36 protein-coding genes and 1 pseudogene are annotated in these 52,367 nt (G+C 47.4%); 32 read left to right on the top strand and 5 right to left on the bottom strand.

Annotated features, from left to right (window positions below; all coding sequences use genetic code 11):
* Positions 1-926: 926 nt before the first annotated feature.
* From ACFPYJ_RS06340 to ACFPYJ_RS06285, 12 genes and pseudogenes are all read left to right on the top strand, one after another.
* Positions 927-1,091, top strand: coding sequence for a hypothetical protein (locus tag ACFPYJ_RS06340; protein ID WP_379187221.1), 165 nt, complete (start codon positions 927-929; stop codon positions 1,089-1,091).
* Positions 1,092-1,122: 31 nt separating this feature from the next.
* Complete coding sequence (locus ACFPYJ_RS06335) at positions 1,123-4,194, top strand: carbohydrate binding domain-containing protein (RefSeq protein WP_379187220.1); 3,072 nt, start codon at positions 1,123-1,125, stop codon at positions 4,192-4,194.
* A 415-nt stretch (positions 4,195-4,609) separates the two neighbouring features.
* Positions 4,610-5,242: a zinc-binding dehydrogenase gene (locus tag ACFPYJ_RS06330; protein ID WP_379187225.1), complete on the top strand. Its 633-nt coding sequence runs from the start codon at positions 4,610-4,612 to the stop codon at positions 5,240-5,242.
* Between the two features lie 34 nt (positions 5,243-5,276).
* Positions 5,277-6,035 carry a glycerophosphodiester phosphodiesterase gene (locus ACFPYJ_RS06325; protein ID WP_379187219.1) on the top strand — a complete coding sequence of 253 codons (759 nt, stop codon included), beginning with the start codon at positions 5,277-5,279 and terminating at the stop codon, positions 6,033-6,035.
* A 250-nt stretch (positions 6,036-6,285) separates the two neighbouring features.
* Entirely contained in the window at positions 6,286-6,450 is a 165-nt protein-coding gene (locus ACFPYJ_RS06320) for a hypothetical protein (protein WP_379187218.1), read from the top strand.
* A 92-nt stretch (positions 6,451-6,542) separates the two neighbouring features.
* Positions 6,543-6,764 (top strand): hypothetical protein, encoded by a 222-nt coding sequence (locus ACFPYJ_RS06315; protein ID WP_379187217.1) that lies wholly within the window; start codon positions 6,543-6,545, stop codon positions 6,762-6,764.
* Positions 6,707-7,447: an ABC transporter permease gene (locus tag ACFPYJ_RS06310; protein WP_379187216.1), complete on the top strand. Its 741-nt coding sequence runs from the start codon at positions 6,707-6,709 to the stop codon at positions 7,445-7,447. Before ACFPYJ_RS06315 ends, ACFPYJ_RS06310 begins: the two co-directional genes overlap by 58 nt.
* 11 nt (positions 7,448-7,458) lie before the next feature.
* Positions 7,459-8,340, top strand: coding sequence for a carbohydrate ABC transporter permease (locus ACFPYJ_RS06305; protein WP_379187215.1), 882 nt, complete (start codon positions 7,459-7,461; stop codon positions 8,338-8,340).
* Between the two features lie 63 nt (positions 8,341-8,403).
* Complete coding sequence (locus tag ACFPYJ_RS06300) at positions 8,404-8,781, top strand: phytanoyl-CoA dioxygenase family protein (protein WP_379187214.1); 378 nt, start codon at positions 8,404-8,406, stop codon at positions 8,779-8,781.
* Positions 8,676-9,140, top strand: a complete 465-nt coding sequence (locus ACFPYJ_RS06295) for a phytanoyl-CoA dioxygenase family protein (protein WP_379187224.1) — start codon at positions 8,676-8,678, stop codon at positions 9,138-9,140. Before ACFPYJ_RS06300 ends, ACFPYJ_RS06295 begins: the two co-directional genes overlap by 106 nt.
* Positions 9,141-9,842: 702 nt before the next feature.
* Complete coding sequence (locus ACFPYJ_RS06290; RefSeq protein ID WP_379187213.1) at positions 9,843-10,031, top strand: GapA-binding peptide SR1P; 189 nt, start codon at positions 9,843-9,845, stop codon at positions 10,029-10,031.
* A gap of 71 nt (positions 10,032-10,102) precedes the next feature.
* Positions 10,103-10,840, top strand: a pseudogene (locus ACFPYJ_RS06285) (putative PEP-binding protein); the annotation flags it as partial.
* Between the two features lie 127 nt (positions 10,841-10,967).
* Here ACFPYJ_RS06285 and ACFPYJ_RS06280 read toward each other — a convergent pair.
* Positions 10,968-11,591: an alkaline phosphatase family protein gene (locus ACFPYJ_RS06280; protein WP_379187212.1), complete on the bottom strand. Its 624-nt coding sequence runs from the start codon at positions 11,589-11,591 to the stop codon at positions 10,968-10,970.
* 327 nt (positions 11,592-11,918) lie between these two features.
* Between ACFPYJ_RS06280 and ACFPYJ_RS06275 the strand changes: the two genes are divergently transcribed.
* Positions 11,919-12,494 carry an RNA polymerase sigma factor gene (locus ACFPYJ_RS06275; RefSeq protein WP_379187211.1) on the top strand — a complete coding sequence of 192 codons (576 nt, stop codon included), beginning with the start codon at positions 11,919-11,921 and terminating at the stop codon, positions 12,492-12,494.
* Positions 12,491-13,273: a DUF4367 domain-containing protein gene (locus ACFPYJ_RS06270; protein WP_379187210.1), complete on the top strand. Its 783-nt coding sequence runs from the start codon at positions 12,491-12,493 to the stop codon at positions 13,271-13,273. Before ACFPYJ_RS06275 ends, ACFPYJ_RS06270 begins: the two co-directional genes overlap by 4 nt.
* Before the next feature lie 46 nt (positions 13,274-13,319).
* Here the strand turns inward: ACFPYJ_RS06270 and ACFPYJ_RS06265 are convergent, their stop codons facing one another.
* Positions 13,320-13,799 carry a hypothetical protein gene (locus ACFPYJ_RS06265; RefSeq protein WP_379187209.1) on the bottom strand — a complete coding sequence of 160 codons (480 nt, stop codon included), beginning with the start codon at positions 13,797-13,799 and terminating at the stop codon, positions 13,320-13,322.
* A 387-nt stretch (positions 13,800-14,186) separates the two neighbouring features.
* Here ACFPYJ_RS06265 and fabD point away from each other — a divergent pair, with 387 nt between their 5' ends.
* The 10 genes from fabD (at position 14,187) to ACFPYJ_RS06215 (ending at position 38,280) form a co-directional block, all read left to right on the top strand.
* A complete protein-coding gene (gene fabD / locus ACFPYJ_RS06260; protein WP_379187208.1) occupies positions 14,187-15,440 on the top strand; it encodes an ACP S-malonyltransferase in 1,254 nt (417 codons plus the stop codon).
* Positions 15,425-18,994 carry a thioester reductase domain-containing protein gene (locus tag ACFPYJ_RS06255; protein WP_379187207.1) on the top strand — a complete coding sequence of 1,190 codons (3,570 nt, stop codon included), beginning with the start codon at positions 15,425-15,427 and terminating at the stop codon, positions 18,992-18,994. The genes fabD and ACFPYJ_RS06255 overlap by 16 nt, the downstream gene beginning before the upstream one ends.
* Before the next feature lie 31 nt (positions 18,995-19,025).
* Positions 19,026-20,384, top strand: coding sequence for an FAD-binding oxidoreductase (locus ACFPYJ_RS06250; protein WP_379187206.1), 1,359 nt, complete (start codon positions 19,026-19,028; stop codon positions 20,382-20,384).
* A 36-nt stretch (positions 20,385-20,420) separates the two neighbouring features.
* The gene (gene hppD / locus ACFPYJ_RS06245) at positions 20,421-21,545 is read left to right on the top strand and encodes a 4-hydroxyphenylpyruvate dioxygenase (RefSeq protein ID WP_379187205.1); all 1,125 of its coding nucleotides are present in this window, start codon (positions 20,421-20,423) and stop codon (positions 21,543-21,545) included.
* Between the two features lie 18 nt (positions 21,546-21,563).
* Complete coding sequence (locus tag ACFPYJ_RS06240) at positions 21,564-22,745, top strand: aminotransferase-like domain-containing protein (protein ID WP_379187204.1); 1,182 nt, start codon at positions 21,564-21,566, stop codon at positions 22,743-22,745.
* Between the two features lie 45 nt (positions 22,746-22,790).
* Complete coding sequence (locus tag ACFPYJ_RS06235) at positions 22,791-23,498, top strand: thioesterase II family protein (RefSeq protein WP_379187203.1); 708 nt, start codon at positions 22,791-22,793, stop codon at positions 23,496-23,498.
* A gap of 22 nt (positions 23,499-23,520) precedes the next feature.
* Entirely contained in the window at positions 23,521-25,956 is a 2,436-nt protein-coding gene (locus ACFPYJ_RS06230) for a non-ribosomal peptide synthetase (protein ID WP_379187202.1), read from the top strand.
* A 13-nt stretch (positions 25,957-25,969) separates the two neighbouring features.
* On the top strand, positions 25,970-36,097 hold the full coding sequence (locus tag ACFPYJ_RS06225) for a non-ribosomal peptide synthetase (RefSeq protein WP_379187200.1): 10,128 nt from the start codon (positions 25,970-25,972) through the stop codon (positions 36,095-36,097).
* Positions 36,098-36,254: 157 nt separating this feature from the next.
* Complete coding sequence (locus ACFPYJ_RS06220; RefSeq protein ID WP_379187199.1) at positions 36,255-37,523, top strand: MFS transporter; 1,269 nt, start codon at positions 36,255-36,257, stop codon at positions 37,521-37,523.
* 25 nt (positions 37,524-37,548) lie between these two features.
* Positions 37,549-38,280: a 4'-phosphopantetheinyl transferase family protein gene (locus ACFPYJ_RS06215; RefSeq protein WP_379187223.1), complete on the top strand. Its 732-nt coding sequence runs from the start codon at positions 37,549-37,551 to the stop codon at positions 38,278-38,280.
* A gap of 36 nt (positions 38,281-38,316) precedes the next feature.
* On the opposite strand, the gene ACFPYJ_RS06210 is transcribed toward ACFPYJ_RS06215, so the two are convergent.
* Positions 38,317-39,225, bottom strand: coding sequence for a LysR family transcriptional regulator (locus ACFPYJ_RS06210; RefSeq protein ID WP_379187198.1), 909 nt, complete (start codon positions 39,223-39,225; stop codon positions 38,317-38,319).
* 191 nt (positions 39,226-39,416) lie between these two features.
* Here ACFPYJ_RS06210 and ACFPYJ_RS06205 point away from each other — a divergent pair, with 191 nt between their 5' ends.
* Both ACFPYJ_RS06205 and ACFPYJ_RS06200 read left to right on the top strand, forming a co-directional pair.
* A complete protein-coding gene (locus ACFPYJ_RS06205; protein WP_379187197.1) occupies positions 39,417-40,661 on the top strand; it encodes an amidohydrolase in 1,245 nt (414 codons plus the stop codon).
* Positions 40,662-40,819: 158 nt separating this feature from the next.
* Positions 40,820-41,083 (top strand): helix-turn-helix domain-containing protein, encoded by a 264-nt coding sequence (locus ACFPYJ_RS06200; protein WP_379187196.1) that lies wholly within the window; start codon positions 40,820-40,822, stop codon positions 41,081-41,083.
* Positions 41,084-41,214: 131 nt separating this feature from the next.
* On the opposite strand, the gene ACFPYJ_RS06195 is transcribed toward ACFPYJ_RS06200, so the two are convergent.
* Positions 41,215-42,297: a substrate-binding domain-containing protein gene (locus tag ACFPYJ_RS06195; RefSeq protein WP_379187195.1), complete on the bottom strand. Its 1,083-nt coding sequence runs from the start codon at positions 42,295-42,297 to the stop codon at positions 41,215-41,217.
* Positions 42,298-42,923: 626 nt separating this feature from the next.
* Between ACFPYJ_RS06195 and ACFPYJ_RS06190 the strand changes: the two genes are divergently transcribed.
* Entirely contained in the window at positions 42,924-44,006 is a 1,083-nt protein-coding gene (locus ACFPYJ_RS06190) for a CapA family protein (RefSeq protein WP_379187194.1), read from the top strand.
* Between the two features lie 142 nt (positions 44,007-44,148).
* On the opposite strand, the gene ACFPYJ_RS06185 is transcribed toward ACFPYJ_RS06190, so the two are convergent.
* The gene (locus tag ACFPYJ_RS06185) at positions 44,149-45,024 is read right to left on the bottom strand and encodes a LysR family transcriptional regulator (RefSeq protein WP_379187193.1); all 876 of its coding nucleotides are present in this window, start codon (positions 45,022-45,024) and stop codon (positions 44,149-44,151) included.
* A gap of 123 nt (positions 45,025-45,147) precedes the next feature.
* Between ACFPYJ_RS06185 and zwf the strand changes: the two genes are divergently transcribed.
* The 5 genes from zwf to gndA are packed head-to-tail and all read left to right on the top strand — an operon-like array spanning position 45,148 to position 52,199.
* Positions 45,148-46,674, top strand: coding sequence for a glucose-6-phosphate dehydrogenase (gene zwf / locus ACFPYJ_RS06180; RefSeq protein ID WP_379187192.1), 1,527 nt, complete (start codon positions 45,148-45,150; stop codon positions 46,672-46,674).
* Positions 46,658-48,646, top strand: a complete 1,989-nt coding sequence (gene tkt / locus ACFPYJ_RS06175; protein ID WP_379187222.1) for a transketolase — start codon at positions 46,658-46,660, stop codon at positions 48,644-48,646. Before zwf ends, tkt begins: the two co-directional genes overlap by 17 nt.
* 58 nt (positions 48,647-48,704) lie before the next feature.
* Positions 48,705-49,373 carry a fructose-6-phosphate aldolase gene (gene fsa, locus ACFPYJ_RS06170; RefSeq protein ID WP_379187191.1) on the top strand — a complete coding sequence of 223 codons (669 nt, stop codon included), beginning with the start codon at positions 48,705-48,707 and terminating at the stop codon, positions 49,371-49,373.
* A gap of 41 nt (positions 49,374-49,414) precedes the next feature.
* Positions 49,415-50,764 (top strand): glucose-6-phosphate isomerase, encoded by a 1,350-nt coding sequence (locus ACFPYJ_RS06165; protein WP_379187190.1) that lies wholly within the window; start codon positions 49,415-49,417, stop codon positions 50,762-50,764.
* A gap of 16 nt (positions 50,765-50,780) precedes the next feature.
* Entirely contained in the window at positions 50,781-52,199 is a 1,419-nt protein-coding gene (gndA, locus tag ACFPYJ_RS06160; protein ID WP_379187189.1) for an NADP-dependent phosphogluconate dehydrogenase, read from the top strand.
* Positions 52,200-52,367: the final 168 nt, after the last annotated feature.

Below are 52,367 nucleotides of genomic sequence, written 5' to 3'. Positions count from 1 at the left end.
ACCTCTCCTCGTTAACGTAATTATCTATCTACACTTAACAGGTGTCCACTTTTTATTCTAGCTCCAGAATTCCAGTATAGGCCATGGTGAAACAGGTATCTTATGGCTGTTAGGAAGGGAAGAGCGGTGATGCCGGGGCTGTTCCATTAGCCATCGAAGACGGCACATGGAACATCGAAGACGGCACATGATCACCGAAGATGGCACATGATCACCGAAGACGGCACATGATCTTCGAAGACGGCACATGATCTTCGAAGACGTCACATGATCTTCGAAGATGGCACATGATCACCGAAGATGACACATAGATCATCGAAGATGGCACATGATCATCGAAGATGGCACATAGATCATCGAGTATATATGGGTCAGCCGGCCCTTCCACTGGACTTGCAAGAAGGTATGCTGCAAAACCATCTCATTCGCATCTTCTACGACGCCGTCGGTCAGCTTCGTATGAGTATCTTCAAGCAGCGTCGGACGAAAAAGAAAAATGGAAGTACAGGTTTGATGACCTGTACTTCCATTTTTTATAAGAAGAGACAAACCAGGGCACGATTGTCATTTGTATATCCCTTTTGGAATCGGCTTCATTTTATTGATTTTCAACATACCGGCCAAACCTCAAGACACTCCGCATGATCCTCCGAAATCAACGACCAGAACGACAGTTAACGATCTTCCACCTCTTTATCATTTTCCACAACGATAAAAACCTTATCTTGCAAGGATTTCTTCTCTTAAAGCCTCTCCTGCCGCGAAAAATTGAAGATACATGAAAACGCTTCATTTACGGCTGCATCTTTCACTTACTATAATCGGACTCGTAATGGGGGGATGATTCGGCACTTATTCGAGCGGCATAATGATCACCAAAGCCCGTGCTCGCCATCCTCATTCCCAAAGATGAGAGGAGAGGTTTAATGCGCAACAAATGGATGATTGCATTGGCATTGATCATGCTCATATCGGGTGTATCCGGTATCGGGGGCAGAGCCGTGAGCGCACAGGAGAGCAAGCTTTCGCAAAAAACGTTCGGGACGCCGGAGGAGCTGCTGCCCGCTGAACTACACTGTATCGGTTTTTAACGGAACCGTCGGACAAGAAGAAGGACGGCCCGTGCTGTACACCACGTCGAAAGGAAAGCCGGGCCATCTTAACGTCATCGATCTTGCGGATTACAAGCTGCTGCGGAGCATACCGATCGGTCCCTCCGAAAGCTCTTGGGCCCATACGGTTGCACCGGACGGTACGCTCTATGTCGCTGCCGACGGATCAGGCTCCAGACTTTGGAGCTATTCACCCGTCACGCATACGATTCAGCAGGCGGCCCAGTTCGACGGTGAGTCCTGGCCGATCTGCGTCACGACGGATGACACGGGGAAAGCGTACGTCGGTACATATCCCGGCGGGAAAGTGTTTCAATACGATCCTGCCACGAAGCAGGTGAAGGATTACGGACGCGTCATCGGCAGCATCCCGCAGGAATATGTCCGTTCTATCGCTTACCAGGGCGGTAACGTGTATGCAGGCACGGCCCATCGCCAAATTGTCCGCGTCAATTTGGCGACCGGAGAAAAGACGGACATCGCGGCAGGTCTTAACGTGCCCGTGACCGACGACACGGTGTACGATCTCGACACCATCGACAACCGGTACTTGTTTGCCCGCTATACGGATGGTACGGGAGTTCCCGGGCCCGGCTATATCTACGATACAGCGACGGAGTCGTGGCTGGATGTCGTGCTGGACAATGTGACCGGGCTGCACGAGACGGATTCGCTGGACGGCAAGATCTACTACATGTCCGACAAGAAGCTGAAAACATTTGATCTGGCGACGCATGAGGTTGCTTTGACGGGCATGGAATACGGCAGCGGCTTGCGCGGCGCCGATTGGGCAGAGTTCCCGGACAATCCGGATTTGCCGGGCAAAAATCTGGTCACCGTCCGGTATGACGGAGGCGTTGCCATTATGAATATTGCGACGAAGACCGTGCATCTGTACAATTCGGTCATCCCGGGAACGCCGGGCGTCGTCAACCGTATCGTTTCGGCTCCGGACGGGAATTTGTTCGTTTCCGGCGTCCAGTCGAGTCGCGGTTCCGTCATCAACCCCCAGGACTTGTCGGTGACCTCCTTTACAATTGGCCAGGCCGACAGCATGTACCCGCTGGGAGACAAGATGTATATGGGCGTCTATCCCGAAGGAGCGCTGTATGAATATGACATGAAAGCCGCTCCCGGCGCGGACAATCCGAAGAGGACGTTTGATCTGGGGCAGCAGCAGGAGCGTCTGGTCAATATGACCTCCGGCGGCGGCAAGCTGTTTATTGCGACGATTCCGACCTACGGCACGCTTGGCGGCGCCATGACGGTCTATGATCCCGCTTCGGGAGGCAGCGAGTTATACCGCAATATCGTGCAGGACCAGAGCGTGCTCAGTCTCGCTTATTTGAACGGCAAAGTGTTCGGTTCCACAACGATTAACGGCGGCCTCGGCTCGCTGCCGGCGGCTGACGAAGCGAAAATATTCGTTTGGGATTCCGTGACGAAGCAGAAAATAACCGAATTCCCGCTGCGGATTAACGGCTTGGATAAGCCGGCATTCATCGGCGACTTGTCCGTAGGCCCGGACGGTTTGATTTGGGGCGCCTCTTACGATTACATTTTCGCCATCAATCCGGACACGTACGAAATCGTCAAAAGCAAAAAGGTCCAGTCGGGCCTCAGCTATTCGCAGTGGGCGCATCATTCCATGCGGTGGTCGAAGGACGGACTGCTGTATGTACTCTTTAATAACAAGCTGACGGTCATCGATCCTGAAACGCTCGAATCCCGTACGATTACCGCTGCTTCGCGGTTTGAGCTTGGCGCTGACGGCAATCTGTATGTGACCGATCTTGCGACGAATACGATTATGTACCGGATCGAAGTGGACGGGGAAGTCAAGGAGCCGCCGGTAGGCATTCCGGTTCCGGTGCAAAACGCCGGTTTTGAGGAGAACGGTGCTGGTGGTGTTATTCCCGGCTGGAGCCCGCTGTTTGCAACTGGCACGGACTTCACCTATGCGTTAAACGGAAGCAGGAGCTTCACCGGCGCAAGCAGCCTGAACATATCCGACCGGAACAGAAACGGTTCCGTCGCCCTGCAGAGCGACAAGATTCCGGTTACGCCGGGCAAAAATTATACGGCAAGCGTTCAGCTCTACATTGAGTCAGGTCAGCCGAGCTTCATGTTCCGCTTCTTCGACAGCAATAACTTGACGCTCGGAACGCTGGAGCAGCATTTGGACTCGAGCAGACTCGCCCAGTGGCAGGAGGTGACATTAACCGGCAAAGCACCTGAGAATGCGGCTTATGGCAGACTGATTGCGGTCACGACCCGATACAATCTAGCGGACGCCTACTACGATGATTTTGCCGTTACCGCCGAGGATACCGCGGCTCCCGCTTCGACCGCGACGATAGTGCCGGTTCCGAATGAAGCCGGCTGGTTGAACCGGGACGCTGAGATTGTAATCCAGGCGACGGATGTCGGCGGCAGCGGCGTTGCCGGCGTGACCTACTCCGCAAGCGGCGCGGCGAATCTGGAGCCGGTTACGGTTAGCGGCGCTGCGGCATCGTTCACCTTGTCGGCCGAAGGCGTAACGACCGTCACTTACTCGGCGGAGGACCGCGGATTTAATAAAGAAACGCCGCATCAGCTCGAGGTGAAAATCGACAAAACGGCTCCTCTGCTTTCTTTTACGGGAGCGAGCAGTTATACCGTCGATCAAACCGTAACGATTCAATGCCAAGCATCGGACAGCGTCTCCGGTCTTGCTGCAAATCCTTGCGGATCGGCATTGACTGATCGGCCCGCGTATGATTTTAACCCCGGCAGCAACAGCGTGAGCGCGCAGGCGGCCGATATAGCGGGAAATACGGGATCGCAAACATTTACGTTCAACGTCTCCGTCACCTATGACAGCCTGTCTGTATTAGTCAAGCGGTTCGCCGCTGCAGATCCAATCACGGCAACAGCGCTAAGCGCGGAGCACATGCTCGCCAAGAAGGCGGATGAGCAAGGGAAAGAACAGGTGAAACGCGCTATTTTGCTAGTATTCGACAAAGAAGTAGCCGCATTAAGCGGCAAGAAATTCACGCAAGAGCAAAGCGCCGTTCTGCTGAAATGGAGCCGTCTGCTATAAGTTTGGAACGGGAATAGCTACAGCCGTCCATCTGCGGTGAGCCGGGTTTCATTCAAGTTCAAACGCCGGCAGATCAAGGCGATGCCCTTGGCCTGCCGGGCACTCATGCGGACTATGTGATAACAACGCTGGAAATTGGACGATTCGCTCGATTACTCGCTCACGGGAGAAAACTCTGCGGTTTCCGGCGGTGATCCTTTCATGCATGCGGGCATCTCGCTGCCTGTGACGGGAGGGGACTGCCTGAGCATCATGTTTCATTTCAAATCCGAATCGAAATGAGGGGGAAAAGCATGAACTCCACAACGAAGAGTAAAGGGTGGAAACGCAAGCTGCATGTTCTCCGTTTGGCTGTATGCGCGTCAGTGTTATTTTCATTCGTTCACTCAGGCACTTCCTTCGCGAGCGTTGATTTATCGCTGGGGGAAATCTTCGTTTCGGCGAATCCGCCGTCATTGTCGGACTTGGCATTCTTGGGCAAATCATCGCGCAAATTGCATCTGCTGCGGCCTGCCGCGTAGCGGCATTCGATGTAAACAAAGACCGTGCCGAGCTGCTGAAACAGCATGGGATTGAGCATGTTTATGCCGACCGCGAGCCGCTGGAAAGCAGCCTGCGTACAATGACGGACGGGCACGGCGCAGACTGCGTGATACTCTGCGCGGGAGGTCCCGGGGAGGAGCTTATCAACCGCTCGCTGTCCTGGATTCGGGACAGAGGGAAGATCGTCATCGTCGGCGATTTATCGACCGAATTTTCAAGAGCGTTAATGTTTGGTAAAGAAGCGCAAATCGTCATCTCCCGGGCAGGAGGTCCCGGCAGGTACGACGAAAGCTATGAAAAGGAAAACCGGGATTATCCGATCGGCTATTCACGCTGGATGGAAGGCAGGAACACCGCGGAGTATATCCGCCTGCTTGCTGATAACCGCATTTCCGTGCTGCCTCTCATCTCCGATATGTATCCGCTGGAACGCGCTCATGAAGCCTACGGCAATTACGGTCATTCGCGGACGGTGATGGGAACGCTTTTGAAATACGGGAATTAACCCGGCTTTTATCCGAATCATGTTTATGAGGAGTGTGGTACTATTGAATTCGAAACCGCCGATAGTCATTGCCCATCGCGGCGCCGCCGGGGAAGCGCCGGAGAATACGCCGGCCGCCTTTAAACTTGCATTGGAACAGGGCTGCGACGCCTTCGAGCTGGATGTGCATTTGTCCAATGACGGACAAATCGTCGTCATTCATGATTATGCCGTCGACCGGACGACGGATGGTCATGGCGACGTCAGTCTTCTGACCGTCGACGAGCTGCAGCGGCTTGATGCGGGCAAATGGTTTCATCCGTCGTACCAAGGGGAGCATATCCCTACGCTGGAAGAAGTCTTCGATCTGACGCCGCCGCATATTGAAATCAATATTGAAATCAAAGGCGGAATCGGAAGCGGCATCGAGGAGCGGCTCGCCGAGCTGCTGCGGCAGAAGAACCGGACCGGGAGCGTCGTCGTTTCATCCTTTCATTTCAACAGCTTGGCGGCATTGAACCGGATCGAACCGGCACTGCGCATCGGACTGCTCTATGAGCTGTGGCTGAAGGATCATGCGCTGCTCCCCAAAGCCGCAGGCATCGAAGCGTTCTCGCTGCATCCTTCCTTCAGGCGGCTGGAAGCCGGTCAGGCGGAAGCGGCCGCAGCGCAAGGACTGGCGGTATATCCGTGGACTGTCAACGCCGAGGCGGATATGACGGCGATGATCGAAGCAGGCGTCAGCGGAATCATTACCGACTATCCCGGCAGGCTTCGCAATCTGCTGGAGCGGCGGGCTGCCGCGAGTTCCTAAGACGCAGCTTGGCACATCTGCTGTAGGGCCGAGTATGGCTGCTCCGTTCGATTACCGGCTCTTAATCCTTCTTGGCCGCTGTTCCATGTCGGCGCATTCCAAACATGGCACCCATAAACAAACCACATGCGAGTAAATAACTCCAGGTGGTTTTTTCTTTTTGTCCAACGAATCTAATAATGTTTACGGAAAATAAAGGATTAAAGCAATCACCTTCACGATCGACGAGCAGGAGGCAAACACCAAAACGATGATGGATACCCAGACCTACGTTAGCGAAATGACTTTGAAGTTCATTAAGGGTGTTGAACCGCTCGACAAATTCGACGATTACGTCAAGCAGGTGAAGTCGTTTGGAATCGATGAGGTTACTGCCAATTATCAGCATGCCATCGAGAGGCTGAACAAGAGATGATTCGGTTCAAGACGGGGGATGAATCGCTGGAGAGTTAAAGCGGTCAATTTCATTCCCCGTGCAAGTCATTGCTCAGAATGGAGTGGACGCAAGTGGGTATGTTCTGGATCAGAGCCGTTAAAGACTTCAAGCTCCACAAATACCTCTACCTCATGGCCCTGCCGATGATTGTCTTCTACATCGTATTCCATTACACGCCGATGTATGGCGCGGTTATCGCCTTTAAGGATTTCAAGCCTACACTCGGAGCCCGTGGGTGGGACTCCAGCATTTTAACGATTTTATTCATAGTTATTATTTTTGGAAGCTTCTGAAGAATACGTTTTTGCTCAGCTTCTACAGTCTGCTCTTCGGTTTTCCCGCTCCGATCATCCTGGCATTGCTCTTGAATGAGCTGAAGGCTGAATTTTTCAAAAAAACCGTTCAAACGATTACCTATTTGCCTCATTTTATATCCGTTGTCGTCATTTCCGGCATCATCATAGACATTACGAGTTCGACGGGATTCATCAACGATATGATCGAATTTTTCGGGGGAGAACGCTCCAGTCTGCTGACGAAACCGGAGTGGTTTCGGACGATATATGTAAGTTCGGGCATCTGGACGGAATTGGGATGGGGTACGATTATATATTTGGCGGCGTTATCTGGCGTCAACCCTCATTTGTATGAAGCGGCGGAAATCGACGGGGCTTCGAGATTGCAGCGGGTCATCTATATCACCATCCCTTCCATTATGCCGACAATCGTCATCCTATTGATTCTGAGCATGGGCTCTTTGCTTGCCGTAGGGTGGGAGAAAGTGCTGCTCTTATACAATCCGCTTACATTCGATACTGCGGACGTCATCTCCACCTATGTGTACAGACGGGGGCTGGAACAAGCCGACTACAGCTACAGCGCCGCCATCGGAACGTTTAATTCGATCATTAACTTCATCTTGTTGTACTGTGCCAATAGATTGAGCAGAAGACTGAACGATATCAGTCTTTGGTAAGGAGAATAACGATGAATAGAAGGCAACGTTTGGGCGGCTCTCTCTTCAATATGTTCAATGTAACGCTATTGACCCTGCTCATGATCGCGACCTTGTATCCGCTGCTGTATGTCCTGTTCGCTTCCTTTAGCGATCCCGGCCGTCTCTATGCGCATAAAGGCATTCTGTTCTATCCGATCGAGCCGACGCTGGCCGGTTATAAGCTGGTTTTTCAGAATCCCAATTTGGCGGTCGGGTATAAAAATACGATCTATTACGTTCTTCTCGGAACGTCGATCAGTTTGCTGGTGACATCCATGGGAGCCTACGTTTTATCCAGGAAAGGCTTGATGTGGAAGCAGCTCATGATGCTCCTTATTGTCATTACAATGTTTTTCGGCGGCGGACTTATTCCGTCCTTCCTGCTCGTGAAATCGCTCGGTTTTTTGAATACGGTATGGGCGATCGTTCTGCCGGGAGCGATCTCGGCATGGAATTTGATCGTGATGCGAACGTTTTTTCAGAGTATTCCCGAGGAACTGATCGAATCCGCCAAGATAGACGGGGCCAACGACTTTTACATTTATTTCAGAATCGTTCTGCCGCTGTCGATGGCCATCGTGGCGGTCATGGGTCTGTTTCACGCGGTCGGGGAATGGAACTCCTGGTTTAGCGCAGTCATTTATTTACGGGATCGAGAAATGTACTCGCTCCAGTTATTTTTAAGGGAAATCCTCATTCAGAACCGATTGGACAATCTGGTGATCACCTCCAGTGATATTGACGCCATGCAGGCGAAAAGAATCATTAAATACGCGGTTATTATCGTATCTACCGTTCCTATTTTGCTCGTTTATCCGTTCTTGCAGAAGTATTTTGTAAAAGGTGTGTTGATTGGATCGTTGAAGGAGTAGGTAGGGAGTGGATAGAAGATAGTTCTAGTCATTATTCCATTCAATCGAGGAGGAAGAGAAGCCATGTATTTGACGCATGAAGAAACGGCCCGGTACAACAGGGACGGGTACTTATTGGTAGAAGGGTTATTTTCCGGCGAGGAAGTCAGCAGAATGATCCGCGAGGTGGAAGGCGGTGATCGCGTGGCCGCCGCTACTTATGGCAATAGTGACAGTTCCGGCCGGAAAGCGCGACTGGCGCTTTGGCACGAACTCGGGTCCGATATGTGGTCGGCTGTCTCCATTTGCCCCCGGCTGGTCAACGGCGTACGTATACTGTTAGGTGAGGACGCCGCATTCTTTCACGGCAAAGTGATGCTGAAGCCCATTCCGGCGGGGCATGGGAGTGGCACCAGGATTACGGGTATTGGTACGGCCAAGGGTTCATCTATCCGCATATGATGAGCGTGTTCATCGCGCTGGACGCCGCTACCCGAGAGAACGGCTGCTTACGCGTGCTGCGCGGCTCCCATAAGCTGGAACACGGCAGAGTCGGCGAGCAGACCGGCGCAGATCCAAAGCGCATCGGGCAAATCGAATCGTTGTTCGAGCTTGTCCACTGCGAGATGAAACCGGGCTCGGCGCTGTTCTTTCATAGCAATCTGCTGCACAGCTCCGCTGCGAACGAGTCGGATCATCACCGCCGTTCGTTCATTGTCTGCTACAACGCGACAGGCAACCCGCAGCTCCAAGGGGAACAGATCATAAAGTACGACTCATGCCCAGTCGGAACCGACCAATGGTTAGCCCAGCATCCGTAATAACCTATAATGCCTCATAACCTTAGGGAGCGCTCGTCACACACGGGCTCTCCCTTTTTTCAATAGAGTACCATCCGTACTCGTCCATCCCGCTTAGCGGCGCGAGTAATTTGTTCATCTGTTCATTGGATTTCCCCTATCCCTATTCGGACGCGAGGTAAATCAGGGAGTGATGGATGATGAAGCTTTCCTTTTCAACCTGCCCGCTGCCGCTGCCGGAAAGCTGGCACTTCGTACGACCGATTACATGCTGGAGAGGATGAAAGATTGACGAATTTGCTGCTGCTGCTGTTTATAATGGACCATCATATTTAGGCGGTACGAAATCCATGCTTACTGCAATTTTACCAAAACCGGTCTTAGCGCTTACGAAAGCGGCTGTGACCGGTTTTTTCCTGCGCATGCACGAGGGTGCCTTAGAGCCCCAAATTAGAAGTCCTGGCAGCGATATAATTCGCATTAACGCCCTTTTATTGCGATATATAGTTCATTTATAACGTATTTAATATCTTTTATTAAATATTTAATACATCTTAATTGAAATTATGTTGTATTATATAAGAGGGGGTGCTATGAGAATAGAATATACCTGAGTTGGATAGTCAGATTAAACGGCTTGCTTGGTCCTATAGCTGAATAGTTTCACGCAGAGTCATGCATTTTTGCAGGTGGAATTAATACAAATTAGGAGGCGGAGCGATTATGGAAAGCCAAAGCGTTACGTGTAATGAGAGCAAGGAAATGAAGGAAGCGTTGGAACTTGGTTATATCATTTGCAAAAGATGCGGCGCAATTATAGATACTCTTCCAACAAACCGTGTAAAGCGATTCTATGGTGAATGCGCAGAGGAATGCGAGGATAAGAACGAGGGAGGGAGGGAATTTGATTAATACCAAATGGATCTATGATTTTACTGAAGGTAACGGAGAAATGAGATCCATTCTCGGAGGGAAGGGAGCGAAATTTGGCAGAGATGCTAAGTGCCGGACTCCCTGTTCCTCCCGGATTTACTATAACAACGGAAGCATGCCTGCGATACTTTGAACACGGAAATGGTTTAGAGGAGACATTGAAGGAGCAGATCTTCCAAGCCATGGGGCAATTCGTATCGCGCTGCATAGACGATGGAGTGGATGTCATCCCTGAATTGATGATTCCATTAGTAGGGGATGTATCGGAATTTAAGGTGCTGCGAAAACTCGTGGACAAAGTCGCACGTCAAGAGCTTGGCAAGGAAAAAATGCGTGTCTGCGGTTACAAAGTCGGAACGATGATTGAGGTACCGCGCGCTGCACTAACGGCGAAACAAATCGCCGCACATGCCGATTTCTTTTCGTTCGGCACCAATGATCTGACACAAATGACCTTTGGGTACAGCCGTGATGATGCGGGACACAAATTTCTGGCCTATTATCTTGATCATAAAATTCTGCAGAAAAATCCGTTTCAAGTGTTGGATACAGCTGGAGTCGGACAACTGATTGAATGGGCAGTTGCTTCCGGGCGCAGCGTTAGACCAAAGATAAAAACCGGAGTATGCGGGGAACACGGTGGTGATCGTGAATCCATTTTCTTTTGCCACAAAGCGGGATTAGATTACGTGAGCTGCTCACCGTATCGGATTCCCTTGGCTAGAATTGCTGCCGCGCAAGCAGCTATCGAAGCTCAAAAAGAGGAGCGTGTCACCGTTGTCAGTTAAATGATGACTCTCCGCTCATGATTGGGACAACCACTTGGATGACTCCTATCATGAGCGGAGCTCACTGTCCGTTTGGCTTAATTGTGTGAAGGGACTGTTTCAGGAATGACAGCAGCCCCTGCTGTTCTTACATCCTGGCCGGAAGCTTCGCTTCCCATGCTTCCGGCGCCTCAAGTCCAAGCGCGTGAACAGCAAGCGCAGCCGTATCGGTAATCACAAAATCGGGAGGCAGATGCGGCGCATTCAACCACCCCGTATTGGAACAACCCCAGAAAATCGTTTTGTCCATGCGGTGATCGCTACCATGGGACTTGGGATCCACCCCGCCGCCTCCATGATCGGAGATGAAAATAATCAGGCTTTCCTCAAGCAGTCCGGCATGGTCTATAGCTTCCAGAATAATACCGGTGTTGGAATCCGTTTGTCCGATCGTTTTCAGCTGCTTGGATGTGTTGTAGCCTTTCGAATGCCCGCCTGAGTCCGGCAGGTCGAACTGAACATACATGAGCTTGAGATCGGGGTTCTCATGGATGTAAGCCGCAGCAGCCTCGGCCATCTGTTTTTCTTTCCGGTAAGTCCGGTCCAAGCTCAATAGCGCTTCATCGCCCCCAAAGTCACTCTCATCGGATGACGGCCCAAGGTCTATTCCGGTTTCCTTATGAACTTGAAGATTGGATTCGATGATGCCGTAGTTAATCGGATCCCACGAACTGAAAGCGGCGAGCTTCGCTTGCAGATCGGCCTCGCGCACAATACTTCGGATGATGAAAAGATGACAATGAATGAAAACTTATATAGGCAGCAAGAAATAGTAGAATGGCTTGAATTATGTTGACTCTTATGGAGGTCACATTCAGGCATTCTATTTTTTTTGCACACGAACATATTTGCCGCGCGAGCGGATATGGAGTTCGTGCTGCGATGGTGGTTCCTTGTCTTATTTAGTGTATAATCTACAGAGATGTATAAAATAGTAAATCGTATCTATTTCAAATAAGGATAAATTTAATATAATTGGTAGAGAAGGAACATACGTTTGCATGCCTCTTCGTTTGAGGCAGTGAAAGGAGAATGAAGCTTGAAAAATACATTACTCCTCTTATCGTCAGCTAATTTCGGAGCGCTCGATTCATCTTTGCAAAGAGCTGTATATCACGAATATTACACGATGGTTTACAGGGTTATCATGTACATGGTGCAGGATCACGGTGCAACAGAGGATATTATTCAAGAAACGTTTCTCAAAGTGGTTAAACACATCCCGGTTGTTGAGAATGAGGGACAGCTCAAAGCCTGGATAAAAGCGGTCGTTCGCAATACTACCTATTCCTATTTGAAAAAAAATAAAAAAAAGCGCAACGAAATGGATTTAGACATTTTTTCTAAGAATGAGGGCATTGAATTCTCTTCCGATAAGGAGGCTATTGAAGTAGAGATCGAGTTAAAAGCAATGTCGGAGGGCATAGGCACTTATTTGAATGATCTTAAACCGGAAAACCGTATCCTGATGGAGATGCGCTGGAAACAGGATTTATCTTACAAAGAAATCGCGGCCGAGCTTGGATGCACGGAACAAACCGTAAAGTATAAGCTGCATCGGGCACGGGAAGCGATCAAAAAACGATTTCTCAAAGAATGGGGTGGAGGAAGGTGAATAAAGAGGAATTTGACCGTGCATTTGACTCTGCTTTTGAGGATGCGGTAAAAAAACATTTGCCGTCTCCAGACCCCGACCCGTCTTGGGCAAGAGTTGAAATGATTATAAAAAAACGGGGAACCATCCGCAAATACAAGTTTATTCCGTATGCTGCTGCAGCAGCAGTAATTATGGTGGCTTTCCTGCTGGCAACACCTTCGGTGACAAGAGCATTCAACCCTTTCTCACAAGCTATCAAAAGTATTCAATCAGGCGTATCAAGCATCATCTTCGGAAACGACAGCGAATACCAGGGCAAAGCTAAAACAGCTCCGCCGCCTGACAATGGGAGCCCCGGGGAAGGACAGGTTTTGGATAACGGTCTTCAAGGTGAAAAGCATTACTCCACCTGGGATGAGGCCGCTCAGAATATCGCTTTTGCTAATCCGGCAATCGGTTTCGTACCCCAAAAATATAAACTTGAAGATGTTGTTTTGTTCTTCGGAAATGGTCAAGAGAAGGCCAAGAAGGCCGTATTAATGTACACCCATCAGAACGACGGGAAAACCTTTTTACTTACTTTCCGAATGCTGGAGCGTAACGAAACAGTTACAACTGGAACGGATAACAATGCGGGTGAATATAAGGAAGTTCAAGTGAACGGCCAGAAGGCTTACCTGCTTCTAACGAAGGATACGCGCTTAAGCCTTGACTACATGATGGGGAACGTTGTAGTCTCTATTGCCGGGTCTTTAACAAGGGACGAGATCATCCAAATTGCGGAAGAGATAAAATAAGGTTTACTAGAGGGAAGAGCGGTCAAACGCCTTCCCTCTATTTCATTTATCTCGCAAGGATCGTATTCGTATATCGCTCACCTTGTTCATATACACCATTATGACTCACCCAGTGAACGGTGCGTGCTCTGTAGTAATAGCCTGTGGTGATCCCAAATATCGCATATCCGCTCATGATTATTTTTTTTGATGCACTAACTGAGGTTGAACCAATTTGCACCCACTCAGAGCCAGTCCACTTCTCCAGATAAATATTAACCCCGATCGATGCAACGGTTTGTTTTGCAATCGTAGATACATCTATTTCTGCAGTTTCATTGCCTTTGTCGAGCGTATTGCTATCCCCTTGATCCAAGTATTTGAATGCAGGATCGAAAAAACCCAGAATGGATATTTCCGCAGGGGGAGGGGATGTTTTTGCAACCGGTTTTGAGCTTGCAGCTTGCAGACTTGGCGGTGTTGAAATCGTGGTAATAGAAATAAGTAAGGTGAAAATCAAGAAAATCGATTTGGACACTTGTTTCATGAGGGCACCCTTTCAATGATCGGTATTTTTGCTTCCTTAATAGTAAACAGCAATTACCTTGAATGAGTTGCAAAATTATAATCATTTAAATTTTTTAAGCGTCTTTTCGTCATTTTTTTTAATTTTTTGCAACCAACCCCCTTATGTGATGGTTTACATCTATAGAACCTAAAAAAAACCATCATTTGCCATCGCTTACACCTGCCCAATTGTACTCGGAACAACTTAACAAACCAACCCAATTTCGCTCTTAATTAAATTCAGAATATTATGTCTTTTTAAGCTGCCTTTTTTGATTTAGAAAACATTCTGTAAATGACGAATTCGAGGGGGTGTTTTTACACAGAAAATAGGACCCGAAAAATAATTCTAAAGGAGGCCATATCATTGATAGCTCTATTATTTCCTGGTCAAGGTTCCCAGTACATAGGAATGGGTAAGAGTCTTGCCGACGAATTTCCTGTGGCTAGGAGAACTTTTGAAGAAGCGGATGAAGTGCTGAAGATCAAGCTATCTTCCATATGTTTTGAGGACGAGTTGTCCAAATTAACAAGAACGGAGTACACGCAGCCTGCTTTATTGACAGCAAGTGTAGCCGCATATCGTGTTTATATGGATGAGATTGGGCTTAAACCGGACTATGCTGCCGGGCATAGTTTGGGGGAATTCTCTGCTTTAACCTGCAGTGGAGCGATTTCGTTCGCTGATACTTTGCAAATTGTGCGTCATCGCGGGATATTGATGCAAGAAGCGGATACAAACGGTCTTGGCGTAATGACAGCAATTGGCCAGGCGGATCGTAAACGGGCTCAGGAATTGTGTGTGCAAATCTCAACCCAGGACAAGCCGGTTGTCATTGGATGTTACAACGCACCGGAACAATTCGTGCTTTCAGGTCATCAAGAGGCGGTTAATAAAGTCGCTGAATGGTTAGAGTCCGAGGGGGCGACGGCCAATCCCTTGAAAGTGAGTTCATCTTTCCACAGCCCCATGATGCAGCCTGCTGCTGATCAATTTAACCAGATACTATCTTCTTATAGCCTTGGCCGGGGAGACTGCACCGTGATCTCTAATGTGACTGCTCTTCCGCATGACTCGGATCATCTGATGGAACGCTTGACCCGGCAAATGACAGAGCCGGTTCGATGGCAGGAATCGATCGAGTATCTACGGCTTCAAAATGTCAAGATAGCCATTGAGCTCGGACCGAAGCAAGTGCTGCAAAACTTAATGAAAAAAAATGCAGAATCCATCATAACCGTGTCTTTAGGAGAGGAAAGCGATATTCCAAAGGTAAAGGGAGTGTTCAATCGGGAGAATACAGAACCTTCTTTTATCGGAAAGTGCCTGGCGATCGCAGTAGCGACAAAAAATCGCAATTGGGATAACGATGCTTATAGGAAAGGTGTAATTGAACCTTATCAAAAGGTGAAGCAGCTAGCCATGCAATTGGATCAAACCAAGCAAGCACCGACCAGAGAGCAGCTGGCAGGCGCTCTATTAATGCTGCGTTCTGTTTTTGAAACAAAAAGAGTACCGCACGACGAGCAGCAAAAACGGCTGAAACAACTGCTCCGTATGCCGGTTGCAAATGAGTTTATGCTGCCTGAACAGGGGGATTTCACATGGCCAAGCTTCTGAACTTTGATAAGCAGGGCAACAGCAGCAAAATGGGATCATCCACAACAATCATTAATGAAGGATCAACAAAAGAAATTGCGATTATCGGTATGGCCATGCATTATCCCAAAGCGGCAAATCAGAATGAGTTTTGGAGTAATTTGGTTCATGAAATGGACTGTTCAGGTGATTTTCCAGAAGAGCGCAGAGGAGACATCGAAGCCTACTTACGCTTTAAAAACACTTTGAATGATGAGGTCAAGTATTTTCGGGGATCGTATTTGGAACAAATCGATGAATTTGATTATTCATTTTTTGGGATCACTCCGAAAGAAGCCGATCTGATGGATCCTAACCAGCGGTTGTTCTTGCAAACGGTTTGGAAAGCCATAGAAGACGCTGGCTATGGCGGTAAAAAACTGGTCGGATCAAAAACAGGCGTGATTGTGAGCAGTGAAGGCGCCAAGCCGTTAAGTTATCAAACGATCATCCAGGATGTAGAGCCGGAATCGACTTATCTGGCGTATCCGGGCAATTCGGGGCCAATGACAGCAAGCCGTATTTCTTATTTATTAGATCTGCATGGACCCGCGATGTTGATCGATACGTCTTGTTCTTCTTCACTTAGTGCGGTTAATATTGCGGTCCAAATGCTTCGTAATGGTCAGATGGATCAGGCGATAGTTGGCGCTGTTAAGATTAATATGCTTCCGATCGATATTGGGTCCCGCGTGGGTATGGAATCATCCGACGGCCGGACGCGAACCTTTGCGGATAACTCAGATGGAACCGCAGTGGGTGAAGGCTCAGCAGCTTTGATCTTAAAGCCGCTTGGCAAAGCGATGCGGGATCATGATCACATTTATGCGGTGATTAAAGGAAGTGCATCCAATAACGATGGACGCGCGGTGAGCATAACGGCTCCTAATCCCATCACACAAGAAGCCGTTATTGTAGAAGCTTGGAAAGATGCAGGTATCAATCCAGAACACATCTCTTACATGGAAGCGCATGGGACAGCAACCCGGTTGGGTGATCCAATCGAGATTTCGGGAATCACGAATGCATTTAAGCGTTACACCGACAAGAAACAATTTTGTGCAGTCGGATCCGTTAAATCTAACTATGCCCACACGTACAGCTTGGCTGGCATAACAGGGGTTATAAAAGCAGCATTAAGTTTGCAGCATAGGCAAATTCCTGCCAGCTTACATTTCCATAAACCTAACCCAAATATTTCGTTTGAAGAATCACCTCTTTATATCAATGATCAATTGGCAGATTGGGAAACGGATGGAAAGACCCGCCTTTGCGGAGTAAGTTCTTTTGGGATGAGTGGAACCAACTGTCACATTGTGCTGGAAGAGGCTCCGAAAGTGAAAGAGGAGCAGGCCGTACCAACGGGTCCGCATTTATTTACGCTCTCTGCCAAAACAGAAACAGCCTTACACCGGCTGCTGGATGACTATGTACGTGATCTTACCCGGAAACAGAGTGAACAGGTCAATCTAAGGGATATCTGTTATACAGCGGGCACAGGCAGAGCGCATTATCCGCATCGTATTGCCATAGTTGTCAATGATATACGGGATCTTCAATGTAAATTAATGAGATTGGCTCAGCATGGCTGGGAAGAAACTGAAAAAAACGTGTATTACCAGCATGCAACGCAGTCATTTGAAAGTGTACAAGCAAGTCAGTATGTGGAACAAGTTCTTGGAACCGGAACTGGAAAAGAGAGCCTGCTTATCAAGGTGGCAGACTTATACGTAAAAGGAGCCGACATCGATTGGGACAAGCTATATCGTAAGGAATCCGCATATAAAGTGTCGCTGCCAGCTTATTCATTTGATCGCGTTCGATGCTGGATTGAGATCCCTGAAACATCCGCAATCCATGCAGCAAATCCGGAGCTGCTGCAAACCCTTCGGGAGGTGGCAGCTTACTTAGAAGAACTTAGCCTTGATCGCCTTGACGGAGCAACCAGCGCGAAGGCTGAGAAGTGGTTAGATACATTTAAGAAGTTTCTGCCGAGTGAATCTGAACCACCATCGCAGTCGATCGAACTGACTGGCAGAGAAGATAACAACTACAGTAAAAAGGAGCTTGATGTCGCCGTTGTTTGGCAAAAGATCTTAGGTTTGAAAGTGGTGAATATCCATGAAGATTTCTTTGATCTGGGAGGAGACTCCTTTGTAGCGATACAATTTGTCTCGAAGCTCCATGACAACTATCAAGTGGCTCTAGGTGACCTGTTCACCTATCGGACAATCTACCAACTTGCTAAGCACATCAAAGAGCAATCGGATAGCCCTGAAGTGAAGCTGGAGAAATTAAAGAAGAGTTCGCAGTCCCCATCTGCGGTTTCTGCAGAAATGCAGCGGTTTATTCAAGAAGAAACCCATAAATATGAGGCGCGATATAAGGAAATGGAACGTCTGGATCTTGCTCAGGTTCACCATTATTCCCATATTTTCTTGACAGGTGCAACCGGCTATTTAGGCATACACTTGTTAAACGATTTGCTTAAAGGGACCAACAGTCATCTCTATGTCCTTGTCCGAGGGAAGACGCAAGCAGAAGCTGAGGCGCGGTTAACAGATAAATGGAAATATTATTTTGGATTTCATCCATTTGATCGGGATCGAGTCACTCTTGTAAATGGGAATTTGGTACATGACAGGTTCGGTTTGGCAGATGAAGCATATCATTCACTCGCCCGAACGGTAGATTGCATCATCCACTCTGCAGCGACAGTGAAGCATTTTGGCGATTACTCCGAATTTGAAGAGATCAATGTAATGGGTACGAAGAGGTTGATCCAATTTGCGCATGAACAACAGCCAAAAGATATCAATTTTATTTCGACTACAGCTGTTTCCAAAGGAAATATACAAGATCGCAAAATGGTTGTGTTTACTGAATACGATCATGATATCGGCCAAGAAGTAGGTCATCCCTATGGCGAAAGTAAATTAGAAGCAGAAAAACTGATCGTGGAAGCAAGAAATCAAGGATTAAACTGCAATATTTTCAGAGTTGGCAATATTATGGGTCATTCCATAACGGGTAAATTCCAAGAAAACATCGAAGACAACGGTTTGTATTCCATTATCCGATCGATGATCAAAATGAATATTTTCCCTGACAGCAGTCAAGGTGAAATTGATTTTACCTATATCGACTATGTCAGCCGCAGTATATGCCTGCTATTTAACCGGGAACAGTTAAGCAATGAAACCTATCATCTGATGAACATGGAGAAAACCAGCTTCCATGAACTGGGAGAAGCAGCAAAAGCATCCGGTTTACCTGTGAAAATGGCTCCTTATGGCGAATTTATCGACTTTATGAGTGATCACTATGCAGATGAACATTTTGGTCCTTATATTCACCATTTATTGCTTCATTTTGGTTTCTTTGAGGAACTGGAAGAGAAAGAGCGTACACAATCTGTTATGCTCTCCGATAAAACAGAGTGGGTATTGAAGCAATTTGGACTGGTATGGAGAAAACCAAACCAAGAGCAATTGAAAAAAATACTAGATCATTGTATAGAGGTTCAATTCATCTAACGGATCGTAACGGGAGGAGAATCGGTAAGCGTTGTTGGAAAATCTGATTCAAATCATACGCGACCCTGAACGAATAAGCACGAGTGCGGCTGTACGTCAGCAGCACAGCCAGGATCTTACTTCTTACCATGCGCAGCATTTGCCTGATGTGGTTATCTTCCCGAAGGATAAAGAAGAATTAAGAGAGATTGTCGCTTATGCCAATCGGATCAGGTGTCCCATCGTGCCTTTTGGACTAGGAACAAGTGTAGAAGGACAAGTAGTTCCCATCCAAGGAGGGATAAGCTTAGATTTCACCCATATGAGCCGAATCTTGGAGATTAGGCAAGATGATTTTGCTGTACGGGTAGAACCGGGTGTGACGCGGCTGCAGCTGAATCAAGAGCTGAAGAAATACGGGCTCTTCTTTCCCATTGATCCGGGGGTAGATGCAACACTCGGGGGAATGGCGGCAACCAATGCCAGCGGCTGCAGTGCAGTACGTTATGGGATGACGAGGGAGCAAATACTAGGAATGGAAGCCGTCTTGGCGGATGGCTCGTTCATACACACGGGAAGTTTGGCCAAGAAATCTTCAGCAGGTTATAACTTAACCGGGCTGCTGGCGGGATCCGAAGGAACGCTAGCTGTATTCACAGAGCTTACATTGCGCGTATATGCGCTGCCGGAGACATTTCTTTATGCGAAGGTAGTTTTTCCTGATTTGCATAAGGTTTGCAAGGCTGCGAATCGAATGCTGTACCGCTCGATACAACCCAGTAAGCTTGAGTTAGTAGATGAATATACGATCCAGGCGATCAATGCATACAAACAGACGGCATATGTGGAAAAACCGACCTTATTTTTAGAGTTAAGCGGATGGAACAGCACTGTAACTGCTGAATGGGAACGGGTCCATGAAATCATCCGGGATGAGGGAGCTGTTGAATGGGATCATACGTTTGATGAGGCATTCGGCGAACAATTGTGGGATTCCAGACGACATGCGGCTCTTGCCATAGCGGCAGCTGCGCCAAAGAAGAAATTAATGACGACGGATGTATGTGTGCCCCTATCCGTTTTGCCGGAAGCCGTACTCTATGCCAGAGAAGTCATGCAAATCGAAGGCCTGCAGGGCGCTATTCTTGGACATATTGGCGATGGCAATTATCATGCGGTTTTTCCGATTGATCCATCTCTTGCGGAGGAAGCGGCCAAAGCAGACAAAATAAATGAGTTGATCGTCCGCTTCGCACTGGAGCGAGGGGGAACCTGTACGGGAGAACACGGCGTTGGACTTGGAAAGAGACAGTATCTAGCCGAAGAGCATGGCGATGCTGTCCTGTGGATGAAAAGAATAAAAGAAGTCTTTGATCCGAACCATATTTTAAATCCGGGGAAGATCTTTTGAAGGGATCAGTTCGATATTACGGAGGAGGAGAAAAAGATGAGCAATGCAAAAATAGAGATGAAAACGGAGCAGTTTGTTAGTGATGTGTTTCCGATCGAGGATATAGATTATGTGGAAATTTTGGTAGGCAATGCAAGACAAGCTGTCTTCTATTACAGCAAGCTGTTCGGTTTTCGAATCGCTGCGTATAAAGGTCTGGAAACAGGTCACCGTGATGTGTGTTCCTATTTATTACAGCAAGGCGAGATCAATCTTATACTTACCTCCACCTATGAACCCGAGCATCCAATCGCGAAGTTTGTTCATACCCACGGGGATGGCGTGAAGGATATTGCCTTCCGGGTCAAAGAGATCGAGAAGCTCTATCAAACTGCGATTGACAATGGCGGCATTCCGCTTGAGCCGCCGCAGATAATCGAAGATGAGTACGGCAAGGTGAAAATTGCACGGATTGGCGCTTATGGGGAAATGGTTCATACGTTAGTTGAGCGTACGGAATATGCAGGCTTATTTTTACCTGACTATAAAGAAGTCAATCAGAGCGTTTCTTCCTATGATACTTGCTTAACCCGTTTTGATCATCTTGCCATTAATGTCGAAAGCATGGACGAATGGGCGAAGTATTATGCAAAGGTATTTGGTTTCCATTTATTAAATTCATTTGATAAAGATGATATAAGCTCCGATACTTCTTCATTGATGACCAAAGCGATGCAGAATGATACGGAACGAGTGAAATTTCCGATCGTTGAGCCTGCTCCAGGTAAAAAGAAGTCCCAGGTGCGCGAGTTTCTTGACTATAACCGGGGGGAAGGGGTAGGCCATATCGCGCTTGAAACAGACGATATTATCAAGTCTGTGGAGAACTTAGAGAAGAACGGACTGAAATTCCTCTATACCCCTGATGCTTATTATACATTGCTGCCTGAACGTGTTGGCGAGATCGATGAATCCGTCGACAGGTTGAACCGGCTTAATATTTTGGTTGACCGGGATGAAGAAGGGTATCTCCTGCAGATCTTTGCACAGCCGATGGAAGATCGTCCGACGCTCTTCTTTGAAGTCATTCAACGAAAAGGATCGCGCGGTTTCGGAAACGGGAATATTCGTGCCTTATTTGAAGCGATAGAGCGTGAGCAATTAAAAAGAGGGAATTTATAGAGACAGGGAGAGATTCGCGTGGCACAGCGGTTAGCAGCTTGGACGCAGCACACGAAGCGTTCTGCATTACAAGATATGCTTGAGTTAACAAGTGGTCCGGAGTATATCTCTTTTGGCCTCGGATTACCCAATGCCGAGTGTTTTCCGGCGAAACAACTGGCCGTATCGGCCAATGAAGTGCTGCTTCGGCAATCGGATCCTCTTCAGTACGCGCCTCCCGCGGAGCAGTTGAAACGGCAAATTCAATTATTGATGCGTAAGCGTGGCGTCGAGTGCAGCACTTCACAAATCTTTCTCACTGCCGGGGCTCAGCAAGGGATCAATTTATTGGTACGTCTTTTGCTTGATCCTGGCAAGGCGGTGTTAGCCGAAGAAGTGACCTATACCGGTTTTCTGCAAGTGCTGGAGCCTTTCCAGCCGCGGATGATGACTGTGTCAACCGATCCGGCAACGGGGATTGATGTGGAGCAGGTAGAACAGGTATTGCAAACCGAAGAGCGTCCGGCTTGCATGTACGTGATCCCGAGCGGTCATAATCCACTCAGCTATACGCTGAGTAGAGAAAAGCGGCAAAAGCTGGCTCAATTGGCCGCGGAATATGAAGTGCCTATTATCGAGGATGATCCCTATGGTTTCTTGGCTTATGAGGATATTGAGATTCCAGCAATCAAGTCCTTTCAGTCTGATTGGGTATTTTATGTGGGATCATTTTCTAAGATACTTGCGCCTGGCTTGAGACTGGGATGGATCATAGCAAATGAAGAGATCATCGAGAAGCTGTCTATTGTTAAGGAAGCAACGGATATTAATACCGCAACGCTGACACAGCAGATTGCCGCTAACTTCCTTCAAAAAGACGAGTTTGCCAATCATCTTCATCATTTGCGTCAGGAATACCGTTCGCGCAGAAATGGCATGTTAGATCAATTAGAAGCGCAGCTGGGAGAGGCTGGATCATGGACAATTCCTTCGAGCGGACTGTTTATTTGGGTTCGTTTCCCTGAATCTATCAACACAATGGAACTATTTAGAGAATCGATTACAACGGAGAAAGTAACCTTTTTCCCTGGCAGTGTATTTGCCGTGAATCCAAGCCGAATGGCTTCTTCATCGATCCGTTTGAATTTTTCATTTAACAACCATGACAAGATTGAAGAAGGGATTACCCGATTGTCCCGATTGGTGAAAAGACATCTCTAGATCATAGGATCAGCAGTTCGGTCTAAAATTAGGAAGTGATTGAGCATGGAACGGAAAATAAGGCTGTACTGCTTTCCTTTTGCCGGGGGAACAGCGCAAATCTATCACAGTTGGTCTGCCTATGTGAATCCAGCGATAGAACTAGTTCCGATTGAGTTGTCGGGACGAGGGAGACGGTTCCCTCAGCCGTTATTTACTAATCTCGCAGATATCGTAGAAGATGTATGGTCAATGCTTCAGCCTGAGATCGATCAGAAGCCTTATATGTTGTTTGGTCATAGTATGGGGAGTTTGATTGCCTATGAACTTGCAAAAAAGTTCATGCAGCGAGGAAATCAAAGTCCGCTGCATATTTTTTTCTCAGGGAGATCCAGTCCGAACCAGCCGTCGAAAACAAAGCGATCCGAGCTGCCTGACGAGGAGCTGAAGAAAGAGATTTTCCAATTTGGCGGTACTCCGAAGGAGCTGCTGGATGATCCCGGATTTATCCGTATGTTTCTGCCGATCATCCGGGCGGATATGGAAGCGGTAGAAACCTATCCGGCCGAAGCGGAGATTACCCCTTTACCTTGTGAAATTTCAATATTCAATGGAAAACAGGATCATTTGGTTACCCATCTGGAAGAGTGGAATCGATATACAACCAAAGAAATCGAATATCAATTCTTTGATGGCGGTCACTTTTATCTTCTCGACCATGCAAAAGAAATTATGGAAGCAGTAAATCAAAAAGCGCTTGAATCCTTACTATGAAAACCGATCGGAGGAGGGAAATATGATCACGAAATGCCAACATCAATCCATTCGTTTCTCAAGCCAGCTTGTTGAAAATCTGATTTCGTTCAGCCATAAAGAACAAACCGGGATTCAAGCTGCTTTCTTGGCGGCTTGGGCCGGCTTATGGTACCGCTATACGGGACTGGAACAGATCGTTATTGGAATCGAGATGGAAGGAAGCCGTGACAAGATGACTCCGCTGTCTATTGATTATTCAGAAATGAATTCTTTTAGCGGCCAAGTTAAAGCGGTTCATACGTTGTTACAAACGGGCATGAGTGAACCAAATGTTCTCCATGCCGGATTTATTGTGCGGGATACTGCCGACTCTGCGTTTACTGGTTCTACTGGTAGTTCTCTAAGCAATCTGCGAGAAGAAAAAATAGTTACGCTGGAAATTGTGCGGACGGGGACGGAATGGACAGGGTCGCTGCTCTATGATGAAGATTATGTTGAAGAAACAGCGATTACACGTATGTCAGGCCATTTGCAGCAGCTGCTCGAAGGCTGTATGAATCAACCGCAAGTCCCTTTCGACCAAATTCCGCTGCTTACTGAGCAAGAATATGAGCAGATCCTGTTTGAATGGAATCGCTTAAGCACAAAACCGGCGAAAAATCCATCTATTCCCTATTGGTTTGAAGCACAAGTGAAGCGGACTCCGGATGCAGTGGCTGCCGTTTACGGTAAAGAGAGGCTCACTTATGCTGAACTGGATCAACGCGCGAACCAGGTAGCCAATTATTTATTGCACAAAGGGATTGGTTCTGAGGCCTTGATTGGTGTTCATTTAGAACGAACGATTGACATGTTGGCCGCAATCTTAGGGATATTGAAGGCTGGAGGGGCTTATGTCCCATTGGACCCTACGTATGCGACGGAGCGGCTCTCCTATATCTTGGAAGATGCGAAAGCTCCAGTATTATTAACACAAGAATCATTGGCGGCATCGTTTGTGGAGCATGAAATAGACGTTGTTTACATGGATCGGGATCGGGATGCCATTATGGAGGCAGGCAGTCATACGCCAAGTACTTCGGCTCCGATTAAAGGAGATCATTTGGCATACGTCACTTATACCTCTGGCTCTACCGGAAAACCGAAAGGCGTTGCTGTAGAGCATGGCAGCGTCATTGCTTTGATTCAATGGGCCCTGGAAGTATATACGGCAGAGGAGATCGCTGGTGTATTAGGCTCAACCTCGATTAATTTTGACCTGTCTGTTTTTGAAATGTTTGTCACCTGGAGTATGGGCGGAAAGTTGATTTTGGCTGAGAATGCTCTGCAGCTCCCTCATCTGCCGGCAGCCAGCGAGGTAACCTTAATCAATACCGTGCCATCGGCGATCAGAGAATTGGTCAGAATGAAGGGAATCCCTGCTGCAGTGCGTACGGTGAATCTATGTGGTGAACCGTTAAAGCGTGAGCTTGTTGAACAAATCTATGAAGTAGAAACGGTTGAGAAGATAATCAATTTATATGGGCCTTCAGAAGATACAACGTATTCTACATACTGCAATGTAGTTCGTGGGCCTGATCTTCCCGTATCTATCGGCCGTCCCATTCACAACACACAAGCTTACGTATTGGATAAACACCTGCATCCTGTTCCGGTCGGAGTGCCCGGAGAGCTGTATTTGGGTGGAGCCGGTCTAGCACGCGGGTATTTGAATCAAGAAGAACTTACGAAAGAAAAGTTTATTCCTAATCTATTTAGTGACCAGCCCAATGAACGATTATATCGCACAGGAGACTTGGTTCGGTATGCGGCGGACGGCAGCCTGGAGTACTTAAGCCGGATGGATCACCAAATCAAAATACGGGGATTTCGGGTTGAGCTGGGGGATATCGAATCGACTTTAATGAAACATCCTGATGTGCATGAAGCAGTGGTTGTTGCCAGGGAATTCAGCGCTGCTGATTTACGGTTAGCCGCCTACTTTACGACTAAGATGGATGTCTCAGAGTATGCTCAATTGGCACAAGATTTAAGGATCTATTTACAGCAAAAACTGCCTGAATATATGGTTCCATCCCTGTTCATACCGCTGGAACAAATTCCATTGACTGCCAACGGGAAAATTGATCGGAAAGCTCTGCCGCAGCCGCAGCTCATTCAAGGCTCTCATGCCGCTCCACGAAATGAAATTGAAGAGAGACTGGTTGCGATTTGGTGTGACGTTTTACAGCTGGAATCTGTAGGGGTGGATAATCATTTCTTGGATGTAGGCGGTCAATCGATATTAGCGGCACAAATCCTGGTGAGGATGCGTGCGGAGTTTCAAACCGATTTGACGCAGAAAAAGATATTTGAAGCAACAACGATTGCCAAGCAGGCGCAGGTCATAGAAGAAGCCCAGAAGCAGGAAATGATAAAACCGGCTTCTAATGTCATCGTTCCCCGAAAACGGGTCGCACGTCAACTTCAAGGATAAGGAGCAGCAAACAATGAGCGAACAAAACCAGCATGAGAAACAGCAGGATTTAACCGATCCTGAACAATATTATGTGTTTCCGGCATCGTATGCCCAGCAAAGCCAATGGTTTTTCCGTGAAATGGCTCCTGAGAGTCCCTTATACAACCTGCCTTATCTGATTCGGATGCAAGGTGCTTTGGATAACCATGCTCTTGAAAAAAGTTTGCAGGCCGTTGTCAACCGGCATGAATCGCTTCGAACCTCATTTCGTATGGAGCAGAATCAACTGGTTCAAGTCATTGCTCTTGAGCGGTCGATTTCTCTGCCGGTGTCCCTCATCGATCTTTCATCCGGCATCGATCAAGAAAGCTGGATTGAGGCCTCGGCTATGGCAGAATCCAGTCGATTATTTGATTTGCAAAACGATCTTTTGCTCCGTGCACGCCTCCTGGAAGTATCGGAGGATGAGCATTTTCTAGTCATTACCGTGCATCATAGCATTACGGATGGCTGGTCGATGGCTATTTTGATAAAAGAATGGCTGGAGCTGTACCGCCATTTTGTTAATGATCAACCGAGCAGCCTATCTGAATCATCGATTCAATATGCAGATTTTACCGAGTGGCAAAGAGAAAGAGTTGAATCAGGTGAATTAGCGGATCAGATTGCGTATTGGAAGCGGCAGCTGCAGGGCAGCCCGGCAGTCCTGCAGCTGCCGACAGATAAACCCCGTCCAATCGTGCAAGCTTACAAGGGAGCTTCTTATTCCTTCTCTATTGGTCAGGAGCTGACAGAGGCTGTATCAAGATTCAGCAGAGATGAAGGCGTTACGTTATTTATGACTTTACTCGCGGCGTATCAAACGCTGCTGTATCGTTATTCGGGACAGGATGATCTTGTGGTTGGGACGCCGATAGCGGGCCGCAATCAAGCCGGGATGGAAGATTTGATTGGTTTCGTGGCGAATACGTTAGCGCTGCGGAGCCGAATTGGAGAAGGCTGGTCATTTAGGCAATTGGTAGATCAAATTCGTCATGTCACGTTAGATGCATACGATCATCAGGATGTTCCGTTTGACAAAGTGGTCGATGAATTGCAGATTGAGCGGAGTGCGGTAATTTCGCCCCTATTTCAAGTGATGTTTGTCCTGCAAAATACGCCTGCTGCGGCATGGGAATTACCAGGTATGATCTGTACGCCGCTTTCACTTCCCAGCCAGAGCGCGAAGTTTGATTTAACATTGACACTAGTAGAAGAGGCGAATGGTTTCGCATGCTCTATTGAATACAATACCGATCTCTATCAGGAAGAAACGATTCAGCGCATGGCCCTTCATTTCGAACGATTGCTTCAGCATGGAATAGAAGCACCGGATCAATCGCTTACTCGTTTACAGATGGTCACGGCGGAAGATATAGCACGGTTAGACGCCCGAATGAAACAACATACGCGTTATTTTGATACGGAACAGGCCATTCACCAATTATTTGAACGACAAGCTGCCCGCATGCCTCATGCAGCTGCTGTTGTCTTTGAGGAGAAACAATATACATACCAGGAACTGAATGATAGAGCGAATCAATTGGCTCATGAGCTGGTACAGCGGGGGATACGCGCAAATTCGCTTGTGGGGATTTGTATGGAACGTTCTCTGGATCTGATTGTTGCGATTATAGGCATCTTAAAAGTAGGAGGGGCGTACGTTCCGCTTGACCCGAAGATTCCATCTGACCGTTTGCAATTTATCCTGGAGGATTCACAAATTAAAGTGCTGTTGACCCAGAGTGAAGTAAGCCAAAGCTTGCCGCCGCTGTCCGTGACACAGATACAGCTTGATACGGATTGGCGCAATATCAGCCAGCATAGCAAGCGTGATCTGGAGCTGCCGGTGTCTGCACGCCAATTCGCCTATGTCATCTATACTTCAGGGACAACAGGTACGCCCAAGGGCGTAGTAGTAGACCATGGAAATGTGACGCGTTTGTTTGCCGCTACGGAAGACTGGTATGGTTTTACGGAACATGATGTGTGGACGCTTTATCATTCCTACGCCTTTGATTTTTCAGTGTGGGAGATTTGGGGAGCTTTGCTGTACGGTGGAAAATTAGTTGTAGTTCCTTTCTGGATCAGTCGTTCACCGGAAGATTTCTATCAGTTGCTTCAGCAGGAACAAGTAACCGTGTTGAACCAAACGCCATCTGCTTTCCGGCAATTAATTGAAGCAGCCAAATCAAATCCGCCCGGCCGGAGGCTGCCATTACGCTATGTCATCTTCGGCGGTGAAGCACTGGAGCTGCAAAGTTTGCGCCCTTGGCTCCAGTTGTATGGCGATCAAACACCGCAGCTGGTCAATATGTACGGGATCACGGAAACCACGGTTCATGTTACCTATCGCCGTATTACCTCAGCGGATCTTGAAAAGGGACAAGGGAATAGTATCGGCATCCCGATTCCTGATTTATACGTTTACGTATTGGATCGCCATTTACAGCCCGTACCAGCGGGTGTAGTAGGAGAAATGTATGTAGGCGGAGCAGGCGTCACTCCCGGGTACTTACTGCGGCCTGAATTAACAGCAGAACGGTTTATTACGAGTGAAGCCGGTGAACGATTGTATAAGACCGGAGATTTGGCCCGTTATTTGCCGGACGGTGAGCTTGAATACCATGGACGAATAGATCAACAAGTGAAAATCCGCGGTTTCCGCATCGAGCTTGGAGAAATTGAGTCCATCCTGGTTCAATACCCGGGCATTCGTGAGGCAGTTGCTGCAGTGAAGGAAGATCAACAGGCCGGAAAACGAATTGTTGCTTATGTGGCAGCAGAACAGCCTGGATCGCCTATACTGACGGATGGACTGCGCAGTTATTTACATGAGCGATTGCCAGATTATATGATACCTGCGGCATTTGTTGAAGTAGGTGCAATCCCGCTCAACCATAACGGAAAGGTAGATTATCCTGCTTTACCGGCACCTGAATATAAGGATGGCCCAAGAATTTATGCTGCTCCCCGCACGGATATCGAAAAGAAATTAGCTTCGATCTGGGAGCAGGTGCTGCAAGTTCAGCCGATTGGAGTCGAAGATAATTTCTTTGAAGCAGGCGGAGACTCCATTTTAAGTATCCGAATTTTGAATGAAGCACGGAAGCTTGGTTATCCATTAACGGTGCAGGATCTATTTCGTTTCCAGACCATTAGCGAATTAGCTCATCATGTAATGGGAAATTCAAATGGTATGGAAGATAACCAGCCTGTAACTGCACCATTCCAGCTGATCACGGACGAAGATCGTACCCGGTTGCCTTCGGGGATTATTGATGCCTATCCATTGACCAAACTTCAAGAGGGGATGCTGTTTCACAGCAGTTACCATCAAGATTCAATGACGTATCTCAATGTTTCTTCGTATCACCTAAAGGCTCCCTATCATCCACAGGCATGGGAGCAGGCAATTGCCAGTTTAATGAACGATCATCCGGTATTACGGACTTCGTTTGATTTGACCAGCTATACCCAGCCTTTGCAGCTGGTATATGAAAATGTGGAAATTCCGTTTGAAGTCGTTGATCTGCGCCACCTGTCGTCACCGCAGCAAGAAGAATGGTTGGCTGACTGGAAGGAACAGAAAGAAACGGCTTATTTCAACTGGACAGAAGCTCCATTGTTCAAAATCGTTATCCATCTTCGCACGGCGGAGACCTTTCAGTTTACCTGCATGGAACATCATGCGATTCTAGATGGATGGAGCGTGGCATCTTTATTCGCCGAGGTATTCCGCCTTTATGTTACTTTCGTGAATCACAATGAGAAAGATTGGCAAGCACCACAAGCTGAATTCCGTGATTATGTTGCGATGGAGAGAGCAGCCCTGCAGTCAGAGGAGCACCAACGTTTCTGGAAAGAGCAATTATCAGCATCCCCATTCCATGAGATTCCGCGTTGGCATAATTCTAAAACGGAACAGCAGCACCTGATACGTGAAAAGAGAGTTGAGATTCCGTCAGCTGTATCTGCTTCGGTGAAACAGCTTGCCAGCCAGATGAAAGTGCCATTGAAAAGCGTATTGCTCGCTGCCCATTTCCGTGTGCTGCAGATGGCGAGTGGACAGCCTGTGGTCATTACAGGTGTGCCGTTTAATGGACGCTCGGAAGGTCATGATGGCGAAAGAACGCTGGGGCTTTTCCTCAATGCGCTGCCGTTTGGAGTTACACTGTCCGGTGGAACTTGGACGGATTTGATCCATCAAATATTTGATCAAGAACAATCTTTCTTAACTTATCGCCGTTATCCGCTCGCACAAATTCAGCAGGATTTTGGCGGCATCCCCTTATACGAAGTGATTTTTAACTTTACACATTTTCATATTCTGGATTCATTGCAGGAATTGGATCAATTCCGTGTACTGGAGTTTAGAGAGAGAACCTATAACAGCTTTGCGCTGTCAACGGAGTTTAGCGTAGATCAATCAGATCATCTGCAATTATTATTACAATGGGATCAAACACAGTTCTGCGAAGAACAAATATCTTTGCTCGCCGGTTATTATAAGAAGGCATTAGAGTCCATCATCCAAGATCCGATGGCAGTGTATGAAGAACAGGACTTATTGACGGAAGCGGAAAGAAATCAGATCATCACTATATTTAACCAGCAGGAGTCAGAAAGCGAGCTGGCTGCATTGCGGTCCAAGACCATTCATCACTGGTTTGAGGAGCAAGCGGCCAAAACTCCTGGTCAAATCGCAGTTGTTTATGAAGAGAAACAGCTGACTTACCAAGAGCTGAATGAAGAAGCAAATCGATTGGCTCATTTGCTGCGTGAAAAAGGGGTTGTACGGGAATCCATTGTAGGCATTATGGTGGAACGCTCCACCCAGATGGCTGTTGGAACGCTGGCCATTCTAAAGGCGGGGGGGACTTACCTGCCTATCGATCCCGAGTATCCCGAAGAGCGGATTGAATTTTTACTTGAGGACAGCCAGGCATCCTTGCTGTTATCCAAACCTGAATGGATCGATCGTCTCCATTTCACAGGTGAAGTTATCGATTTGTGCCGTCCTTCAGGAGAGGCAATGAATCCGCATACGCATAATTTGGCCGAGGTGAATGATCCGTCCGATTTGGCCTATATCATTTATACATCCGGTTCAACAGGAAAACCAAAAGGTGTGATGATCGAGCACCGCAACGTGATTCGGCTGGTCATCAATCAGGAATTTATTGACTTTTCGCCAGGTTACCGCTTGCTGATGACAGGCAATTTTGCCTTTGATATCTCCACATTAGAAATTTGGGGTCCGTTATTAAACGGGTTATCGCTATATTTGCTGGATAAAGAGAAATTGCTTGATCCTGACAAGTTTGAGCGCGAGCTAGCGGATAATCAAATTGATATCGTTCATCTGGTATCCCCTTTGTTTAGTCAATTGTCACAAGCAAATCCAGAGATGTTCTCCACGGTACAGACGTTATTGGTGGGCGGGGATGTTGTATCCACAAATCATGTGAATGTGGTGAGAAAACATTGTCCGAAGCTCAAGGTGATCCATTCTTATGGACCAACGGAAAATACGACGTTTTCGACAACCTATTATGTAAATCGCGATTTTGATGCTGCTCTTCCTATCGGTAAGCCGCTGCGGCACTCCACCGCTTATGTCGTTGATCCAGGGGCAGAAATGCTGCGTCCGGTTGGAGTACCCGGTGAACTGTGGGTTGGAGGGGAAGGTGTCGCCAGAGGATACTTCAATCAGCCTGAATTGACGAATGAGAAGTTTACCCGCAGCCCGTTCCAGACAGGTGAAAAAATATATAAAACAGGTGATCAAGTTAGATGGCTCCCTGATGGTACCCTTGAGTTTCTTGGACGGATCGATCAGCAGGTAAAAATCCGCGGTTATCGTGTGGAAGTTAGTGAGATCGAGTACAACTTATTGCAGCTTGAGACTGTAAAAGAAGCCGTAGTCATCGCTAGAGAAGATCAACATGATAAATATTTGGTTGGCTATGTAATTGGCTCGGAGCCATTAACGGTGTCTGATCTGCGTGAGCATCTCGCTGAGTCATTGCCTGACTTTATGATTCCGAGCTATTTTATACAGCTTGAACATATCCCGCTGACAGCACATGGCAAGGTAGACCGCAAGCAATTACCGGCACCGCAGGCCGGGGGTTATCTGGAACAGGAGCTGATTGCGCCGCGCAATGAGTGGGAGATCAAACTAGCCATGGTATGGCAAGACGTACTCAGTCTGGAGCGTATTAGTGTTCGGGAATCGTTCTTTGCATTGGGCGGTCACTCATTGAAAGCAACCATTCTTGTCAGTAAATTGCGCAAAGAATTACAAGTGGAAGTGGAGATCAAAGATATCTTCACCTATCAAACTGTGGAGAAGCTGGCTCAGTTTGTGATGCAGGCGGAAAAGCGGCAGCACCAGCCCATTCCGGTAGTTGCGCAACAAGAGTACTACCCGGCATCCTCTGCACAGAGACGAATGTTTACCTTGGAGAAAATAGTAGATAACAAACTGCTGTATAACATACCTATTGCCGTTCGGATTATGGGATATTTGGATCAGAAACGATTCCAAGAAAGCTGGCAAACGCTCTTAGAGCGACACGAATCGCTGCGCACCAGCTTTGAGCTGGTTAAAGGCGAAGTGATGCAGAAGGTTCATCCGCCTGTTCTACTCACAGTCGATTTCATTCGAGTATCACAAGAATCCGAAGATGAATGGGTGCAGCAGTTGGTCAGTCAATCATTTGACTTGAAACAGGCTCCGCTCTTCCAGGCAACCGTTCTGGAACGCACGAGCAAGGATTTTATCCTTGTCATAAATATGCATCATATTATCTCGGATGAAGCCTCGATCGGAGTCATCCTTCGTGAGCTCATGGATTTATATGAAGGCCGGGCTTTAACGGAGCAGCACATACAATACAAAGATTATGCAGCCTGGCACAATGAGCTGCTTCAATCAGAAATGATGAAACAGCAAGAAACCTATTGGGTGAACCAGTTTACAGGAGAGATTCCAGTTCTCCAATTGCCGGCAGATTTCAAGCGCCCTGCCGTCAAACAATACGATGGGGATTCCGTATCGCTTACAGCAGATGCTTCTGTAATTACCGGTTTAAGGCAGCTAGCCTCAAATACGGGCACGACGAACTATATGATCCTATTAGCAGCATTTAATGTGCTGCTGGCCAAATATTGCGGGCAAGATGATGTGATCATTGGCACACCGATCGCCGGACGGACACATGCAGATGCTGAGAATGTGGTTGGAATGTTCATCAATACGTTGGCTATTCGTACGAATCCTAGCGGCGATAAGACCTTTTTACAATATGTAGAAGAGGTGAAGGCTAAAGCATTAGCGGCGTATGGTCATCAAGATTACCCGTTCGAATACTTGGTTGATCAATTAAAAGTGAAACGGGATCCCGGCAGAAATCCGTTATTTGATGTCATGTTTTCGATGGAATACCCGGATATTCCGCAAAGCAGTACCGGTGAAATCAGGTTTGAGCCTTATGAGACAACTTATCCGCTCGCTAAGTTTGATCTTAGTCTATATGCGCAGGAAACCGATGAACAGCTCCGGTTTACTTTCCAATATTCAACAGGGTTGTTTACACAAGAAACGATGGAACGGATGGCTGCACATTACCGGCTCATTCTTCAATCTATCACCGCTCAGCCGGAGAAAAGTTTGGCGAATATCGAAATGGTAACCGAAATAGAGAAACAACAGATCCTCTTCGACTTCAATGAAACCGAGGCTGTGATTCCGGCTGACCGGACCATTCATCAGTTATTTGAAGAACAAGTGCGCAGAACGCCGGATAAGCTTGCTGTTGTTCATCGTGAAGTCAGCTTAACCTATCTTCAAGTGAACGAAAGGGCCAATCAGCTGGCTTGGCAGCTTCATCAACAGGGTGTTGCTACCTCGACAATCGTGGGATTGATGGTAGAGAGATCGGTTGAAGTGGTTATTGGGATTCTAGCCATCTTAAAGGCCGGCGGGGCTTATGTCCCTGTGGATCCGGAGCTGCCATCGGAACGTGTCAGCTATTTATTAGACAACAGCGGCGCACAAGTGTTGATTACGCAAAGCAGCTTGATCGATCAAATCGAATACCAAGGTAAGATTGTAGATATCCATGATCATTCACTGACCAAACAGCCAGCGACGAATCCGGAGAGTGGGAATCGCCCGGACGATTTGATGTATGTCATCTATACATCCGGTAGTACGGGGAAGCCAAAAGGGGTGATGGTGGATCACCGGAGTATGGTCAACTATGCTTCGTGGTTTACGGAGACGGCGAATGTAACTGCTGATGACCGTACGATGCTGCTTTCCTCTTACGCATTTGACCTTGGCTATACCAGTTTGTATCCATCTCTATTAAATGGATGTGTCATTCATATCGCCGATAAAGAATGGGTACAGAATCCAGAGGCGTTATTAGCCTATATGGGTGAACATCAAATTAGTTTTATCAAAGGGACACCTTCGCTATTTCGCATGATGCTGCATGCATCTCCCGATCATTGGCGTAAAGCATGTGAAGCCTTGCGATTAGTGGTTCTAGGCGGTGAACCGATGCATGCGGAGGAAATGAGAGGCTTCCTCCAAACGTATTCGCATGTTCAGGTACTCAATCATTATGGGCCGACAGAAACCTGTGTCGGTGCGGTTGCTGGGTTTGTAGATCCGGAGCAATTAGCGGATCGAAGCAGTGTACCCGTTGGAAAACCGATCAGCAATCATAAAGTCTACGTCTTAGATTCGCAGCTTCACCCAGTACCAGTCGGGGTGCCTGGCGAATTGTTTATCTCAGGAGCAGGGCTGGCAAGAGGTTATCTCCATCGTCCAGATCTGACTGAAGAGAGATTCTTACCCAATCCTTTCGTGGATGGAGAGCGAATCTATCGTACCGGAGATATCGTACGGTTACTGCCGGACCGGAGAATCGAATTCCTTGGCCGTGCTGATCATCAGGTGAAAATTCGAGGTTATCGGGTAGAGCTGGAAGAAATCGAAAGTCATTTGCTTCTCCACCCGTCGATTCGTCAAGCAGCGGTCATCTGCAAGGATGGTCAATCACTGATTGCCTATATCGTCTCAGAGGAAGAGCTTACACCAACCGCGCTGCGGGATTATTTGGCAAAGAAAGTACCCGGCTATATGATTCCAGCGCAATTTGCGGTATTGGATCAGATTCCGCTTACACAAAACGGGAAAGTCGACCGGCGCGCCTTGCCTGAAATCGAAGGAATCATCAACTTGGAAGCGGAGCATACCGCGCCGTTAGATCAAGTCGAACAAGATTTAATTCAGATCTGGGAGCAGGTGCTCGGAATTAAGGGTGTGGGAACGAATTATAACTTCTTTGATATCGGCGGTAACTCCATGTCATTGATTCAGGTGCATAGCCTCATTGAGCCCCTGTATGCCAGCGTGACGGTGACCAATTTGTTTGCTTACCCATCGATTTCACAGTTAGCGGCTTATATCCGGCAAACCACATTCCAAGATCAAAACCCGGTTATTCAAGCCATTCCATATCCTGAAGAATACTTTGCTGTGGACGCCGGATTATCTAATGGCACATTGAATTTCACCATTGAGGGTGAAAGGTTTGCATCCTTACAAGAGATTGCCGAGAACATGCAGGTTAATCAATCGGAGTTAATGCTGGCATTGTTCCTCTATCTGCAAGCGGAGCTGACTGAACAGGATCAAATAACGATCCCAACAATTGCAGGCTGGAACGACAACATCAATTTAGTAACCATCGAGCTTAGTCAAATTGAGCAGATTTCAGACCTGTTCCATATCGTGCAAGCACAGTTAAAAGAATCGGAATCCCCGAATTATCCATTCATTGATCTAGCGTTTATGAAGACAGCGAAGACTGAAAATGGATTGATCCCTGGATTTATGCGCAGAAATGCATCTATATCAGAAATGAGATTCGCAGAGAAATGTGATCTGCTTCTAGTGCTTCACGAGCATCCCATGCATCTGTATGTGGAGTGTATGTACAATGCCCGTTTAAACAAAGCAAAAATACTGGAAATGATGCAGCAGTATGTACAAATTGTCCAATCTTTGGTGGAGCAGCTTGAACCGAGTAAAGGATGAGGGAAAAGTAATTCCGTAACTTGATGTAGTTGATAAATATATATGCACACGACAAGGACGAAGACAGTTCTTCATGGAGCTTACGGCAGATCGGCAGAAGTGAAGAACTTGTCCTGGTCTCTTCGTTGCTGCGGCGGAAGGGGAAGATGACAACAAGATGAATTTCTCCTTATTTAGACAACGCAGTTTTGCGTTATTAATTTTCTCGGAAGCGACATCTTTATTTGGTACCTACTTTTTGAATGCCGCGCTCGCGCTTTATGTGTTGAAACTAACAGGATCACCGGAGAAATTTGCGTCTATTTTAGCGCTGGGGATGGTTCCCTATCTCATCGTTGGTCCAATTGCCGGCGTATTGGCGGATCGATTCAACAAGAAAAAATGGATGATTCTGCTGGATGTTTTACGGGGTATGCTTTGTATTAGTTTATTTGTCTTTAGCTGGACGGAGACGATCAGCCTGCCTTTTATCTATTTCACGGTCTTATTTATCTCTACTTGTGAAATCTGTTATGGTCCTGTATTCATATCTCTGCTGCCCAGTATTGTCAAAGAAGAAGAGCTTGTTTCTGCCAATTCATTTGAAAAAACGATTAACGAAACCATGAAAATAATGGCCCCTTTTCTTGGAACCCTCGTATACAGCTTGGTAGGAATAGGACCTGTTTTGTTGGTTAACGGATTTACCTTTATGATCTCCGCCCTGGCAATCTTCTTTATGGCACTCCCAAAAGTGGATAGTGTAATAGCCCGGCAGCTCCATCTATTTAAGGATATGTGGGACGGGTTTAAAGTTTTCTTCATAGACAAACGAATCACTTCGATCGTTTCTAATGCATTTTTAACTCACTTTTTTATGTATCCGTTTATCTTATTGGGCTTTCCTTATATCATTGTAACGGTATTAGGCGGTAAGGGAACAGATTATGGAATTGTTGAAAGCATTTCCACCATTGGGTCGATCTTGGCTATTTTTACTGTGCCTCCTATGAAGAAATTTGGAGTAGCCAACAATATTGGAATCGGTATCCTGGGTATGTGTGTGCCTGTTATCCCGTTATTGTTCTTAGGTCATCCGGATTTCATCCAGCTATTAAAGGATAATGAGTATTATCCTGTGCTATTTTTTGGTCTGATTAGTTTCCTGCTTTTCCTGGCATTCAGCTTTTATTTGGTGTTTTTTGCTTCCTTTTATCAAACAGTGGTACCAAGAGAACTATTTGGCCGATATGGCGCCGGAATGATGGTGTTAAACGGGCTGGGGAGATTGTGTGGATTTCTGATTTTTGGTTATTTATTCAGCTTAGATTCATTACTGTATGCTGTTATATTCTTCGGGATCGGCATGACTCTGAAAATTGTGGTACATATCCCGTTTATGAGTATGACCAAGAAGTTAGAGCAGCAGCAGAAGCAGGTGGTATAAAGGAAAGGGGGGACTTTCGTTGGGAGTGGCTGTGAATGTAAGGAAAGCAGAGTCAACGCTGAACATATACTGGGTACAGCTCCCTGAGAATATAAATCTATCGGAATGGATCGATGATTTAAGTCTACTAGATAACGAAGAAAGAACGATCTATGAACGGTATCTGGTCGATCACAAGAAGATTGAATTTTATACAGGAAGATTGCTGCTCAAAAAGATACTAGGGCAGATGCTGGGGATCCAACCGGAGAAGATAGCTTTTAAGAAAAATCCATTTGGAAAATTATATTTACACCCAAATTGCGTCAATGAAGCTCCAATCTTCTTTAACTTGTCCCATTCAAAAAGAATTGTTGCCTGTGTCATTTCCTCCATTGACGAGGCAGGCATTGATGTTGAAGGGATTAACAAAAATCCGCTAGAGCTAATGCCGGTCGTCTTTGTGTCTCAGGAGCAAATGCTTATAGAAGCAGAGATAACGATTGCCAAGAAGGTTGAGGCGTTTTACAGAGTTTGGACACGCAAAGAAGCCGTGATGAAGGCGGTTGGGAAAGGATTTTCACTCCCGCCCTTGTCATTTGCTGTACCTGTTCACGGAGAAAGAATCATGGATGAAAATTACCACTACTACACCTTCCATCCGATGGATGGTGAAATCATTTCAATTGCTGTAGGAAGGGAAGATGAAGCTGAAGTAGATTTTGAATGTAAGGAAGTTGCATTTTCACAACTGTTGTCCCATGGGTTTCAAATTTAAAACGATGAAACCCGGGGAACCTCGGCCATCTTTTCGTTAGTCCTCTTGCTCCTTGACCGTTCTCTCCCGTCCGATGATCTCTTCCATAAGTTCAATGAAATGAAGTGCCGCTTTTGTCAAATAACGATCCTTCAGCCAGATTAATCCGGTTGCGAATGTCAGCTGACTGTCCGCGATGGCGAAGGATTGGACGTCATACCCACGGTACAATTTAAGTATGGACTCCGGTATGATCGTCGCCCCGTCTCCAGAGGACACCCACCCCAGTAACGTGACGATATCTGAACACTCCCCGATTACGTTCGCCTGCAATCCCCGCTCGGTAAATTGATCGATAATGCTCTGATAGAGTCCAAGGCCTTCTGTACTGGGCAGAATCAGCGGGTAACACTGGATATCCCCGTATGTGAAGGCATGCGATTCAGCTGTGGAAGTCTTGGCTGTTACAAAATAAAAGGATTCCGATTGAAGCCGCAGCACTTCAAAATCGCTGAGTTCCAACGGAAGCCGTACAATGGCGAGCTCGATGGACCGCTCTCTAATGAGCCGAAGAAGCTGTGCGGATTCATTTTGTTGTATTTTATACGTGACCCCGGGATAGCGGGTTTTAAAGGCGCGCAGCAATTGCGGCAAGGGGGAGGAAGATAATGTGTTGACGCCTACCGTCAATTTGCCCCTCATGCCGATGCCGATTTCTTTTACCTCGGTCTCCGCCTCCTCCATGAGCTTCGTCAGAAGCAGCGCATGCTTGTACAAAGCCTGTCCTGCGTCGGTCAATTCGAGCACTTTACCCGTTCTCATGACAAGTTGGACCCCAAGCTCTTGTTCCATGCCCTTCAGCTGTTGTCCAAGCGGGGGTTGAGCCATATGCAATCTCTGCGCGGCGGCCGTAATTTGCTTCTCTTCGGCGATGGCGATGAAATAGCGAAGCTGGCGAATGTCCATCCAATAATCTCCTTTCCTTCCAAACGATAAAAGTATGAAAAATGAACGTTATAAATATTTTTCGTTCGTTAATGGACATGGTACCATAAAGGTATACCGGAAGAAAGAAGCTCGTTTCTTAATCACACCGCGGCTGACGCGGGGCTTAACTTGGGTACCAAGATGAATCGTTTGGGGAAGGAAGGGATGGCATGTTGAATACGGCTTACTTGTTAACGAATGTAAGATTAGAACAAGGTTATGTCATGGAAAATGGACATGTGGCAGGCACCCGTACGAAGGATTGCCATATTCGAATCGAGGGCGGCGCTATTGCCGAAGTTATTGGGACGGAATCGGTGCTCCAGAGCAATCTTCCCAAATACGATTGTAAGTCGTTATTGATGCTGCCTTCTTTCGAAGAGGGGCATATCCATTTGGATAAAACGTATTTCGACGGACCGTGGAAAGCGGTTAACCCTGTATCCAGCATCTTCGAGAGGATTGAGGAAGAGAAAGTATTGCTGCCCAAGCTCCTGTCCACGTCGCAGCAGCAAGCCCAGAGCATCTTGACGCTTATACAAGGATTCGGCGCCACCCATGTCCGCAGCCATTGCAATATCGAGCCTGTCAGCGGGCTGCGCCGGCTAGAAGCAACCAAGCGGGCACTGGACAATTTCTCCGGTAAAATTTCGTCTGAAATTGTAGCTTTTCCTCAGCATGGGCTGCTTCGGTCGGATTCCGTTCAGCTCGTGAAGCAATCTTTGGCGGAGGGGGCATCCCATGTAGGAGGAGTAGATCCTTATTCGGTCGACGGGGATATTGAGAGGTCGCTGCAGACTATGGTAGAATTGGCTGTTCAACATAATGCCGGCATTGATCTTCACCTGCATGACGGCGGTGAAGCAGGCAAGCAAACGATGATGAGGCTGGCTGATATGACCGAAGAAGCCGGACTGCAAGGAAAAGTGACGGTCAGTCATGCCTTCTGGTTTGCCGGCGCAGAGCCGCAAGAAGCGGAAGAAGCAGCCGGGCGGATGGGATCGCTGGGCATGTCCGTTGCATCGACGGTGCCGATTGGAAGAACTACGATGCCGCTTCCAATGCTGCATAATCATGGCGTGAACGTGAAACTCGGAACAGACAGCCTTACCGATCACTGGTCTCCTTTCGGAAATGGAGATCAACTGGAGAAGGCAGGGCGGTTCGCAGAATTGTATGGGTGCAGAGATGAATTGTCATTGTCACAATCCCTTGGATTCATTACGGGCGGGTTAACGCCGCTTGATCATGAGGGCAGGCAATTATGGCCTAAGGCCGGAGATGCTGCAAGCTTTGTTCTGGTACATGCAAGCTGCTCGGCGGAAGCGGTGGCGCGAAGAGCGAAGCGTCAATCGGTATGGTACAAGGGGCACCTTGTAAGCGGCTCGCTGTGCCCCCGACATGAGGCATACTAGGATGATAGAAGTTAATCTATCGATTCAATAAAAACGCTGGCAAATGAAAAAAGATGTCTTAGTACCCGTTCTTACAAGAGCGGGTATTTTTTGGTATAAACACGCGGATAACCAGGTATTATCTAAATAGATTGTGATTTAGGAGGGGGCGAACAGGCTTGTATTTGAACAAGAACCGGTTCGGAAACTATGTTAAGAACCGCCGCTCTGAGCTAGGGCTGTCTCTGAGTGAACTTGCTCTTAATTCCGGTCTAAACTCTGATTACCTTGGTTATTTAGAAAGAGGATACGGAATAGGAGGAGTTGCGGTTGCGCCTAATTTGGACGACATCCATCGCATATCCATCGGGCTAGGAGTCGGGTTCCACGAACTCATACAATATGCTGATTTGGTTAAACACAGTTTGGATGAGGAGTATTGATCCAGGAGCATTGATCCAGGAGGATAGGCTCAAATCTATCCAAAACATCGAGGACAGCAAATCACCGCTGTCCTCTTGCGACCACTATAAACCGCCGTTCAGCTCCATATAAACATGAATAGCCACAGTCGTTAGGGCCCCTCTGGGGAAATAGTGGATTCTCGAATGATTAAACTGGTAGACAAAAGTACTTTTTTGTATCCATAAGTTGAGGCATTGTTAATCTCGAACAGAAGCTTGGCGCTTTCATAACCGAGCACGTCAAAATGCTGTTTAACCGTACTTAACGAAACCTTTGCAAATTTAGAGCTTTCGAAGTCGTCGAAGCCCATGATGGATACTTGCTCAGGAATTTTGACCCCCCGTGCGGTCAGCTGTTCGAGTAACTCTAGCGCCCGTCTGTCATTAACACAGAATAAAGCAGACAGCTCCCCGTTATTAATCTTGGGAATCAGCCTCTCATAATCCAATTCCTTATCCAAATAAATGATTTCCTGATTCAGCGGAAGAGATGCGCCGGACAGGGCATTGCGATAACCGTTATAACGCTCAACCTCTGGGCTTAGGTGGAAGTCGAACGCTGCAAAACCAATATTGCGGTGTCCGAGTTGAATGAGATATTCCACAGCTTCATACGCACCGTCATGGTTGTTGCAAGAAATACAGTTCACCGGAAAGCCGGCCGGAAACCGGTCAAGCATAACAAATGGAATCGATTTCTTGCGGATTTCATCCAAATAGTTTTTGGCGTATTCCGGATTGGATGAGTAGATGAGAATGCCCCGGACATCCGATTGAATCAGATTAAGAATGACGTCCTGCTCTTCTTCAATGTTATTCTCAACGAATTCAATGATGAGCTTGCAATCCTGTTTGCCAATGAAGGACTGAACCCCCTTCATAATCTGCATATAGGAACTATCGTACATTTCAATACCGGAAATAACGAAAGCGATTAAACTGGATGCTTTCTCCACGGGCGTGTTCTGGTTGGCCACGAAGCTTCCTTTTCCCCTTATCCGGTAAATAACCCCCTCATTAACCAAGTCCGCAAGCGCCTTCCGCACCGTAATGGAGCTGACATCAAGCAGCTTCGCGAATTCCGATTCGCTCGGGATTCGGTCATCCTGCGAAATCTCATTATTTTCGATTTGAGACAAGACATAGTCCTTAACCATTTGGTATTTGGGCGGCGTTATATTTTTCTTATTCACTGTGTTCACCTCCGTTAAGCATTTTCATTCATTGTACACGTTCTCATACTACATAGTATACTAACTTGTGATTTTGTGCAAGAAAGACCGCTTTATCCTTTCGCTTCTTCTATTGCATAGAATGTCGAGGTCGGAAATGCCAAAGGCATAGGAATTAGAAGGCGGGAATGAAGATTGAGAAATATATTTTTATAAAAGGTTTGAAAAATTTAGGAATCCGAAAGATAGTGTAAGCGTTTGTCAACTTAGCATTATAACTTGAAAGCTTTAGGGGATGGGGCACAAGAACGACATTCAGAACGCACATCCAATGCAGCAGATATGTAGAAGGTTTACTTCGCAGGCATCAAATTCGAACACATGTTGTGAAAGCGATTTATTAAGTATGAAGTAGAGCGCTGCATGCAAAAGAGAGGGGATTCGTTAACAGATCGCCGCAGCCATCTGCGCGGAACCGTTTTAATTTCGAAATCATAAAAGTCCATGCTGTTTAATCTATTATCCATTACGTGAACCCCGGCCATTAAGGTCGGGTTTTACTGCAATGTCAATTTAAAGGGAGGAGGCATAAACTGAGAAAAGAGTGGGTTCCGACCGCCCAATCCGGTTCCAAAGGAGAGATGACTTTGACGACGGAAATCACCATTGCCGCTGTCGGCGATATTCTCATGAAGCCGTTAATGACAGCCACCATGCGCAAAGCCGGTACTAACGACTATGATTTCGGCGACGTTTTCGAACCGGTCGCTTCCTACCTGCGAGATGCCGATTTAACGATTGGCAACCTCGAAACGACCTTTGCCGGCCTGAAGTCAACCCTCAAGCCGGGTGATTCGGGGGAACACGTTTATACGAAATCGAGAAGAAACCCAAAAACCCGAAATCCCGTTTTCAATAGTCCTGACGAATTCGCCAAAACATTGCAGCAGCACGGCTTCGACGTGCTAACGACCGCCAATAACCACTGCATGGATTACGGGATCAAAGGACTGAACCGGACGCTTCGCGTGCTGGATACCCAAGGAATTGCGCATACCGGAACCAACCGCAACTTAAAAGAATCAAGGAAATTATTGGTTCGGGACGTGAAAGGCATCAAGGTGGGTGTGCTGGCATATACCAGAGACACCAATTCAATTCCCGTACCGAAAGACCGTGCATGGGCCGTCAACCGGATCAGTCCTTCGAAAATAAAGGCGGACATTGACCGGTTGAAAGCAAAAGCGGACATCATTATCGTCTGTCTGCATTTCGGATACGAATATCACAAAAAACCATCCGTTTCCCAGAAAAAGCTGGTTCGTTTGTTATTCAAATACGGATCCGACGTCGTACTCGGATCGCATCCCCATGTTATCCAACCGGCCGTTTTCGTGCGAACCAAAGACCAGTCGGGCATCAGCAAAAAGCGGTTTGCCATCTATTCACTAGGCAATTTCGTTTGTACCCGGCTGCATGGAAATGACCATACACTAAACGGCGTCATCGTCCGCTTGAAGGTACGCAAAACGAAATCCGGATCGCTTCTTCTTGCGAATGCGGAGTACATTCCCACATGGGTCAGCCGGACCGGAACCGGGGATCAAATGAAGTACCAGATCGTCCCGTTGAAGCAGGCGCTCAGCTATCCGAAAGTAGCGGCAGTTGAGAACAAACGTATGAAACGGATTCACAGGCATTTTCTTAGTCATATTCGAAGGAAATATTAGATAGTCAGCTTCCGTGCTACCCTAAATAACTGATTCAGTCCCCGATATCTATCGTGGACTTTTGTTTTTTCTAAGGGTTCACCCTATCTGAAGCCATTAGAAATAGAGAGGACTTGGCTATGACAATGAACGGGGTTCTTAGCTATTTCATAAGCTCAATAAACTTGCTTGCCGCATTGGATAGCGGCATATTGCGCATAATCATGAACCCGACTTGGGAGGGCGGCAGCTTGATGTCTAATTGAATTTCGAAGAGAGAACCCTCTTCGAGCTCCTTGGCAACAAATTCTCTGGTCACGTAAGAGATTCCTAGGCCTTTCCGCGCGAACTCAATGAGTAGATCCACGCTTCCCACCTCAATTTCAGGTTTGATTTCATGGCCGTAGCTTTCAAATAGTTCCGTGATGGCCATCCGTACCCGGCTATTGCGCGAGAATAGGATGACAGGATACTGGAGCAGCATCTCCAGCGACAGCACCATGTCCTTAAGCTCGGCATAACGCGCCCCCGCTACAAAGCAATCCTGCAGCTGGATGCCCCTCATCACTTCAAGCTGGGCATCGACGATGGGCATGCGAACGACGCCCAAATCGATTCTGCCTTCTTTCAGGAAAGAGATGGTTTCCGGTGTAGTCCCATGATTCAGATGCAGTTTAATGCCGGGAAACCTTTGATGATAGTCTTCCAGGTAAGGGAGCAAATAATGCTTAAACAGCGAATCGCTTCCGCCGATCCGCAGCTCGCCGCTGTCCAGATTTTTAAGCGCCGCCATTTTTTCTTCCGCCAGTGAGATTAAGATTTGGGACTTCTCAATATAGGAATAGAGTATGGCGCCCTCTTGCGTCAGCGCGACGCCTTTGGAATTCCGGAAAAACAAGTTGATGCCGAAGTTATCTTCCAGCTGCTTGATGGCGTGGCTGACGCTCGGCTGAGTGAGGAACAACGACTTGGCGGCTTTAGACAAGCTCCCTGTCTTCGCAGCCCAATAAAAAACCTTGTACAGCTCGTAATTGATCATAGACGTGGTCTATAGCTCCTGTGAAATATATTAATTACTCGTATAGGTGATATTCGTATTATAGTGGAACTACGAAAAAGAAACCAGAGCTAAATAGAAGCGCTGCTGGAAGGAGAAGAGAAAATGGAGGCTACCACGTTTGTCTTGTTTGGAGCGACAGGGGATTTAGCCAAACGAAAAATTTACCCTGCCTTGTATAATTTGTTTGTCGACCAGAAGCTGCCGCAATCCTTCTCCGTGATCGGTCTTGGAAGAAGAGAATTGTCGGATGAAACTTTTCAAGCGAATGTCGAGCAATCTCTCCGTATGTTTTCCAGACGCGAAGCGAATGATCCTGCAATATTGAAAAATTTCCTGCAGGCATTCCGTTATAGTGTTCTCGATGTAGGCCGCAAAGAAGATTACCAGAAGCTGCTGCAGCTGATTGAACAGCGTGAAGAAGAGCTTCGCCTTTCACCGAACCGTATGTTTTATTTATCCGTTGGACCTGAATTTTTTGAAACGATCGCAGCTAACATCCAGGAAAGCGGGCTTGGTTCCGCGAATGGCTGGAAGCGTCTGGTGATCGAGAAGCCTTTCGGCCATGATTTGCAATCTGCTCGGGATTTAAATCAAAAACTGAGCAAAGCTTTTGCGGAACATGAAATATTCCGGATCGATCATTATCTCGGCAAGCCGATGGTGCAGAAGCTCGAAGTTCTTCAGCAGTCCAATCCGGTCCTTCAGGCCTTATGGACGAATCGTTACATTGCCAATGTGCAGATTACGGCAAACGAAACCGTCGGTGTAGAAGAACGAGCAGGTTATTACGATCATGTGGGCGCTGTAAGAGACATGTTCCAAAACCATATGCTCCAATTACTTATGATGCTGGCGATTCACCTTCCGAACAACAGTACCTCAGAGAATGTGCGCTTAAACAAGAAAATGGTGATGGAATCCCTGGAGCCGCTGCAAAAAGAGGATGTCATCTCCCATATTGTCCGCGGACAGTATGGAGCAGGAACGATCCAAGGGAAGCCGGTCGTCGGCTACACGTCCGAACCAAGTATTGCCGAAACCTCAAGGAATGACACGTTTATCGCCGCTAAGCTGCGGATTGACGATTATTTTTGGCGGGGAGTTCCTTTTTATATCCGAACAGGCAAAAGAATGAACGAGAAATCGACGCGAATCGTGATCGAGTTCAAAGAACCGTTCAAGCAGTCCTCGTGGGCAAACGATGATAGTAAAATGCCTAATCTTCTGGTATTTGAAATCAGTCCGAACGAAGGTATTACACTGCAATTGAATACGCGGGATCCTCAGCACAGAGGAGAATTCAAGCCCATTCAAATTGACTTTCATGCAAGTGGAGACGATGTTCCAGAGGCTTACGAAAATTTGATTCACGACGCTTTGCACGGAGATCCCACATTCTTTGCGCATTGGGACGAAGTCGAATTGTCATGGAAATGGGTTCAACCCATCTTAGAAGCATTCGAAGAGAATCTGGTTCCGCTTCATCTGTATGCAGCGGGTACTTACGGACCTGCCGAGTCCGATGCGCTGTTGGCGAAGGACGGCTATCATTGGTGGTTCGATGCCAAGCCTGAACAAGAAATCAAAAACAAAAAAGGAGAATTATATGCCTATCACCCAAACAATTGATCAGTTAGCTATTGATACGATCCGAACCTTATCTATCGATGCGATAAACAGCGCCAATTCCGGTCATCCTGGGCTGCCAATGGGAGCTGCACCGATGGCGTATGCACTTTGGGCCAAACAACTCAATCACAATCCGGGCCATGCAAAATGGTTCAACCGCGACCGTTTTGTATTATCCGCGGGTCACGGCTCGGCTTTGCTTTACAGTCTTCTGCATTTGTCCGGCTATAACGTTTCGATTGAAGACATGAAGCAGTTCCGCAAGCTGAACAGCAAAACGCCAGGACATCCTGAATTTGGCCACACGGATGGCGTTGATGCAACAACCGGTCCTCTGGGGCAAGGAATTGCAATGGCGGTAGGGATGGCGATGGCTGAAGCGCATTTGGGATCGAAATTCAACCAAAGCGGTTTCCCGGTCGTCGATCATTATACGTATGCGCTTGTCGGAGACGGCTGCTTGATGGAAGGGATCTCTTACGAGGCAATGTCCATGGCAGGACATATGAAGCTAGGCAAATTAGTTGTATTGTACGATTCCAACGACATCTCCCTGGACGGAGAACTCAATCTTTCCTTCGGGGAAAACATGCAGAAAAGAGCGGAATCCGCGAACTGGCACTATTTGCGGGTTGAGGACGGCAACGACATCGAGCAAATTGCTAAAGCGATCGAAGCAGCCAAGCAAAACGATTCGCAGCCGACAATCATTGAAATCCGGACGATTATCGGTTACGGCAGCAAGGTAGCGGGAACGAATAAAGCGCATGGCAATCCGCTTGGCAAAGAAGAAGCAAAGGCAACCAAGGCCGTTTATGGCTGGAACTATGAGGAAGAATTTACGGTTCCTGCAGAAGTCAAAGCTCACTTTGAACAGCTTAAACAAAATGGCGAGGCAAAAGAAGAAGCATGGAAGCAATTGATCGCTTCATATAGAGCAGAGCATCCAGCGCTTGGTGCGGAGCTTGAGAAGGTCATTGACGGTTCCGTTTCGATTGATGCTGCAGACATCCTTACCTTCGACACTTCCAAGACGGTTTCAACCCGTGTAGCGAGCGGTCAAGCGATCAATCATTTCGTTAAATCAGTTCCTTCGATTTTTGGAGGAAGCGCGGACTTGTCGCATTCGACGATGACCGATATCAGCGGAGAGCAAGTTTTTGCCGTTGAATCCTATGCGGGGCGCAATATCTACTTTGGCGTCCGCGAGCATGCAATGGGCGCAGCGGGCAACGGTATGGCGCTGCACGGCGGCGTAAAACCTTTCGTAAGCACGTTCTTCGTGTTCAGCGATTATTTGCGCCCGTCGATTCGTCTGGCTGCACTGCAGAAACTGCCTGTTACTTACGTGTTTACCCATGATTCGATCGCTGTCGGCGAGGATGGACCTACGCATGAGCCCGTCGAGCACCTGGCCGCACTGCGCACGATCCCTGGACTTACGGTCATCAGGCCGACCGATGCCAATGAAACGGCAAGCGCATGGGCGTATGCCTTGCAGCAAAATGAGGGTCCGGTAGCCCTAGTGCTGAGCAGACAAAATCTGCCTGTATATGAAGCAACCAAGGCAAATGTTGAAGGAATAGCCAAAGGGGCTTATGTCCTGACGGAAACCAACAATCAGCCGGATGTCATCCTGATTGGAACCGGATCCGAGGTTTCACTTGCCGTGAGCGCCAAAGCAGAGCTTGAGAAGGATAATATCTCTGTACGCGTGGTTGCCATGCCGAGCCGTGAACTGTTCAACCGTCAATCCGAAGCCTATAAGCAGTCGGTACTGCCTGCTTCCGTTACGAAGCGCTTAGCTATTGAAGCCGGTATTTCGATGGGCTGGGAACGTTACACGGGTCCAAGCGGCAACGTGTTGTCCATCGATACGTTCGGCGCTTCAGGACCGGGTACTGAGGTCATGGAATACTTTGGTTTCTCAACGGATAATGTGGTTCGTCTGACGAAAGAATTATTGAAGTAAAACGATCATCTTTAGTTCGATTTTAAATGAGTAATTAAAAAAACGGAGGTAGTTAACTATGAAATTTTTTATCGATACTGCAAATGTGGAAGACATCAAAAAAGCGTATAAAGTCGGCGTTTTATCCGGTGTTACGACGAATCCATCCCTGGTTGCCAAAGAAGGTGTGAAATTCGAAGATCGAATTGCAGAGATTTTGCGTGAAGTGCCCGAGGTTGAATCCGTTTCTGCCGAAGTAACGCCTGATGCGGTTACAGCCGAAGAAATGATTGCACAAGCAAACGAACTGATCAAAATCAACAACAACGATAAAAACATCACCATCAAACTTCCGATGACGCTGGCTGGTTTGGAAGCTTGCCGTTACCTGACAAAAAAAGGCGTGAAAACAAATGTGACGTTGATTTTCACTGTGAACCAAGCGCTCTTAGCCGCTCGCGCTGGAGCAACTTATGTCTCCCCGTTCCTTGGCCGCTTGGATGACATTTCGGAAGACGGCGTCCAATTAATCGTAAAAGTTGCCGAATTGTTCCGTACGCACAACTTGGATGCGCAAATCATCGCTGCATCTGTCCGTCACCCGGATCACGTGACTCGCGTCGCGATGGCTGGTGCTCATATTGCAACGATTCCATTTGCGGTCATCGAACAAATCTCCAAGCATCCTCTGACAGATCAAGGGATGGAGAAATTCGCTGCCGACTGGAAAAAAACAGCGCAACTTTAAGTTGCGCTTTACCATACACGGGTTAAAAGGAGAAGCATACAATGACGATTTCATTTGATTATTCCAATGCACTATCGTTTATCCAGCAGCATGAAGTGGATTATTTCGGCGAGTTTGTGAATGTGGCTCATCGGATGCTTCATGAGAAGCAGGGCCCCGGATCCGATTATGTGGGCTGGGTGGATCTGCCGCTTCAATATGATCAAGAAGAGTTTGCAAGAATCAAAGATGCAGCGGAGCGCATTCGCAGCAATTCCGATGCCTTGATCGTCATCGGCATCGGCGGTTCCTATTTGGGCGCAAGATCTGCGATCGAAGCGCTGTCTCATACGTTTCACAATCAAATGAGCGGCAATACTCAAGTGTATTTTGCCGGCCAAAATATCAGTTCGACGTACATCACTCATTTATTGGAGCTGCTGGATGGCAAAGATATTTCCCTGAATGTTATTTCCAAATCGGGCACGACGACGGAACCTGCGATTGCATTCCGTATTCTGCGCGATTATATGGAGAAGAAATACGGTAAAGCGGAAGCGCAAAAACGTATCTTCGCGACTACCGATTCATCTAAGGGTGCATTGAAAAAACTTGCCGATGAAGAGGGTTATGAAACTTTCGTTATTCCGGACGATGTAGGCGGACGTTATTCCGTTCTTACAGCCGTGGGGCTTCTGCCTATTGCGGCTGCAGGGCTTGACATCGATCAAATGATGGCAGGGGCTGCTGCCGCCGCGAAGAAATACAACAATCCTGATCTGGCTTCCAATGAGAGCTATCAATATGCGGCCGTTCGCAACGCCCTTTACCGTAAAGGCAAAACGATCGAGCTGCTGGCTAACTTTGAACCATCGCTGCATTTTGTTTCCGAATGGTGGAAGCAGCTGTTCGGCGAAAGCGAAGGAAAAGACCAGAAAGGTCTTTATCCCGCATCCGTCGATTTTACGACCGATTTGCATTCGATGGGACAGTATGTCCAAGAAGGCCGGCGCGATCTCATCGAGACGGTGCTTTCGGTGAAGAAGCCGCAGGTAGAGCTGACTATTCAAGAGGATTCGGGCAATCTGGACGGATTGAATTTTGTTGCGGGCATGACGATGGACGAAGTGAACAAGAAGGCAGCTGAAGGCACAAGGCTTGCTCATGTTGATGGAGGCGTGCCGAATCTGATTGTCGAGCTGGACGAGCTGAATGAATATACGTACGGCGAAATGGTGTATTTCTTTGAGAAGGCATGCGGCATCAGCGGCTTGCTGCTTGGGGTGAACCCGTTCGATCAGCCTGGCGTGGAAGCATACAAGATCAATATGTTTGCGCTGCTGGGCAAGCCTGGTTTTGAGGCGCAAAAAGCAGAGCTCTTGAAGCGTTTGTCTACAACAAGGCAGGAATAACACGGAGGTAATTACAATGAAAAAACAGCAAATTGGCGTGGTCGGCTTGGCCGTTATGGGTAAAAACCTGGCCTTGAATATCGAAAGCAAAGGGTTCTCGGTTTCAGTATATAACCGTTCGCCTGAGAAAACGAAGGAGCTGCTCGCGGAAGCGCAAGGGAAAGATTTCGCAGGCACGTACAGCGTCGAAGAATTCGTTCAATCGCTGGAGACACCGCGTAAAATCCTAATCATGGTCAAAGCGGGACAACCAACGGACGATACCATTAATCAGCTCGTTCCCTACCTGGATCAAGGGGATATTCTCATCGACGGAGGAAACGCGTATTTCCCTGATACACAACGGAGAAATACGGACCTGCAAGCGCAAGGATTCCGCTTTATCGGCGCTGGAGTTTCGGGCGGCGAAGAAGGAGCCCTGAATGGACCTGCGATTATGCCGGGCGGGCAAAAAGACGCCTATGAACTGGTAGAGCCCATCTTGACCGCAATTTCGGCCAAAGTGAACGGCGATCCTTGCTCGACTTCCATCGGAGAAGGCGGCGCCGGTCATTATGTCAAAATGGTACACAACGGCATCGAGTATGGCGATATGCAGCTCATTGGCGAAGCGTATCACTTACTCAAGGATGTATTGAACTTAAATACAAGCCAGCTGCATGATATTTTCACTGAATGGAACAATGGTGAGCTGGATAGTTATTTGATCGAAATCACAGCCGATATTTTCAAGAAGACAGATCCGGATACAGGCAAACCGATGGTGGATGTCATCCTCGATTCGGCAGGGCAAAAAGGAACCGGGAAATGGACCAGCCAAAGCGCATTGGATTTGGGAGTTCCCTTGTCCATTATTACCGAATCCGTGTTTGCGCGGTTTATCTCCGCGATGAAAGAAGAACGCGTGGCCGCAAGCAAGCAGCTGAATGGCCCAGCGGCGACAAGCTATGACGGCGATCCTAAAGAATTCATCGAAGCCGTTCGCAAAGCATTGTACACCAGCAAAATCGCTTCGTATGCGCAAGGCTTTGCGCAAATGAGAGCTGCTTCCGACGCGTACAATTGGAATTTGAGCTATGGCAGCATTGCGATGATATTCCGCGGAGGATGTATTATCCGCGCAAGATTCCTACAAAATATTAAGGATGCTTATGACCGGGATCCGGCTCTTAAAAACTTGTTTTTGGATCAATACTTCAGCGGTATCGTTGAAAACTATCAGGAAGCTTGGAGAAAAGTCATCTCGATTGCCGTAACAAGAGGAATTCCGGTTCCTGCTTTTGCTTCCGCATTAGCTTATTATGACAGCTATCGTACAGAGAGGCTGCCGGCTAATTTGCTGCAAGCGCAAAGAGATTATTTTGGGGCGCATACGTTCGAGCGGCTTGATCAAAAAGGAAGCTTCCATTTTAAATGGATGGAAAATAACGAATAAAATTTTTGTGCAATCCTTATAAAGCCTTCGGATGGTTATGAATTTTCAACCTGTTTCTGTTGGGCAAAGGACAATAAAAAAAGCTGTCGGGTATGAGATTATGGTCATACCCCTGTCAAGTAGACATTAGAAAAAAGCTATGCTGCCAGCGCGCACCGGTATTCAATC

This window comes from Paenibacillus solisilvae (assembly GCF_042656405.1).
Lineage (GTDB): Bacteria > Bacillota > Bacilli > Paenibacillales > Paenibacillaceae > Paenibacillus_Z > Paenibacillus_Z solisilvae.
The sequence above is the reverse complement of the archived record's forward strand: the minus strand, read 5'-3'. Positions and strand labels throughout refer to the sequence as shown.

What these genes read in the sequence shown, in the direction of transcription:
- ACFPYJ_RS06235 (WP_379187203.1), top strand. Translation starts at nt 22,791, where the DNA reads ATGGAACGGAAAATAAGGCTGTACTGCTTTCCTTTTGCCGGGGGAACA.
- ACFPYJ_RS06210 (WP_379187198.1), bottom strand. Translation starts at nt 39,225, where the DNA reads ATGGACATTCGCCAGCTTCGCTATTTCATCGCCATCGCCGAAGAGAAG.
- zwf (WP_379187192.1), top strand. Translation starts at nt 45,148, where the DNA reads ATGGAGGCTACCACGTTTGTCTTGTTTGGAGCGACAGGGGATTTAGCC.
- ACFPYJ_RS06165 (WP_379187190.1), top strand. Translation starts at nt 49,415, where the DNA reads ATGACGATTTCATTTGATTATTCCAATGCACTATCGTTTATCCAGCAG.
- ACFPYJ_RS06265 (WP_379187209.1), bottom strand. Translation starts at nt 13,799, where the DNA reads ATGAAACAAGTGTCCAAATCGATTTTCTTGATTTTCACCTTACTTATT.
- gndA (WP_379187189.1), top strand. Translation starts at nt 50,781, where the DNA reads ATGAAAAAACAGCAAATTGGCGTGGTCGGCTTGGCCGTTATGGGTAAA.
- ACFPYJ_RS06220 (WP_379187199.1), top strand. Translation starts at nt 36,255, where the DNA reads ATGAATTTCTCCTTATTTAGACAACGCAGTTTTGCGTTATTAATTTTC.
- ACFPYJ_RS06320 (WP_379187218.1), top strand. Translation starts at nt 6,286, where the DNA reads ATGATGGATACCCAGACCTACGTTAGCGAAATGACTTTGAAGTTCATT.
- ACFPYJ_RS06300 (WP_379187214.1), top strand. Translation starts at nt 8,404, where the DNA reads ATGTATTTGACGCATGAAGAAACGGCCCGGTACAACAGGGACGGGTAC.
- hppD (WP_379187205.1), top strand. Translation starts at nt 20,421, where the DNA reads ATGAGCAATGCAAAAATAGAGATGAAAACGGAGCAGTTTGTTAGTGAT.
- fsa (WP_379187191.1), top strand. Translation starts at nt 48,705, where the DNA reads ATGAAATTTTTTATCGATACTGCAAATGTGGAAGACATCAAAAAAGCG.
- ACFPYJ_RS06290 (WP_379187213.1), top strand. Translation starts at nt 9,843, where the DNA reads ATGGAAAGCCAAAGCGTTACGTGTAATGAGAGCAAGGAAATGAAGGAA.
- ACFPYJ_RS06230 (WP_379187202.1), top strand. Translation starts at nt 23,521, where the DNA reads ATGATCACGAAATGCCAACATCAATCCATTCGTTTCTCAAGCCAGCTT.
- ACFPYJ_RS06205 (WP_379187197.1), top strand. Translation starts at nt 39,417, where the DNA reads ATGTTGAATACGGCTTACTTGTTAACGAATGTAAGATTAGAACAAGGT.
- ACFPYJ_RS06185 (WP_379187193.1), bottom strand. Translation starts at nt 45,024, where the DNA reads ATGATCAATTACGAGCTGTACAAGGTTTTTTATTGGGCTGCGAAGACA.
- ACFPYJ_RS06225 (WP_379187200.1), top strand. Translation starts at nt 25,970, where the DNA reads ATGAGCGAACAAAACCAGCATGAGAAACAGCAGGATTTAACCGATCCT.
- ACFPYJ_RS06340 (WP_379187221.1), top strand. Translation starts at nt 927, where the DNA reads ATGCGCAACAAATGGATGATTGCATTGGCATTGATCATGCTCATATCG.
- ACFPYJ_RS06305 (WP_379187215.1), top strand. Translation starts at nt 7,459, where the DNA reads ATGAATAGAAGGCAACGTTTGGGCGGCTCTCTCTTCAATATGTTCAAT.
- ACFPYJ_RS06255 (WP_379187207.1), top strand. Translation starts at nt 15,425, where the DNA reads ATGGCCAAGCTTCTGAACTTTGATAAGCAGGGCAACAGCAGCAAAATG.